The sequence below is a fragment of the Pseudoxanthomonas beigongshangi genome (assembly GCF_016820515.1).
Lineage (GTDB): Bacteria > Pseudomonadota > Gammaproteobacteria > Xanthomonadales > Xanthomonadaceae > Pseudoxanthomonas_A > Pseudoxanthomonas_A beigongshangi.
Genome location: NZ_JADHDV010000023.1, coordinates 1 through 57671 on the forward strand (window position 1 = coordinate 1; position 57671 = coordinate 57671).

Sequence of the window (57671 nt, forward strand, 5' to 3'; positions counted from 1 at the left end):
TGTCTACAGAACTCTGGCCGGTCCAAAACGGCTGGGAACTTGGCCAACACTCGCTCTATTTGCTCGATCAGTTTTGAGTCGTGGGACATTTTCGGACGAGCCCTAATTACCTAAGTGACCCCAGGGGTCCGGTTGTATGACTGTTCCACAGCGGTCCGAATCTGACAGCACCCTTGATTTGGCCCGATTCTAGGTGGCTGAAAGCCCCGCCAACAAGTAGTAGGAATGACCGACCCTGGCCCAGCTCCGCGCCGGCGAGGCGGATGTCAGCTTTGGGTCGAAAGGGACATTACACCACGGGGGTTCGAACCCCCGGTCGCCGCCGTGAAAGAGTGGCTGCGGAGGATGGTCAACCAGAGTCCGCTTCGGCTGAGCGCTGGCCAGCAAGCCCGGAAATCAGGAATCCCCCGGGATGTCCTCAAACCTCTCCGACCTTCCCAATTCACCTCAGAGAGTAATCCGTTGATTCCCAAGGCCTAACGTTGGTCTTGTCTTCAACTTATGCTGGAAATCTCACATAAGTTGACCTTTTGGAGCAACTTATGTCGAAACGACCACCGGACAACCTTGGACTGCTTAGTGGTGGGCCCACCAGGACTCGAACCTGGAACCAAAGGATTATGAGTCCTCTGCTCTAACCATTGAGCTATAGGCCCGCTGCGGGGGCATTGTAGCGGGGGGCGGGGGCGGAAACGAAGAACCCGCCTTGCGGCGGGTTCTTTGCTTTGCTGGGTTTGCCTGCTGGCTGGAATCAGTCGATGTCCAGGAAGCTGCGCAGCTGCTCGGAGCGGCTGGGGTGGCGCAGTTTGCGCAAGGCCTTGGCTTCTATCTGGCGGATGCGCTCGCGGGTGACGTCGAACTGCTTGCCCACTTCTTCCAGGGTGTGATCGGTGTTCATGTCGATGCCGAAGCGCATGCGCAGCACCTTGGCTTCCCGCGGGGTGAGGCCGGCCAGCACGTCGCGGACGGTTTCCTGCAGGTTGATGTTGGTGGTGTTGTCGATCGGGGACTCCACGTTGGTGTCCTCGATGAAGTCGCCCAGGTGGGAATCCTCGTCGTCGCCGATCGGGGTTTCCATGGAGATCGGCTCCTTGGCGATCTTCATGACCTTGCGGATCTTGTCCTCGGGCATGTCCATTTCCTTGGCCAGCTCCTCCGGCGTGGCCTCGCGGCCGTACTGCTGGAGCATCTGGCGGGAAATGCGGTTGAGCTTGTTGATCGTCTCGATCATGTGCACCGGGATACGGATGGTGCGCGCCTGGTCGGCGATCGAGCGGGTGATCGCCTGGCGGATCCACCAGGTAGCGTAGGTCGAGAACTTGTAGCCGCGGCGGTATTCGAACTTGTCCACGGCCTTCATCAGGCCGATGTTGCCTTCCTGGATGAGGTCGAGGAACTGCAGGCCGCGGTTGGTGTACTTCTTGGCGATGGAGATCACCAGGCGCAGGTTGGCCTCGACCATCTCCTTCTTGGCCTTGCGGGCCTTGGCTTCGCCGTAGGCCATGGCGCGGCTGATTTCCTTGATCTCGGCCAGCGGCAGGTGCATCGCCTGTTCGACGGCGATGGTGGCTTCCTGCTCGGCGATGATCTGGTCCTTGACCTCGCGCAGGCCGGAAGACCACTTCTGCTTGCGCTTGAGGACTTCGTCCACCCAGCCCAGGTTGGTCTGGTTGCCTTCCCAGGCGCGCAGGAAGTCCTTGCGCGGCATCTTGGCGATGTTGGCCGACAGGTGCATCACGCGGCGCTCGTGGTCCTTGATCTCGTTGACCACGTCGCGCAGCTTGCGGACCAGGGTGTCGGTCAGGGCGAGCGGCAGCTTGAGGGTGACGAAGACCTCGGCCATCTCGGTGCGGATCTTGGTGACGGCCTTGTTGTCCGGGCCGCTCTTGGCGTGCGCCTTCTTGAACTTGGCGTAGCCGTCGGCCAGCGCCTGCATGCGGCGGGCGACTTCTTCCGGATCCGGACCGGTGGGCGCCGCCTCTTCGGCCGCGTCGTCACCGCCATCCTCGTCTTCGTCGTCGCTGTCGGCGTCGCTGTCGGAGGCTTCGACGGCTTCCGGCACTTCTTCCGCCGGTTCCTCGACGTCGTTGAAGCCGACCACGACTTCGGCCAGGCGCTTCTTGCCGGTCTTGTGCAGTTCGTACTCTTCCAGCAGCAGTTCGATCGACCACGGGAAGTTGCCGAGCGAGGCCTGGACCTGGCCCAGGCCTTCCTCGATGCGCTTGGCGATGGCGATTTCGCCTTCGCGGGTCAGCAGCTCGACGGTGCCCATTTCGCGCATGTACATGCGCACCGGGTCGGTGGTGCGGCCACCTTCGGTGTCGAGCGAGGTCAGCGCGGCGGCGGCTTCCTCGGCCGCGGTCTCGTCGACTTCGCGACCGCCGGTGTTGCCGTCGGACAGCAGCAGGGTTTCGGCATCGGGGGCGACTTCATGGACGTCGATGCCCATGCCGTTGATCATGCCGATGATGTCTTCGATCTGTTCCGGGTCGACCAGGTCGTCCGGCAGGTGATCGTTGACTTCGGCGTAGGTCAGGTAGCCCTGCTCAAGACCCTTGCTGATCAGCAGCTTGATTTCAGATTGTTGGGCAGGACGTTCGTTGGCCATGGAGGTTGCGCCACCGGCAGGAGAGGAGGAAGGAACCTAGTATTATACCAGCCCGGGCCACCCCTCGTCCCTGAAAACCATCGTGGGGACGCTGTGTCCGCCTGTCTTGACGTCAGGGGCGGAGCAGGAAGGTCACGGGCCCGTCATTGACCAGGCTGACGACCATATGGGCGCCGAAACGCCCGGTTTCCACCCCTGGCGCGTGTTTTTGCCGGCAGATTTCGACCAGTCGGTTGAATCCCCGTTCAGCCTCCTCCGGCGGGGCGGCGGTGGTGAAGCTGGGACGCATGCCGGAGCGGGTATCGGCGGCCAGGGTGAACTGGCTGACCAGCAACAGGCCGCCGCCGGTATCGGTCAGGGAGCGGTTCATCTTTCCGGCGTCGTCGGCGAACACCCGGTAGCCCAGCAGGCGCTCGGCCATGCGCTGGAACTGCGGCTCGGCATCGCCCGGCTCCACCGCCACCAGGGCCAGCAGGCCGCCGCCAATGGCGCCCACGGTTTCGTCGTCCACGGTCACCGACGCCCGGGTGACCCGCTGTATCAAGGCAAGCATGCGGCCATGCTCGCGGCCCGGCCGGTCACGGTCAACCGCTAGACTGATCACGATGAAGCCGCAGACCACCGCCCTCCTCCTCTACACCGCGATCGCCTGGTTCATGCGCCTGCCCTGGCCGCTGCTGCAGTGGCTGGGGAACCGGCTGGCCTGGCTATGGCTGCGCACCGACGCCCGCGAGAGCCGGGTGGCCCGGCGCAACCTGGAGCTGGCCTTCCAAGGCCTGGACGACCGCGCACGGCAGGCGCTGCACCGGGACATCCTGCGCGCCACCACCCGCCAGCTGATGGAAACCCTGCGCTTCTGGACCCAGCCGCACGCGCGGAACCTGGCCTGCCTGCGCGAGCTGCACGGCGCCGAGCTGTACGACCAGGCCCGCGCCGCCGGCCGCAGCGTGATCATCGCCGCGCCCCACTACGGCAACTGGGAACTGCTGAACCAGTGGCTGGCCTCGCGCGGGCCGTACGCGTTCGTGTACCGGGTGCCGGAGTCGCCGGTGGGCGACGCCTTCCTGCTGCGCGCGCGCGGCGCGGCCAACATCACCCAGGTGCGCGCCGAGGGACCGGCGGTGCGCCAGTTGTGGAAGCAGCTCAAGGACGGCGGCGTGGTGGCGATCCTGCCGGACCAGCAGCCCAAGGCCGGCGACGGCGAGTTCGCGCCGTTCTTCGGCGTGCAGGCGCTGACCATGACGCTGCTGTCGCGGCTGGCCGAGCGCACCGGCGCGGTGGTGCTGTTCGCCTGGTGCGAGCGGATCGGCGACGGCCCGGATTTCGCCCTGCACATCGAACCGGCCGAGCCAGCCATTGCCGATCCGGATCCGGTGGTGGCGGTGACCGCGCTCAACGCCGGCGTGGAGCGGATCGCGCGTCGCGATCCGGCCCAGTACCAGTGGACGTACAAACGCTATACCCTGCGGCCACCGGGCAGCGGCGAGGACAATCCTTACCTCTGAACCCGCGTGATGATTCGAACGCGACAAGGGGACGACATGCGTGCAATGGGATTGTGGCTGGCGCTGTGGGCGGCGCCGGCGCTGGCGGCGGGCGATGATCTGGCCGAAATGAACGCGGTCAGCCGCGCCTGGGATCGCTACGCGGAGCTGGTGAACGCGAACAAGCCCGAAAGCGCGGATCTGCTGGCGGCCTCCAGCTTTACCCATTTCACTTTCCTGCGCGACGCCGCGCTGTACGCCTCGGCCGACCAGCTGCGGCGCCTGCCTTCCGATGATCGGATCAAGGCCTACCTGCTGCGCGCCACCCAGGACGAGGCCGCGCTGAAGAAGATGGACGGCGTCGCGTTGGCGCGCCTGTTCGCCAGCAAGGGCTGGATTTCGGTGCGCAGCGACGAGGAGGACGGCCCCGTCTCGCTGACCCACGTGACCATTTCCGGCGATCACGCCGTGTCCGAGCTGGGCCCGCCGACCGAGAGCAATTTCCAGTTCGGCCCGGATTTCGTGCGCGAGAAGGACGGCTGGAAGTACCGGCTGGAATCCTCGGCGCTGGCGGCGTCGGCGGCTTTCGACCAGTCCGCCACCAATGCCGGCGTCACCAGCACCCAGATGACCGAGTTCGTGCTCGGGCGGATCCTGGAAGCGGAGCCGCCGCGGCTGGCGGTGCTGGATCGCGCGCCGGTGGACGATGCCGCCGCGCGCATCCGCCTCAATGAGCAATGGCCGGACTACGACAGCGTGTTCCGCTTCCGGGTGGAGGCGCTGTGGCGCAAGGCCGAGGCCGAGGACGGCCTGGCCCAGTTGGCGCTGGGTTCGATGATGCTGGACGAGAATCCGCAGTACGTGCAGCGCGATCCGAAGCAGGCGCTGGAGTGGCTGGAACGCGCCAGCAACAACGGCAACACGCGCGCGGCGATGTATACCGCCGGTCTGCTGATGCAGGACCCTTCGCAGTTCGGCGATGCCCTCTACCGGCGCGTGCTGCCGCATCTGCAGCGCGCGGCCAATGCCTCCAATGGCATGGCGATGGTGGAGTTGTCGCATTTCTACGCCGAGGGACTGGCCGGTCTGCCACAGGACTGCCGGCAGGCGGTCGACTGGCAGGCGCGCGCGGAGGAAGCGGGCGTGGAGCACGCGCGCAACGAACAGGTGTGGACACTGGCGACCTGCCCGGTCCCCGGGCAGCGTGACCCGGCCCGCGCGCTGGAGCTGGCGCGGTTCATGATCGAACGCAAGGACAAGCTGTCCTCGGGCGAACTGGACACTGTCGCCGCGGCCTTCGCCGCCAACGGCAAATTCGAACAGGCGGTCGCCTACCAGGCCGAGGCCGTGGCCAAGGCCCCGGAGGAGTACACCGACCGCAAGGCGCTGGCCGCCACCCTCAAGCGCATGAAGGGACGGCTGTCCGACTACCGCAAGGGTCGCGACTACGTGCTCGACTACAGCATGTACGAACAGGCGAAGGCGGAGAGTCGCTGATGAGCGACCTCCCCGTCGAAACGCCAGACGCGGCACCGCCCGCCGCGCCGGACACCGCGTCCGGCTGGCAGCCCGTGCCACCGCGCGGTGGCGTACTGGCCGCCTTGGGCGGCGCGATCATCGGCATCCCGCTGGCGGTGGGCGCGGCGTTCGTCAGCCAGGCGTCCGGCTGGCTGTCGCCGTGGCTGGCCGCGCCGGCCGTGTTCCTGATCGGCGCGGTGCTGTGCGGTTGGCTGAGCCTGCGCCGGCACCTGCGCACACGCTGGAAGCTGGACGAGTCCGGCTTCGCGGTGCGGCGCGGCAACTGGTGGCAGAGCGAAACCCATGTGCCGATTTCGCGCGTGCAGCACCTGGACCTGAAACGCGGCCCGCTGGAACGCGGCATGGGCCTGGCGACGCTGGTCGTGCACACCGCCGGCACCCGCCAGGCCACGGTCAGCGTGCAGGCGATGGATGCGGCCGACGCCGAACGCCTGCGCGACCGGCTGGCCCGGCAACTCGACCTCGACGACGCGTTGTGAGCGTTCCCGAGCCTCCCCCGCTCCCTTCCGCCGCCGACGCGCCGATGGCGGTGGAGCAGCGGTTGCATCCGTGGTCGTGGCTGTTCGTGCTGGTGCAGCAGCTCAAGCAGTTCATCCTGCCGCTGATCGCGCTGGTGGTATTCGGCGGACGCGGGGATCCGGACAATCTGTGGGCCACGCTGGGTCCACTGATTGCCGTCGGCATGCTGGTGATCCTGTCGGTGGTCCAGTACTTCACCTATCGCTACCGGATTGGCCGCGATGGCCTGACCATCCGCAGCGGCTGGCTGCATCGCAGCCTGCGCGAGATTCCGTTCGCGCGCATCCACAACGTGGGCATCCACCAGTCGTTGCTGCATCGCCTGTTCCAGGTGGCGGAAGTACGGCTGGAGTCGGCCGGCGGGCAGAAGCCCGAAGCGGAGATGCGGGTGCTGAGCCTGTCGGCGGCCACCGCGCTGGAGAACCTGATCCGCCATCGCGGCCAGGCCGCGCCGGCATCGATGACCGATGCGCCGTCCCTGCCCGCTTCGAACACCTTGCTGGCGCTGCCGCTGACGGAAGTGATCCGGCTCGGGCTGGCCTCCAACCGCGGCATGGTGGTGGTCGCGGCGGCGTTCGGCCTGGCCTGGCAGGTGCTGCCCGACAAGATGATGGCGGGGCTGGTGCGGCGCTATTCGCGCGAAGCCTTCGGCTACGCGAGCCATCTGGAATGGACGTGGCAGAGCGGCGCGCTCGCCGCGCTGGCAATCCTCGCGCTGGTGCTGGTGCTGACCCGCCTGCTGTCGGTGCTGCTGGCGCTGGTGCAGTTCCATGGCTTTCGCCTGAGCGAATCCGATCGCCGCCTGACCGTCGAACGCGGCCTGCTCACGCGCCTGCGCACCAGCGTGTCGCGCCGGCGCATCCAGGCCTGGACCTTGCGCGAAGGCGTGGTGCAACGCTGGCTGAAGCGGCGCAGCCTGCACATCGATACCGCGGTGGCCAGCCGGGTGGATCACGACGATGGCCGGGCCTTGAAGGTATTGGCGCCGATCGCCACGCGGGACGCCTGCGATGCGCTGGTCCGCCATCTGCTGCCGCATTCGGACTGGCCGCCCACGCGCTGGCAGCCAATGCCGGCGCGGGCGGCGTGGCGGCTGTGGCTGCCCGGGCTGATCCTCACGCCGCTGCTGGCGCTCGCGCTGTGGTTTCCGTTCGGCGCCTGGGCGGGCCTGGCATTGCTGGCCTGGCCGCTGACCGGTTGGGCCGCGTGGCAGAACGCGCGCCGTTCCGGCTACACGGCCGGCGATGAACTGATCGCGGTGCGCGGCGGCTGGTGGTGGCGCTGGTGGCGGTTCGCCGAGGTCGACAAGCTGCAGGCGCTGCGGCTGGCGCGCTCGCCGATCGATCGCTGGCTGGGCACGGCCACGCTGTGGCTGGACACCGCCGGCGACAGCGGTCTGGCCTCGCCCCTGCGATTGCGCTTCCTGCCCGAGCCGGAAGCGCGGGCGATCTACGAGCGACTGGCGCAGGCGCTGGCGCGCCGCCGCCTGCGCTGGTGAGCGCTCAGCCCGCGGCCGGTCCCCAGTAGCCGAGGTCCTTGCGGATCTGCAGCCCGCGCAACAGGCTGCCGAACGGCTTGCGCGCCAGCGGACCCAGTTCGCCGCGCAGCAGCCGCTCGGCGGCAATCATCACCCGCTGCGAGGAATGCCCGTCGTGATACGGATGGATCGCGGTGGCGTAGTCGGCCAGCGCGGCGCGCAACGCGTCGTCCGGTGCGAACGCGCGCGCCAGCATCTCCGGCAGGCGCGCCGGATCGTCGAAGTCGATCATGTGCGGCTTGGGCGCACGGTTGCGGAAAGTCACCACCGGCTTGCGCTGGACCACGAATTCGCTGACCACCGAAGTGGTGTCGGCCACCAGCACGTCGGCCGCGCGCTCGGCGCTGATCAGATCCTCGGTCTCGACGAACACGGCATTCGCGCCGGCCAGCGCGCGATAGCGCGCGAACAGGTCCGGCGCGCACTTGGGGTGCAGGGTCAGCAGCCAGAAGCGCTCGCCGGTGGCCACCTGCGCGGCGATGGCCTCATGCAGGTGCGGGGCCGCGCTCAGGCGTTCGGTGAAGGTCGACGCGAACATCGCCACCGGCCGTCCGTTGGCCTGCGCGCGCCATTGCCGGACCCGCGCGTCCTCCCGCCCGAACAGCGGATCCAGCTTGGGCCAGCCGGTCTCGACCACCTTGAAGTGACCGGCCTCACGGGCCAGCGCCTCGAACGGCGCGGTGGTCGCCGGCCCCTGCGTGCAGTACAGGTCGAACATGCCGCGCACCCGGAAGTGGCCGCGCGCGGCATCGCGCTTCTCCACGTTGAAGCCATGGAACAGCTGCACCTTGGCGCCGGACACGAAGGTCGGCACCCAGTTGGCGGCGCTGAACACCGCGCGCGGGCGCAGGTCGACGGCCTGGCGCGCGTGTTCGATCATCCTCACCGGCGCAGGCAGCCGCGAGCCGGCGGCACCATCGACGAACCAGGCGTGCACGCCGTGTCCGGCGGCTTGCAGCGCATCGGCCAGCGGCTGCAAGATGGGCAGCGCATAGCGTTCCGTCGCAAACAACAGGTAATCCGCCATCAACGCCTCCTCGAACCACCGGGTCCCGATTTCGGCCTGCATTATCGCGTTTAACGAAGCGGACCGCATTGGCGACTGCCTGGCCTCGCTGGCGTTCTGCGACGAGATCGTGGTGGTGGATTCGTATTCCACCGATGCCACGGTGGCGATCGCGCAGGCGGCGGGCGCGCGGGTGCTGCAACGGGCCTTCGACGGCTTCCGCAGCCAGAAGCAGTTCGCGATCGAACAGGCCCGGCATGACTGGGTGCTGTGCCTGGACGCGGACGAGCGCGTGGACGACACCTTGCGCGGCGCCATCGAGTCGGCGCGCGCGACCGGTTTCGAGGGCGCGGCCGGTTACCGGTTCGCCCGCCTGTCGGACTATTTCGGCCGCTTCCTGCGCCACGGCAACGCCTATCCGGATCGGGTGCTGCGCTTGTTCGACCGCCGCCGTGGCGGCTGGCGCGGCAAGCGCGAGGTGCATGAAGCGGCCAGCGTGGACGGCGCGGTGAAGACCCTGCGCGGGGACTTGATCCATTACCCGTACCGTTCGCTGGAGCAGCAGTTGCTCAAGACCCAGCGCTACGCGCGGATGATGGCCGAGCACGATTTCGCGCGCGGCAAGCGCGCCACCCTGGCCAAGCTGGTGCTGTCGCCGGCCTGGCGCTTCTGGCGCGGCTACCTGCTGCGCGGCGGCTTCCTCGATGGCTGGCACGGCCTGGTCTACGCCTACGTGCGCGCCAACTACGTGCGCCAGAAGACCGTCATGCTGTGGCTGCTGCAGACCGGGCAGCCGGTCGTGACTCCCGTTTCCCCCGAACCTGCGAACAAGGCCTGACCATGTGCGGCATCGCTGGCGCCTGGTCGCCCCAACCGCGCACGGGCGCGGACGAACTCCACGCCCTTGGCCGGCGCATGGGCGAGGCCATTGCCCACCGCGGTCCGGACGACAGCGGCACCTGGGTGGACGCGGATATCGGCCTGGTGCTGTCGCACCGGCGCCTGTCGATCCTGGATCTGAGCCCGGAAGGCCACCAGCCGATGGTGTCGGCCGACGGCCGCTGGGTGATCGCCTTCAACGGCGAGATCTACAACCACGCCGCGCTGCGCGCGGAGCTGGAAGCGCTGGGACACCGGTTCCGCGGCCACTCCGACACCGAAGTGCTGCTGGCGGGCATCGCCCAGTGGGGCGTGCAGGCGGCACTGGAGCGCGGCAACGGCATGCTCGCGCTGGCGGCCTGGGATCGCCAGGAGCGGGCCCTGTGGCTGGCGCGCGACCGGGTCGGCAAGAAGCCGCTGTATTACGGCTGGACGACGGACGGCACGCTGGTGTTCGGCAGCGAGCTGTCCGCGCTGCGCGCCCATCCGGGCCTGCGCCACGAGGTGAATCCCGACGCGCTGGCGCTGCTGCTGCGGTTGGACTACATCCCCGCACCGTACGCGATTCTGCGCGGCGTGCACAAACTGCCGGCCGGCACCCTGCTGCGCCTGGATCCGGCCGCGTTGGCGGCGGGCGACGCCGGCCACGATCCGCTGCGCGCGCCACTGCACTGGTGGAATGCGCGCCAGCGCCAGGAAGCCGCGATCGCGCAGGGTTTCGACGGCGACGAGGGCGCCGCGCTGGACGCGCTGGATGCATTGCTGCGCGACGCGGTCGCGCTGCGCATGGAGGCGGACGTGCCGCTGGGCGCGTTCCTGTCCGGCGGCACCGATTCCTCGCTGGTGACCGCGCTGATGCAGGCGCAGTCGGCGCGGCCGGTGCGCAGCTTCTCGATCGGTTTCGACAACACCGACCACGACGAGAGCGCCTATGCCACCGCGGTGGCGCGGCACCTGCGCACCGATCACACCGAACTGCACGCCGACGGCCGCGCCGCGCTGGATCTGGTGCCGGACATGGCGCGGATGTTCGACGAACCATTCGCCGATTCCTCGCAGTTGCCGACCGCGTTGCTGTGCCGGCTGGCCCGCCAGCACGTGACGGTGGCGCTGTCGGGCGATGGCGGCGACGAACTGTTCTTCGGCTATGGCCGCTACCTGCGCGCGCTGCGCAACGACGCGCGGCTGGCGCGCCTGCCGCGGCGCCTGCTGGCCCGACTGGCCGGCAATCCCGGCGAACGCTCGCGGTTGGGCGGACTGGCCGCCGCGCGCGCGGAACTGGCGACCGGCGATCTGCAGGGCGTCGCCCTGCAGCGGGTCAGCCGCTGGCGGCGGCCGGAATCGGTCGTGCGCGGCGCCCACCGCGCGATCACCGCCTACGACGATCCGGCCGCGCTGCCGGCCAACGGCAGTCCCGCCGACCAACTGATGGCGCTGGATTTCGCCTGCTACCTGCCCGAGGACATCCTGACCAAGGTCGACCGCGCCAGCATGGCGGTGGCGCTGGAGGCGCGCGCGCCGCTGCTGGACTGGCGGGTGGTGGAGTTCGCCTGGTCGCTGCCGCTGGCGATGAAGTACCGCGACGGCCAGCTCAAGCACCTGCCCAAGCGCCTGCTGGAACGCTACCTGCCGACCCCGCTGGTGCATCGGCCCAAGTCGGGTTTCGGCGCGCCGGTCGGCGATTGGCTGCGCGGTCCGCTGCGCGACTGGGCCGAGGCGCAGCTGGACGAGCGCCGCCTGCGCGAGGAAGGGCATTTCGATCCGGCGCCGATCCGCGCCATCTGGGGCGAATTCCTCGCCGGCCAGCGCAAGTGGCACACGCACCTGTGGGGCGTGCTGATGTTCCAGGCGTGGCGCGAGCGGCTGTAGCGTTCACGCCGCCCGAAGGCGCCGTCGCCGCATGTCGCGGGTGTCCGCCCTTCCCCCCGCCCCGACCCAGCCGTGACAATATGCGCCTGCCCGGCGGGCCCGCTTCGTGCCGCCGGCGGTGTTCTTCCTTCCAAGAGAGTGGTTCATGCAGCGCATTCTGATCACCGGCGGTGCCGGCTTCCTGGGTTCCCACCTGTGCGATCGGCTGATCCGGGACGGACACGACGTCCTGTGCGCGGACAACTTCTTCACCGGCAGCAAGCGCAACGTCGCCCACCTGCTCAACCATCCCTACTTCGAGCTGATGCGGCACGACGTGACCTTCCCGCTTTACGTGGAAGTGGACCGCATCTTCAATCTCGCCTGCCCGGCCTCGCCGATCCACTACCAGCACGATCCGGTGCAGACCACCAAGACCAGCGTGCACGGCGCAATCAACATGCTCGGCCTGGCCAAGCGCCTGGACGCGCGCATCCTGCAGGCCTCCACCAGCGAGGTGTACGGCGATCCGGAAGTGCATCCGCAGCAGGAAGGCTACTGGGGCCGGGTCAATCCGATCGGCCTGCGCAGCTGCTACGACGAGGGCAAGCGCTGCGCCGAGACGCTGTTCTTCGACTACCACCGCCAGCACGGACTGGACATCAAGGTGGTGCGCATCTTCAACACCTACGGCCCGCGCATGCATCCCAACGACGGGCGGGTGGTCAGCAACTTCATCGTGCAGGCGCTGCGCGGCGAGGACATCACCATCTACGGCGACGGCAGCCAGACCCGCAGCTTCTGCTACGTGGACGATCTGGTCGAGGTGATGGTGCGGATGATGGACACCGAGCGCGGCTTCACCGGTCCGGTCAACATCGGCAATCCCGGCGAATTCACCATGCTGGAACTGGCCGAGAAGGTGCTGGCGCTGGTCGGCGGCCATTCCCGCCTGGTGTTCAAGCCGCTGCCTTCCGATGATCCGAAGCAGCGCCAGCCGGACATCACGCTGGCGCGCGGGAAGCTGGGCTGGGAACCGAAGGTGGGGCTGGAGGACGGCCTGAAGGAAACCATCGGCTACTTCCGCAAGCTGCTGGCCGAGGGCCAGGCATGACCCGCTTCGCGGTCATCATCACCAACTACAACTACGCCCGTTTCGTGATCGAGGCGGTCGACGGCGTGCTGGCCCAGGGCCGGCGCGCGGCGCAGATCCTGGTGGTGGACGACGGTTCCACCGATGGCTCGCAGGCACTGCTGACCGAACATTACGGCCACCATCCCGGCGTGCGCCTGCTGTTCGGCGAGAACGGCGGCCAACTGGCAGCCTTCCAGCGCGGCGTGGCCGCCGTGGATGCAGACGTGGACGTGGTCTGCTTCCTCGATGCCGATGATCGCTGGCAGCCGGACTACCTGGAGAAGATCGGCGCGATCTACGACCAGCGCAAGGATGTGGGCTTCGTGCTTTCGGACATCGATCTGTTCGGCAACGAGGAAGGCCGCATCGGTTTCGCCGAAAAGGAACTCGATCTCGGCTACACCGCCATCAGCACCTACGCGCTGACCTACTGGTATGGTGCGCCGACCTCGGCGCTGTCGCTGCGGCTGCGCTATGCGCGCCTGTGCATGGACCTGCCGCCGCAGGTGGGCGCCACCTGGCGGATCTCGGCCGACAACTGCCTGGTGTTCGGCGCCAGCATCTTCGGTGCGCGCAAGTACTTCCTGCCGACCGGCCAGGTCGGCTATCGCATCCATGGCAACAACGGTTGGTGGGCGCAGCAGAACCAGACCACCACCTTCCTGGGCCTGCTGCAGTCACGCGGGCTGATCGGGCATTACGCACGCGCCGCCGGCATGGACGATTCCTGCCTGGAACTGGCCAAGCTGGAATACCGGACCAAGCCGGAGCCCGACTGGGCCGAGGCGCGCCGCTACATCGGACTGTGCTGGCGGGCGCGCCTGCCCTGGTGGAAGCGCCTGGAGCGCATCCTGAGCATCGTCCGCAGCCCGAAACGCAAGAAATAGACACGCTCTACACGCAATGGATTGCGCGCAGCGACAATCGGTGACTTCCGGCTTGGTTCCCGGGTGTAGCTTGCCTTACGCTTGGGCGGATCTCCCGCATTCCCCCGACCCTGCCGGACGCCGTGTTTGAGCTCTCGACCTTCTCCTGCTCCCCCCGCGCCTGACGCCGCGCCGGCGCGCCCGCGCACGCCGTCGCAGGTTTCCCGCGCGCCGGCCCCGGATCGGCTCCCCGGCGGGCACCCGGCTGCGACGCTGCGTTCGGATCCCGCGGTTTCCGGGATGGCGGTGCCCACGCGCTGGCGCAACCTGCTGTGCGTGGGATTGATGGTGCTGATCGCGGGGATGTGCGTGTTGCCGGCGGGTCCCTCGTTCAATCCCGGCAAGCCCTACCAGTACCTGCTGGCGCTGACGCTGTATCTGCCTGCGCTGATCCTGGGATTCGCGCATTTCGATCGCTGGCGCGATCTGGGACGCCGCCCGCTGATGCCCTGGCTGCTGGCGCTGTTCTGCTGGTCCGCGTTGAGCCTGGCATGGACCAACGCGACGCGGCCGCTGGACGAGATCCTGCGCATCCTGAGCGTGCTGGTGTTCCTGTTCGCCTGGCGGCACGGCATTGGCGACGACCCGCGCCGCCAGCGCTGGCTGCTGGTGGGTGGCGCAGGCGTGCTGGCCGCCACCGCCATAGCGGCGATGCTCCGGTTCGCGATCCAGCCGCCGCCGGACGGCCGCGTGACCGGCTTTGGCGTGATGGCCAACGCCAACCTGATCGCTGCGGCGATGGGAGCCGGTTTCCTGTGGCTGTGGCCTTGGCGTTTCCACACGCCGGGACAGCGCCTGTTGAAATGGTCCGCCATGGCCGTGCTGATCGCCTGCCTGGTGCTGGCCGACTCGCGCAGCGCCTGGGCGGCGCTGTTCGCCGCGATGTTCGTGCTGCTCGCCATCCGCAGCAAGGAGCGCGCCTGGCGGCGCGTGATCGCGCTGATCGTGGTCGGCGCAGGCGTGGCGATCGCGGCCTACCCGGAGCTGAGCGAGCGCGGCTGGTCGTTCCGGCCGCAGATCATGCAACACAGTTGGGACCTGTTCCTGCAGCAGCCATGGCTGGGCCTGGGGCTGGGCGCGCGCTTCACCCTGCCGGTGCAGGGCGGCATGGGCATGGACCAGGTCCATACCCACAACCTGTTCACCCAGATCGCGGTCGAACTTGGCTTGCCGGGATTCCTGCTGTGGTCGGTGATCTGGCTGGCATTGGGCTGGCGTGCCTGGCGTCATCGAGACGACGTGATCGGCCGCGCCGTGCTGGGCCTGTGGGTGTTCGCCAGCGTGATGGTGCAATTCGACCTGCCGCACCTGATTGACAGCCCACGCCCGGGTTGGTTGATCATCTGGCTGCCGCTGGCGCTCAGCCTGTCGTTGCCATCGGCGTCCACCGACCCTTCGCGCGCACGATGAAGATTTCCCTGGCGGTCCTCACCTACAACTGGCCCGAAGCCCTGGAGCGGGTGCTGGAAAGCGTGGCGGCGCAACGGCGCATGCCCGACGAAATCCTGATTGCCGATGACGGTTCCCGGCCCGATACGGCCGAAGTGGTGGCGCGCTGGCAGAAGGCGCTGCCGGTTCCGGTGCGCCATCTGTGGCAGGAGGATCGCGGCTTCCGCGCGGCGCGCTGCCGCAACCGCGCGATCGCCGCCAGCCGCGGCGACTACGTGATCCTGCTGGACGGCGACATGATCCTGCATCCGGACTTCATCGGCGATCATGAAATGCTGGCCGAGCCGGGGTTCTTCCTGCAGGGTGGCCGGCTCAAGGCGACGGTCGCCGAGAGCAAGCGCCTGCTGGCCGGCGGGCGGCCGGTGTTCGCGCCGTGGATCGATGCCGATTTCGACGAGTTCGACGGCACCCGCCGCCAGTACGCCTTCCGCCAGCCGCAGCTGGCGCGCTGGAAGGCGCGCTCGCGCAGCGGCGGGCGGGTGATGAGCTGCAACATGAGTTTCTGGCGCGCCGACCTGCTGAAGGTCAATGGCTTCGACGAACGCATGGAAGGTTATGGCGCCGAGGATCGCGAGCTGGCGGCGCGGCTTGAGAACACCGGCCTGCGCCGGCGCGCGCTCAAGTGGGCCGCACTGGCCGTCCACCTGTGGCACAACTCGCGCGCCCCGCCGGACGTGGACGACATGAGCCTGCCCAACAACCGCCTGTTCCAGGCCACCCGCACGCAGAAAATCACCCGCTGCGAACACGGCATCGACGGCCACCCCGAGTTGCTGCAGGATCCGGTGATCTCCTGATCCCGCTCCCGACTCGCCGATGAAGCTGCTCTACACCAATTTCCACAGCGGCAGCGGCGGCGGCCACACCACCTACATCCGCGAACTGGCGCGCGCGCTCGGACCGCGGCACGAGGTCCACGTCGCCGCCCCGGCCGGCAGCCGCCTGCTGGCCGAAGCCGTCGCGCTGCCCGGCGTGCACACGCTGGCGCAGCCTTTTCCGAACGGCCTGCGCCGGCTGCGCGAGCGCGCACAGGCCATCCGCCAGTTGCGCGATTACCTGCGCGCGCACCGGTTCGACATCGTGCACGTCAACGGCTCGGCCGATCACCGCATCGTCATCGCCGCATTGCGCGGCGTCTCGCCGCGTCCGCGCGTGGTCCTGACCAAGCACAACACCAAGCCGATGGGTGGGCCCCAGCACGTCTGGCGCGCGCGTTTCCATACCGACAAGGCGATCGCGGTGTGCGAGTACGTGCGCCGGCAGCTCGAGGCCACGCCCTACCGCGTCTGCCATCCGCAGACGGTCTACAACGGCGTGGACACCACCCATTTCGCCCCCTGGCCGGACGCGGACGCGCGCATGTCGCGGGAACGCTTCGCGCCGGACGCCGGGTCGCTGCTGATCGGCAGCAGCGCCGGCACCGCCGACTACAAGGGCTGGACGGATCTGGTGGCGGCACTGGGGCTGCTGTCCGCCGAAGAGCGCCGCCGGGTGCACGTGCTGATTGCCGGCCAGCCGCCTTCCGCGCGGCAGTTGGCGATCGTGCGCGAGGCCGGCCTGGAAGCGCAGTTCCATTTCCCCGGACTGCTGGAAGACGTGCGTCCGATCATCGCCGCGCTGGACGCCGGCTTCGTGCTGTCGCACGACATCGAGACCATCTCCTTCGCCTGCCGCGAAATGATGGCGATGGGCAAGCCGGTGATGGTGACCGATTACGCCGGCCTGCCGGAAAACCTGCACCCGGGCGAGGACGGCTGGGTGGTGCCGGTGCATGGCCACGAGGCGATGGCGACCACCCTGCGCTGGATGCTCCGGCATCGCGATGCCCTGAGCGGAATGGGCGCCGCCGCGCGCGCGCATGCGCTCGCCGAATTCGGCATCGCTCGATTCGCCGACGCCACCGAGGCGGTTTACCGGGACCTGCTGGTCAACCGCTGATCGATTACGGCTTCATCGCCGCTCGGCAGCCCGTTGTGGCCGCGTCGTCCACCAGCCACCAGCTACGCCGGTTGGCCGAACCCAAGGAACGTGCAAGGGTGCGATCCACGCAGGCCGGCAGGGTGGCGTCCTGCGCCATCAGCACGCGCCGCGCGGGCGCCTCGTGCAGCCAGGCCAGGCCGCGCTGCCATTGCAGCTCGACCGGCGCGCGGAAACCGAACTCGGTCACCTCGCCTTGCGCCTGCAGCAGTTGCTGTTCCTTCCAGTCCACCAGCCCGATGGCGGTGTCCACGCCGGCGCGTGCGCGTGCTTCGGCCATCACGTCGCGCGCCGAGTTCTCGCCGTCCAGCAACGGCGCCAGCGCCATGCCGTAGCCGACCCACAGCACCAGCACGGTCACCAGGGTCAGCGGGATCGCGCGCGTGCGCCGCAGCCACAACGCGGCGGTGACGATAAGTCCCCCCATGACCGCCAGCGCCAGCCACAGGTGATCCGCATGCGGATCGCCGGCCAGGCCGCGCCCGGCTTCCAGCTTCAGTTCGAAACGCGGATCGCCGGTCAGCGCCATGCCTCCGGCTACCAGCAGCAAGCCGCCCAGCGCCACCGCGAACACCAGCAACCCGGCGCGCACGCCGCGACGCTCGCCCAATGCGGGCAGGAACGGAGCCGCCGCCCACGCCAGCGCCGGCAGTGCGGGCAGGATGTACATATCGCGCTTGCCCGGGCTGGCGCTGAAGAACAGCAGCACCAGCAGCATCCACGCCAGCGGCCACCACACCCGCGCGTCGCGCTGGCCCCAGGCATCGCGCCACGGCTTGATCAGCCAGGGAATGAAGATCGAGAACGGCAACCAGAACAGCGCGATGACTTCCAGGAAGTACCACGGCGGCGCCTGGTGGTGCCATGCGGCGACGTAGCGGGTGGCGGTCTGGCGGAACAGGATTTCGTTGAGATAGGCACGGTGCTCGGGATCCCCGCTGGTCAACGCGGTCACCACCATCGGCACGAACCACAGCGCGATCGCCAACAGGAAACTGGCCCCGCCCAGCCACCATCGGCCCGCGCCCTTCGGCGCCGGCTCGGTCAGTCCCTGCCAGCCGCGCCAGCGCATCAGCGCGTAGGGAATCAGCGCCAGCAACGGCAGGAAACCCACGCCCTTGCTGATCACGCCCAGGCCGGCGGAGAAGCAGCCCAGCCAGTACCAGCGCCAGTTCGGTCCCAGCAGCATGTGCCGGCCGAGGCCGTACATGCCCAGGGTGATGAAGAACACCACGGTCGGATCGATCTGCGCGCGCTTGCCCTGGTAGACGAACTGCATCGCGCACAGCACCGCGCCGGCCGCCCACAGCGCGGCCTGGCGGTTCCACGTACGGCGTGCGAAGTCGTAGGTCAGCACCAGCGTGCCCAGCGCCGCCAGCAGCGACGGAATCAGGAAGGCGACGTTCCAGTGGCGCACCACCGCGTAGGTGGACGCGATCATCCAGAAATACAGCGGCGGCTTGTCCGGATAGAGCTCCTGGCCGCGGTGCGGGAACAGCCACTGGCCGGACTCCCACATCTGCCTGGCCACCAGCACGAAACGCGGCTCGTCGGCCGGCCACGGCGCGCGCATGCCCAGCCCCGCGCCGATTACCACCAGCGCGAACAGCAGGAACCACCAGAACGCGGTCTTGTCGTCGGTCTTGATCATGGCGCGCGATGATACCGGCGATTCGTTAGGCAATTGTCGGAACCGGCCCTGCGGCCAGCCAATGTCGCGTGGCTCACGCCCCGTCGCTGCGGACCAGGCGCGCGTAGAAGAAGCCGTCCATGCCATCCTCGCCCGGCAGGCGCTGGCGGCCGGCGCCGGAGGCATGGCCGAAGCGCGGGTCCAGCGCTTCGGCGCGGGCGTCGGGCGTGCGCGCCAGGAAGGCGTCGATCTGGCGCTCGTTCTCGTCCTTGAGGATCGAGCAGGTCGCATACAGCAGCGTGCCGCCTGGCCGCAGCAGGGTCCACGCCGCATCCAGCAGGCGTGCCTGCAGCGCGCGCAGCGCGGCGATGTCCTCCGGCCGCCGATGCAGCAGCACGTCGGGCTGGCGACGGATGATGCCGGTCGCCGAACACGGCGCGTCCAGCAGGATCGCATCGAACGGCTGGCCGTCCCACCAGATCGAAGGCTCGCTCGCGTCGGCGGCGCGCAGTTGCGCCCGCACGCCGACCCGCGCCAGCGTTTCGCCCACCCGCTGCAACCGCCGTGCGTCGACATCCATCGCCAGCAGGCGCAAGGTGCCGTCGCGTTCGAGCAGGTGCGCCGCCTTCCCGCCGGGCGCGGCGCAGGCATCGAGTACCCGCGCGCCGGCGGCGGGCGCCAGCGCATCGGCCACCAGTTGGGCGGCCCCGTCCTGGATCGACACGTCGCCGTCGGCGAAGCCCGGCAACGCGACGACCGCCACCGGCGTATCGACGCGAATCGCATCGGTGGCCAACGGCGAGGCGGACGCGACGAGTTCCGGCAACGTCTGTCGCAGGCGCTCCAGATAATCCGCCACCGGCATGCGCGCGCGGTTGACCCGCAGCCACAGCGGGGCGGCTTCGGCGCTCGCGGTGAAAACCGCATCGGCCTGCCCGGCCCAGTCCTGGCGCACGCGCTCGCGCAGCCACGCCGGCCAGGCCTGTTCGGGTGCGGCGGCCGGCAGGCCTTCGCGCTGCGCGCGGCGCAGGATCGCGTTGACCATCCCGGCCTGGTGCGAGCGCTTCAGTTCCCGCGCGGCTTCCACGGTGGTAGAGAGCGCGGCATGCGCCGGCAATTGCAATGCATCGATCTGGGCGAACCCGACCCACAACAGCGCCCGCAGTTCGCCGTCGCGCCGGCCCAGCGGTTTCTGCATCCAGCGGCGCAGGGCTTCGTCATAGCGGACGCGCTGGCGCAACGCGGCGAAGCAGATCGCTTCGGCCAGCGCGCGATCCCGCGGGTCCGGCAGGCGCGGCAGGCCCGCGGCCAGTTCCGCCTTGAGCGAACGCCCCCGGTGCGCGACCGCATCGAGGATGCGCGCGGCCAGTGCGCGCACGGCGGCGCCGGTGCCCGGATTCACGCGGTCACCAGATCCCGGCGCGCGTTGAGGTAGTCGGCGGCGGTGATCGCCTTGCCGCCCTCGCGCTGGACCACCCGCAGGCGCAGCGCGCCCTGGCCGCAGGCGATGTCCAGGCCCTGCCGGCCCGCCGTGAGCAGCGTGCCGGGTTCGGCCCGGTGCGCCAGATCCAGCGCGACCGCGCCATGGATGCGCAGGCGTTCGCCGGCCACGCTCGCCTCGGCCACCGGCCAGGGTTCGAACGCGCGCACTTTGCGCGCCAGCGCGTCGGCCGGCTGCGACCAGTCCAGCCGCGCTTCGTGCTTTTCCAGCTTGTGCGCATACGTGGCACCGGCTTCGGGCTGCGCCTGCGCCACCGGGCGCATGCCCGCGCGCAGCAGGCCAAGCCCGTCGGCAAGCACGCGCGCGCCCAGTTCGGACAGGCGGTCGTGCAGTTGCCCGCCGGTTTCCTGTTCGCCGATGGGCGTGCGCTGGGACAGCAGCACCGGGCCGGTATCCAGCCCGGCTTCCATCTGCATCAGGCAGATGCCGGTTTCGGCGTCGCCGGCTTCGATCGCGCGCTGGATCGGCGCGGCGCCACGCCAGCGCGGCAGCATCGACGCATGCACGTTCCAGCAACCGTAACGCGGGATGTCCAGCACCGCTTGCGGCAGGATCAGGCCGTAGGCGACGACGATCATCAGGTCCGGGGTCAGTTCGCGCAGGGCTTCCTGCGAGGATTTCTTCCTCAGCGATTCCGGTTGCAGTACCGGGATGCCGCGCTGGATCGCCTCCAGCTTGACCGGCGAAGGCGTCAGCCCGCGGCCGCGGCCGGCAGGCCGATCCGGCTGGGTGTACACCGCGACGACTTCATTGCGCGCGTGCGCCGCGCGCAGACTGGGAACGGCGAACGCCGGCGTGCCGGCAAAAACGATTCTCATGGAAGACGAGGTATCCGGAGAGGAAGAAGGAGGATGGCGGCCGGCGCGACCCGCAACCTGGCTCTTGCGAATCCCAAATCCCGAATCACCAATCCCGCGGCCGTCAGGCCGCAGCCTGACGCCGCTGCTTGGCCAGCTTCTTGCGCACCATCTCGCGCTTGAGCGGCGAGAGGTAGTCGACGAACAGCTTGCCGTCGAGATGATCCATTTCGTGCTGGATGCAGACCGCCAGCAGGCCGTCGGCGCGCAGTTCCTGCGCCTGGCCCCGGCGATCGACGAAGCGCACGGTGATTTCGTTGGAACGGGTGACGTCGGCATAGATGCCGGGAACCGACAGGCAGCCTTCCTGGTAGACCTGGTCGCCGGCCCGGTCGACGATCTCCGGATTGATGAAGACCCGGGGGTCGTTCTTCTCTTCGCTGATGTCGATGACCATGAAGCGCTGGTGCACGTCCACCTGGCTGGCGGCCAGGCCGATGCCCGGGGCCTCGTACATGGTCTCGAACATGTCGTCCAGCAGGGTCTGGAAGGCCGGCTCGGTCACCCGCGCCGGGTCGACCGGCACCGCCTTGGTGCGCAACCGGGGATCGGGGAATTCGAGGATGGGAAGCAGTGCCATGGTGTGTCCGAGATGGGGGCGCCAGTGGAATCCGGCAAGGCCTCACGGATTCTAACTCGGGCGCTTGCGTTGCGCCGGGTTTTCTGGACTATAGTGCGGACCACCTGTCGGGGAATCAGGTAGATACAGCCATGTTTAAACATTTTCGTACGGTTCTCGCCGTTGCGGCGATTACCGTGGGCAGCTATGCCGCCGCCGCAGAAATGGCGGGGGACCACCCGGACACGTACGTGGTCAAGCGGGGGGACACCCTCTGGGACATTTCCGCCCGCTTCCTGAAGAAGCCGTGGCTGTGGCCGGAGATCTGGCAGGCCAATCCGCAGATCAAGAACCCCCATCTCATCTACCCCGGCGACGTGCTCAGCCTGGCTTATCTGGATCGCGTGGCGGTCCAGGCCGGTCCGCGCCAGGAAGCCCCGCTGAACGCGATTCCGCTGTCCGACGTCGAGCCGTTCCTGAAGAACCTGAGCATCGCCGACAGCTTCCAGCATCTGCCGTACGTCGCCGGGCTGGAAGAGAACATGCTGCGCGCCACCGCCGGCCAGAACGTGTACGTGCTCGGGCTGGACCAGGCCCAGCCCGGCCAGCGCTACGCGATCGTGCGCCCGGGCCTGCGCTACACCCAGACCCGGGTGAAATCCAGCGGCGAGTACCTGACCTACAAGGAAGACCTGGACTACCGCGGCGCCCGCATCAAGGGCGCGCCGGCGGACTGGAACCGCCAGTGGTCCAGCTCGGCGCTGTCCGACGGCGGTCCGGTCGAACTGTTGGGCTACGAGCTTGAGCAGGTCAACGTCGGCACCATCACCCGCGGCCTCGTGCCCGGCAGCGAAACGGTCACCCTGACCCTGCAGGACAGCGGCAAGGAAGTCCGTGCCGGCGATCGCGTGGTCCCGGTCGAGGCCAAGCCGTACGACCTGCAGTTCTTCCCGCATCCGCCGGCCACGGCCATCGCCGAAGGCAAGCTGCAGATCCTGGCCGTCGCCAACGCGCTGACGTCCGGTGGTCCGCGCGACGTCGTCGCCATTTCCGGCGGCAGCCGCGAAGGCATCGACAATGGCACCGTGCTGTCGGTCTGGCGCCGGGGCGACCATGTCGCCAACAAGGTGCGCTGGCCCAATTCCTCGCGCATGGACGATTCGCCGCGCAACGGCGCCGGCCGGGTCAGCCTGCCGGACGAGTACGCCGCGCACGTGATGGTGTTCCGCACCTTCGACAAGGTCAGCTACGGGCTGGTGATGGAAGGGGTGAAGGCCACCCGGGTGGGCTACGAGCTGAAGCATCCGGACGCCACCTACTGAGTCTTCGGACAAACCCTACGCAACACCGCGACGGCGCCCGAGGGCGCCGTCGTCGTCTCCGCACTAGGCTGGCCTCATGTCCCGCCACGAAGACGACTCCGAGGCCATGTTGCGCCTGACCCTGGCCGGCGGCGGCAGCGCCGCCCGCCGCCGCCTGCTGGAACGCCATGGCAGCCCCAGCGCCGCGTTCGCGGCCGGGCCGCGCGGATGGCGGGCGGCCGGACTGGACGATGGCCAGGTCAGCGCCTTCGCGGCGCCGGCCGCTGCGGGACTGGCAATCGCCCGGGAGTGGCTGGCTGCTTCGCCCCGCCATCACCTGATCGGCTGGGATTCGGGCGACTATCCGCCGCTGCTGCGCCATTGCCCGCATCCGCCGCTGGCGCTGTTCGTCGATGGCGATCCGGCACTGCTGTGGCGTCCCTCGGTGGCCGTGGTCGGCAGCCGCTCGCCGACCGCCGGCGGACGCGACAACGCCGCGGCGTTCGCCGCCGCGCTGGCCCGGGCGGGGGTCGTGGTGGCCAGCGGCATGGCCGCCGGCATCGACGCCGCCGCGCACGAGAGCGCCCTGGGCCAGGTCGAAGGGACCACCGTCGCGGTCCTGGGCACCGGTCCGGAACAGGCATATCCGCGCCGGCACGCGCCATTGCGGGATCGCATCGCCGCGCACGGCGCGGTGGTCAGCGAGCATCCCCCGGGCACCGGCGCGCATCCCAGCCACTTTCCCCGCCGCAACCGGATCATCGCCGGCCTGTCGCTGGCCACGCTGGTGATCGAGGCCGCCGAGCGCTCCGGCGCGCTGATCACCGCCCGCCAGGCGGCGGACAGCGGCCGCGACGTGTTCGCCGTGCCCGGTTCCATCCACAATCCGCTGGCGCGCGGCTGCCACCGCCTGATCCGCGACGGGGCCGGCCTGATCGAACGCGGGGACGAACTGCTGGACGCCCTCGCCCCGCAATTGGCCGGGACGGTCCGGATCCTGCGCGAACAGCTCGGCGAACCTGAACAGACCCCTCCCGAACGGTCGCTTCCGGCCGGCGGCGGCCGGGACCCCGACTACCAGAAGTTGTGGCGCGCGCTTGGTCACGACCCAACGGGTATGGATCAACTGGTGGACCGGACCGGATTGACGACCGCCGCCCTGTCCTCCATGCTGCTCGCCATGGAACTGGATGGGCGCGTATCGGTCGAACACGGCCGTTACTGCCGCAAAGGCTAGTTTCTTTCCTCCACAGCGCCACCGTGCGCAGGCCGAGGGGCAATGAAAGAGAGCATCCTGGATGTACTGCTGTACCTGTTTGAACACTATTTCACCGAGGACGCGGACCCCGTCCGTGATCGCGACTCTCTCCAGAACGGCCTGATCCAGGCCGGCTTCAGCCCCGCCGAAATCAACAAGGCTTTCGACTGGCTCGACGCCCTGGCCGATCAGCGGCCCGGCGCGCCGCAACCGCGCGTGGGCGGCCCGACCCGCATCTTCCATGGCCCGGAGCTGGAAAAGCTCGACGTGGAAGGCCGCGGCTTCCTGATGTTCCTGGAACAGCACGGCATCCTCGATGCCGATCAGCGCGAACTGGTGCTGGATCGAGCGATGGCGCTGGACCAGGACGAGTTGGATCTGGACGACCTGAAATGGGTCGTGCTGATGGTGCTGTTCAACCAGCCCGGCTCGGAAGCGGCCTACGCGTGGATGGAAACGCAGATGTTCGTGGACGAACCTGAACCGGTACACTGAGCCGACTTCAACCTGCTTTCGGGGGAAAGCATGGCCCAGTGGTATTACGCGGAAGGACCGGGGCGGAACGTTGGACCACTGACCACGGAGGAACTGGCGGCCTGCTTCCGGCGGGGCCAGTTGATGCTGGATTCCCAGGTCTGGCGCGAGGGCATGGCGCAATGGCAACCCTTGCGCAGCGTGGCCGCCGAGCTGGGCCTGGACGCTACCGCGTCGGCCACCGCGCCGATGCCGCCGCCGCTTCCCGGCGCGCCGGGCCACGCCAGCCCGCGCCCGGGCGCTCCGGCAATCGCGCCCGCACCGCGAGGGATGAGCCGCGGCACGATCATCATGATCATCTGCCTGGCGGCGATCATTCCCATGCTGGCCATCCTCGGCATCCTGGCGGCGATCGCCATACCCGCGTACCAGCAATACACCTCGCGCGCCAAGCTGATGGAACCGATCGCCGCGGGCGACGCGCTGAAGCCGCTGATTGAACGCCATCTGGCCGAAGGCCGCTGCCCCGACAACGACGCCGACGGCTTCCAGCCGGAAGCCGCCTACGCATCCCCGCATGTCGCCGGCATTCTCGTCGGCGAGTTCGACGACGGCACGTGCGGGGTGGAGGTGCGCGTCCGCGGCACCGGCAATTCGCGCATGGACGACCACGCCATCTGGATTTTCTACGACGGCCAGTCCCGCAGCTGGGGCTGCACCTCGGACATCGAGGACCAACTGCTGCCGGAGCGGTGCCGCGGCTGATGCCGCATGCCGGCGATCCCGCCCCGCGGTGGTCGCCCATCTAGGCGTTGACGAGCGCTTGCGGTAACGTTCGCAGCGCAACGGTTTGGGGAAACCAGCATGTCCACTTGGTATTACGCCGGGGCCGAGCGGCAACCGCTCGGCCCGTTGTCCACGGATGAACTGAAACAACACTTCCACAGCGAACGGATCGCACTGGACACACTGGTCTGGCGCGACGGAATGATGCAGTGGCGACCACTGGCGGACCTGGCCCAGCAGCTCGGCCTGCTGGAGATGCCGCGGGCACCGTTCGATGCCTCACCCGCGTCGCCCGCCGCGTTCGTGCCCCCGGCGCCACCGACGGTTCCCGCGCCGCCGACGATCGCACGCGTGGAAGCCGAAGAGGTCGCAGCCGCCGTCACCGCGCCGCCCGAACGGATGCCGGCACCATCGGCCGCACCGGCGGGTAGCCGCGCGGTGTTCAATCTCGGCAGCGATCCTTCGCCCACGCCGGTGTACGAGCGTCCGGAGATCATCGAGCGCATGGCCGCGGCGGGCACCGGCGAGACCGCTGCCTCCCGCAACCCGTACCTGGCCGCCCGCGCGCCACTGCAGGCGCAGCCCTCCTTCGTCGCCGACCAGAATGTCGTCTACGCCGGATTCTGGAAGCGCGCGGCCGCGACGATCATCGACGGCTTCATCCTGTCGCTGGTGGTGGGCCTGTGCGGCGAACTGTTCGGCGTGATCCTCAGCGATCTCGCCGGCGGCGGCGAATTGGCCACGGCGATCACCACCTCGCTCAGCACGCTGGCCCTGAACGCGCTCTACTTCGCCTGGTTCCATTCCACCTTCAACTACGCCACGCCGGGCAAGATGGCGATCGGCATCAAGGTGGTGCGCAGCCATGGCGAACCGATCTCGTTCCTGCGCGCGCTGGCACGCTTCTTCGCCACCATCCTCAGCACGCTGACGCTCTTCATCGGCTACCTGATGGCCGCGTTCACCGCGCGCAAGCAATCGCTGCACGACATCATCTGCGACACCGTGGTGGTCGACAAATGGGCCTACACCACCGAGCCGGAGCGCCAGCGCAGCGAGCTGGGTCTGGTCGCGATCGTGGTGCTGGGCCTGTATGGTCTGGTCATCGTGGCGGGCGTGGTCCTGATTTTCTTCGTCATCGGCCTGGCCGCGACCACGCAGCGGTTCGGTTGAACAAGCAACAGCAACAGGAGCGGTACAAAAAATGAGCAGTTGGTTTTTCGCCATCGGCGAGCAGCGCCAGGGTCCGATCAGCACGGAAGAACTGGGCACGCGTTTCCAGCGCGGCGAAATCACGCCGGATGCGCTGGTCTGGCGCGAAGGCATGGACGGCTGGCGCCCGCTGGGCGAGATGGCCGCGGAACTGGGCCTGGCGATTCCGGCCGCCGCGCCCGCCATTGCCATCGTGGTCAACGAGCCGGCTTCGCCGTACGCGGCGCCGGCCGCGCACGTTCCGCTGCAGTCCGCGCCGGTGTTCGCCGGCCAAGTGGTGATGGCCGGTTTCTGGAAGCGTTTCGCCGCCTCCTTCATCGACGGCATGGTGATGATGGTGGTGACCCTGGTGGTCGCCCTGGTCGGCCTCATGCTCACCGGCGGCGCGGCCGCGCTGAATCCGCAGGCATTCGCCAACGACATGATGCGCGGCACCCTCGGGGTGACCTTCATCCTGGCGTTCTACGTGCTGCCGATCCTGGCCCAGGCGGTCTACTTCACCTGGATGCACGCGTCCGCGTCGCAGGCGACCCTGGGCAAGCTCGCGGTCGGCATCAAGGTGGCACGCACCGATGGCCAGGCGCTCACCCTGGGCCGCAGCTTCGGTCGCTGGTGCGCGTACTTCTTCCTCAACCTGGTCAGCTGCGGCGTCACGACGCTGATATCGGCATTCACCGTCGGCCTGACCGAGCGCAAGCAGGCCCTGCACGACATGATCGCCGATACCCTGGTCGTGGACCGCTGGGCCTTCACCGCCCATCCGGAACGGCAGCGCCGCGACCTGGGCGCGGTGACCTGGACGATCATCGTGCTGGCGGGCCTGTTCTTCGTCGCCTATATCGGCTTCTTCGTGTTCGCCATGGGCATGGCCGCCATCGCCGGCGGCAACCAGTAATCCCGGCGGGCGATGAAGCACTGGTACTACGCGGACGAGGCGCGGCAGCCGCAGGGCCCGGTGGATGCCGCGATGCTGCGGGATCTGCTGGCCGGCGGACGGATTTCCCACGCCACCCTGATCTGGCGCGACGGCCTGTCGCAATGGCAGGCAGCCGGCGATTTCGCCCGGGAATTGGGCCTGGACACCGGCGCGCGTTTCCGGCAACCGCCAGGTATCGCGGACGACACCGGGGAATCGACGGCCGATGCGGTTCCCGATGCTCCGTCCTTCCCGCCCCCGGACACCACGCCTGAAACGGACGCGTCCCCGTATGCCGCGCCCGAGGCCGCGGTCGGGCTCGTGTCCCAGGTCGTGCAGGGCGGCGAGGTCGTCTATGCCGGTTTCTGGAAACGCACGGCGGCCTATGTCATCGACAGCTTCCTGCTGACCATCATCACCACGGTGATCAGCACCGTGACCGGGCTCGCGATGCTGCCGCTGGTCATGGCCGGCGCGACCCAGCCATTGCTTGTCGTGGTGCTGCAGGTCGCGTCCTACCTGGTGCAGATCGTGGTGATGGCCGGCTATTTCGCCTGGTTCCATGCCTCTCCCCACCAGGCCACGCCCGGCAAGATGGCGATCGGCATCAAGGTGGTGGACACGCAGGGCGCGCCGATCAGCTTCTGGCGCGCCATCGGCCGGTTCTTCGCGACCTTCGTCAGCACGCTGTTGCTGATGGCCGGCTACCTGATGGCGGCCTTCACCGGCCGCAAGCAGGCCCTGCACGACCTGATCTGCGGCACGCTGGTGGTGGACAAGTGGGCCTACACCCACTATCCGGAGCGCCAGCAGCCGAAGCTCGGCGTGGTCACCTGGATCGTCCTCGTCCTGGGGGGTCTGCTGTCCCTGCTGTTCCTGCTGGCGGCCGGCGTGCTGGTCGCCGCCATGGGAGGCGTTTTCGGAAGGTGACGGGCTTCACGGAACCCGTTCAGGGTTGACAGCCGTGCCCGGGCATGATTCCACTAGTAAATAGCGAAACCTGAACGCCCGGGGCCACGGCTCCGGGCGTCGGCTTCTCTGCCGCCCGCTTTTGCGCCACCCTTGCCGGCCACGCGCCGCCCCCACCGCCCATCGGAAGGACATGTCCAAGCACCTCCTTATCGTCGAATCGCCGGCCAAGGCCAAGACGATCAACAAATACCTCGGCAAGGACTTCCACGTCCTGGCGTCCTACGGTCACGTGCGCGACCTGGTGCCGAAGGAGGGGGCGGTGGATCCGGACAACGGCTTCGCGATGCGCTACGACCTCATCGACAAGAACGAGAAGCACGTCGATGCGATCGCCAAGGCCGCCAAGGCGGCCGAAGACATCTATCTGGCGACCGACCCGGACCGCGAGGGCGAGGCGATCAGCTGGCACATCGCGGAAATCCTGAAGGAGCGCGGCCTGCTCAAGGACAAGCCGCTGCACCGGGTGGTGTTCACGGAAATCACCCCGCGGGCCATCCGCGAAGCGATGAACCAGCCGCGCCAGATCGCCAACGAACTGGTCGATGCCCAGCAGGCGCGCCGCGCGCTGGACTACCTGGTCGGCTTCAACCTGTCGCCGGTGCTGTGGCGCAAGGTCCAGCGCGGCCTGTCCGCCGGCCGCGTGCAGTCGCCCGCGCTGCGCATGATCGTCGAGCGCGAAGAGGAAATCGAAGCCTTCATCGCGCGCGAGTACTGGTCCATCGAGGCCGAATGCGCGCACCCGCGCCAGTCCTTCACCGCCAAGCTCACCCGCCTGGACGGCCAGAAGTTCGAGCAGTTCACGGTCACCGACGGCGACACCGCCGAAGCCGCGCGCATGCGCATCCAGCAGGCCGCGCAGGGTTCGCTGCATGTCACCGACGTGACCAGCAAGGAGCGCAAGCGCCGGCCCGCGCCACCGTTCACCACCTCCACCCTGCAGCAGGAAGCCGCGCGCAAGCTGGGCTTCACCACCCGCAAGACCATGCAGGTCGCGCAGAAGCTGTATGAAGGCGTGGCGATTGGCGAGGAAGGCACGGTCGGCCTGATCAGCTACATGCGTACCGACTCGGTCAGCCTGTCGGTCGAGGCGCTGAACGAGATCCGCGACGTCATCGCCCGCGACTACGGCACCCAGGCGCTGCCGGACAAGCCCAACACTTACCAGACCAAGTCCAAGAACGCGCAGGAAGCGCACGAAGCCGTGCGCCCGACCTCGGCACTGCGCACCCCGGCCCAGGTCGCCCGCTTCCTCAGCGACGACGAGCGCAAGCTCTACGAACTGATCTGGAAGCGCGCGGTGGCCTGCCAGATGGTGCCGGCCACGCTCAACACCGTCAGCGTCGACCTGGCCGCGGGCAGCGAGCACAGCTTCCGCGCCAGCGGCACCACCGTGATCGATCCCGGCTTCCTGGCCGTGTACGAGGAAGGCAAGGACCAGAAGGGCGCGGAAGACGACGACGAAGGCCGCAAGCTGCCGCCGATGAAACCGGGCGACCGGGTACCGCTGGATCGCATCCACGCCGACCAGCATTTCACCCAGCCGCCGCCGCGCTTCACCGAAGCCGCGCTGGTCAAGGCGCTGGAGGAATACGGCATCGGCCGTCCCTCCACCTACGCTTCGATCATCCAGACCCTGCTGTTCCGCAAGTACACCGAGATGGAAGGCCGCGCCTTCAAGCCCACCGACGTGGGCCGCGCGGTCTCCAAGTTCCTCAGCGGCCACTTCACCCAATACGTGGACTACGACTTCACCGCCCGGCTCGAGGACGAGCTGGACGCGGTCTCTCGCGGCGAGGAGGAATGGGTCCCGCTGATGGAGAAGTTCTGGGGCCCGTTCAAGGAACTGATCGAGGAGAAGAAGGAATCGGTCGATCGCAGCGAGGCCACGGGCGCGCGCGAACTCGGTACCGATCCCAAGTCCGGCAAGCCGGTCAGCGTGCGCCTGGGCCGGTTCGGTCCCTACGCCCAGATCGGCGACAAGGACACCGACGAGAAGCTCGAATTCGCCTCGCTGCGTCCGGGCCAGTCGATGCACACCATCACCCTGGACGAAGCGATCGAGCTGTTCAAGCTGCCGCGCAAGCTGGGCCAGGACAATGGCGAGGAAGTCAGCGTCGGCATCGGCCGCTTCGGCCCGTTCGCCAAGCGCGGCAGCACCTACGCCTCGCTGAAGAAGGAAGACGATCCGTACACGATCGATCTGGCGCGCGCGGTCTTCCTGATCAACGAGAAGGAAGAAATCGCCCGCAACCGCATCATCAAGGAATTCGACGGCAGCGACATCCAGGTGCTGAACGGCCGCTTTGGTCCGTACATCAGCGACGGCAAGCTCAACGGCAAGATTCCCAAGGATCGCGAGCCCGCCTCGCTGACCCTGGCCGAAGTGCAGCAGCTGCTGGAGGAAACCGGCAAGCCCGCGCGGCGCGGTTTCGGCGCCAAGAAGGCCACCGCCAAGAAGGCCGCGGTGAAGAAGGAAGCCGCGCCGAAGAAGGCCGCCGCCAAGAAGACGGCGACGAAGAAAACCGCGACCAAGAGCACCACGACCAAGAGCCCGGCCACCAAGAAGGCCACCGCGAAGAAGGCCGCCGTGACCGTCACCGAACCGGCCAAGTCGCTGCTGACCCCGGCCAAGGTGGAACCCGGCAAGAAGCGGGTCGCCAAGAAGCAGAGCGACGACGCGCCGTTCTGATTCGCTGCCTCAAGCCGCGCCCCGCGGGGCGCGGTGGACACGCGGGCCTGCCGTGGCAGAATCGCGCCATGAACGATGCCCTGCCCTTGTCCGCCGCCGTGGAATGGCTCCAGCACGGCGGCGTGATCGCCTATCCGACCGAAGCCGTCTGGGGCGTGGGCTGCGATCCGTTCGATGAAACCGCCGTGCGGCGCCTGCTGGCGATCAAGGAGCGTCCGGTCGAGAAAGGGTTGATCCTGATCGCCGCCGATCTGGAACAGCTTCGCGCCTGCCTGGATCTGGACGCGCTGCAGACCGATCGGCTGGCCGAGGTGCTGGCCAGTTGGCCGGGTCCGCACACTTGGGTGATGCCGGCGAACGCACGGGTGCCACGCTGGCTTACCGGCGAGCATGACGGCATCGCCGTCAGGGTCACGGCGCATCCCACGGTCATCGCGCTGTGCCGGGGCTTCGGCGGTCCGCTGGTCTCCACCAGCGCCAACCTGAGCGGGCAACCGGCACCACGCGATCGCGCGGGTCTGGATCCCGCGCTGCTCGAGCGCCTGGACGGCGTCAGCGAAGGCGAAACCGGCGGACTGGATCGCCCCTCCTCGATCCGCGACGCCCGTACCGGCGCGCAGTTCCGGGCCTGAATCCGTCCGCATTGTCCCTGCCGCCGTTCGCGCGCAAGATGCGGGCATGCGCATCGTCCTGGCCGCCTGCCTGCTTTTCCCGCTCGCTCCGGTGGGCGGGATCGCCGCCGCGCAGGAAGTGACGATCTACCGCTGCGTCGGCAAGCAGGGACAGGTGGCGCTGCGGGATTCTCCCTGCCTGCCCGGCGAGACCCAACAGACCCGCAGCATGCAGCGGCCACGCGATCCGGCGCCGGTCGCGCGACCGGCGGTACCCAGCATCACGCCCGCGCCGCCGGTGCCGGCGCCCACCGAGCGCATCGTCTACCGGAATCCGCCGCGTGCGATGTACGAATGCATCACCCCGGACGGCGAGCGCTATACCAGCGACGATGGCGAAGGCCGCCCGCGCTTCGTGCCCTACTGGGCGGGTGGCTATCCCTATCCGGCCTGGCCCCGTCCGCATGGCGGCAGCATCTCCGGGCATATCCCGATCGGCAACGGCGGCAACATCACGTTCCAGAGCGGGAATCCCACGCCGCTGCCTCCGACACCGCGTCCTCCCGGGCATGGGCCCGGCAACGTCATCGTGCCGGCGGGCGGTATCTGGGTTCGCGACCAATGCCACGAATTGCCGCAGGCGGAAGTCTGCGCGCGGCTGTCCGATCGCCGCTATGAAATCCTGCGCCGCTACGGCAGCGCGATGCCCAGCGAGCGACGCACGCTGGATCTGGAACAGCGTGGCATCGATGCGCGCATGGCCAACGATTGCGGGAATCCCTGATGTCCTACCGTCTCGCCTGGCTGATGCTCCTGGCGGCCCCGGCCGCGCATGCGGACGAAGTGGTGATCTATCGGTGCACCGATGCCGCCGGCGCGCTCACCGTGCAGAACATGCCCTGCCCCAAGGGCAGCCGGCAGCAGGTCAAGCGGATGCCGGCGCTGGCGACCGTACCGATGGCACCGGCGGCATCCACGCCCGCCGCCGCCCCACCGGCGACGCCCGCCGCTGCGCCCGAACCCGCGGTCCCGGCGGCAGCGACGGCGCCAGCCGAATCCACACCGGTCGCGACGGCCGCGCACCTGCCGCCCCCCAATCTGTTCCGCTGCACCACCCGCGACGGCGGCGGCTACCTGACCGAGGACAGCGAGCCCGCCTCGCGCTGCGAGCCGCTGCAGACCATCGGGCTGGATGGCAATCCGCAGGGCGGCGCGGGCCAGGCCTGCGAAGTGGTGCGGGACACCTGCGCCCGGGTTCCCGACGAAGGCTTGTGCGAAGCGTGGAAGAAGCGCCGCGACGAAGCCGAAGTGGCCTGGCGATTCACCCGCACGGAAACCAGCGAGAAGAACAAGGCCGAGTTCGAGCGCGTGCAGCGCATCCTGGCCGAGAGCACCTGCGGCGGCTGAACCCGCGGCAGCAGCAACTTGAGCGGCAGCAACCACCTCCGGGTGGGCATCGGCTCAGAATCCGTAGCGAAGAAAGCCCCCGTCCACGGCAATGCATTCGCCGGTCACGTAGCTGGCCGCCGGCAGGCACAGGAATCCCACCGCCGCGGCGACCTCCTCGGGCTCGCCGATCCGGCGCATCGGCGTGCGCGCGATCACTTCCTCGTAGTAATCCGCGTCGGAAAGCGGCCCCGACGTGCGACGGGTGCGGATGTACCACGGCGCCACCGCGTTGACCCGCACACCGTCCTCGGCCCATTCGGCGGCCAGGTTGCGGGTCATCTGGTGCAGCGCGGCCTTGGTCATGCCGTAGGGCGCGCCGCTGCGCACGGCGGTGATGCCGGACACGCTGCCGACGTTGACGATGGCGGAACTGGCGTGGCGGGTCAGCAGCGGATGGGCGTAGCGCGAGAGTTCGAATGCGGAGAACAGATTGGTCTCGAAGATGCCGCGCCACTCGTCCTCGGTATAGTCCACCGCCGCCTTGGTGACATTGCCGCCGGCGTTGTTGATCAGCAGATTGAGGCCGTCGGCATGATCCTCCACCCAGTCGAGGATCGCGCGCCGCTCCTCGTCGTCGGCCACGTCGGCGGCCATTGCCGCCACTTCGCGCTCCGGAAATTCCTCGGCCAGATCGTCGCGCGCAGCGTCCAGCAGATCCTCGTCACGGGCCACCAGCATCACGTCCGCGCCGAACCCCAGCAACTCGCGCGCGATTGCCAGGCCGATGCCGGCGCTGGCGCCGGTGATCAATGCAGTCTGCCCGTCCAATCGCCAACGATGGGATGCCATGCGCCACTCCGTTCGAATGGGGGTAGCATACCGCCAGCCATACCGGAGGGGCATTGCATGAAAACGCGCCCGATCGCCTGCCTGCTGCTCCTTTCGTTGTGCGCCTGCCGACCGGCGCCACCGCCGACCGAGCGCCCACCGGAACCCCAGGCCGCAAGCGCCGCCCACCTGCGCGACGCCCTCCAGGCCCCCATCGACAAGGCCAAGGCGGTGGAGGAAGCCGCCCGCAAGGCTGCCGACGACCAGCGCGCCGCGATCGACGCGGCCAAGCAGCAGTAACCCTGCGCAAACCATATCGGCTGGCGGCAGACCGGCGACAAAAAACCTCCGCGCGCTTGCGGAACGCCTCCACGAATACCCCCTTCGCAGAAGGGGGTGGGCGCCGCGGGCGACCGGGGGATTGACCCGCCATGCGGCGATTGGGGAGGGCTTGCTTTTGCGTGGAAGAGCAAATCCCCCTCAGTCCCCCTTCGGAGAAGGGGGAGGCAAAGCAAAGCCACAAAAAAGCCCTCCTTGCGGAGGGCTCTTTTTTTTGCCGCCACTGGCGCGCGTCGCGTGATCAGAATCCGCAGAAGCAGTACGCCAGCGCCTTGACCGGCGCGCCGCCCTGGCCGTCCTGCAGGGCTTCCTCGACGAATCGCAACTGCGTGTTGGCTTCCGGCAGGCGCTGCGCCAGCATCGCGCGGGCGATGTCGGAATCCTTCAGCCACAACGCACCGATGCGGCTTCCGGCCATCCGGCCCATGAACTGGGCAAACGGCGAAGCGTTCTGTTCGATGTAGCGAACGCGGTACTTGTCGGCGGCACCGAGCTTGGCCAGTTGCGCGGCGTAGTCGGTTGCCGCCTGCATGCCGCCGAGTTCGTCGACCAGGCCGCGCTCCTTGGCCTGCGCACCGCTCCAGACGCGGCCGCGGGCGACTTCGTCCACCGCCTCGACCGGCTTCTTGCGCGCGTCGGCGACCTTGCCGGTGAAATCCGCGTAGCCCTTGTTGATGATCGACTGGATCACCTGGCCGACGGCCGGATCCAGCGGACGGGTGATGTCGAACGCGCCGGCGAAGCGCGTGGTGCCCACGCCATCGGTGTGCACGCCGATCTTCTCCAGCGTGCGCGGCACGGTCGGAATCATGCCGAAGATGCCGATGGAGCCGGTGATCGTCGACGGGTCGGCATAGATGCGATCGGCGTTCATCGAGATCCAGTAACCGCCGGAGGCAGCCAGATCGCCCATCGACACCACCACCGGCTTGCCGGCGGCCTTCAGCGCGGCCACCTCGCGGCGGATCTGCTCGGAAGCGAACACGCCGCCACCCGGGGAATCCACGCGCAGCACCACCGCTTTCACGTCCTCGTCGTCACGCGCTTCGCGCAGCAACGCGGAGGTCGATTCGCCACCGATGCGGCCGGCCGGCTGTTCGCCGTCGGTGATTTCGCCTTCGGCCACCACCACCGCGATCTGCGGACGCTTGTCCAGCGTGGCCGCGCGCTGCGTGTCCAGGTGGGCGAGGTAGCCCTCCAGGGTGACCTGGCGGAAACCGGTGTCCGAATCCTCGTCGGCCACGCCGCGTTCGATCAGCAGGTTCTCAACGTCCTCGCGGGTCTTCAGGCCATCCACCAGCTTCTGCTGGAGGGCGAACTTGGCCAGATCGCCACCGGCGGCGGCGATGCCTTCCGGCAGCGTGTCGATGCCCGCGGCCAATTGCTGCGGCGTCAGCTTGCGTGCCTTGGCGACGTCGCCCAGGTAGCGCTGCCACACGTCGTTCATCCAGAACAGATCCGCTTCCTTGGATTCCGGCGAGGCGGCGTCCAGCACATAGGGCTCGACCGCGGACTTGAACTCGCCGACCCGGAACACGTGCACGTCCACGCCCAGCTTTTCCTGCAGGGCCTGGCGGAAATACTGGCGATAGCGGCCGAGGCCTTCCAGCAACAGGCCGCCCATCGGATCCAGATAGACCTCGTTGGCCTGCGCCGCCAGCAGGTACTGGTGCTGGCCCAGGTTCTCGCCGAACGCCACGATCTGCTTGCCCGAGGCGCGGAAGCGCTCCAGCGCCGCGGCGACTTCACGCAGCGAGGCGTAACCGGTCGGCTGCAGCTTGTCCACGCGCAGCATCATGCGCTCGATCTTCTTGTCTTCGCGCGCCGCGTCAATCGCGCGCACGAGATCGCGCAGCTGGATTTCCTCGGCGTCCTTGTCGTTGAGCAGCTTGGCCAGCGCGCGGGTCGCCGGGTCGGTGCTGTACTGCTCGACCAGGCGTCCTTCCGGCGCGACCACCAGGGTGGTGCGATCGATCACCGGCTTGACCGCACTGCTCGAACTGATGCCGGCCAGCAGGATCATGAACATGATCAGGAACAGCAGGAAGCCGAAGAACAGCACGTTCAGGAACAGCTTGCGGGCGAAATTCACCACGTTCCAGGCGCCAACGAAGAAGGTGGCGACGGGTCCGCGGGCGGGAGGCGGTTGGTTCATGGGGGTGGAGACTCCGGTATTCCTGGGGCCAGCTTAACGGGTCGGCCCCTGGGGCGGCATGCCCCTTTAGTCACCGTGCGCCAATGTCGGTCAAGTCGCGTCCGCTGCCAGCAGGCGCCGGCTGCTGCGGTTGAAGCGCCAGCCCAGGCTGATGGCGGCGGCGGTGAGGCCCATGATCAGGCCCAGCCACATGCCCTGCGGCCCCCAACCCAGCCACAGCCCGAAACCGGCGCCCAGCGGCATGCCCAGGCCCCAGTAGGAGAACATCGCCAGCCACATCGGCGCGCGGGTGTCCTTCAACCCGCGCAGCGCGCCGGCCGAAAGCACCTGGATGCCGTCCGGGAACTGGAAGGCCGCCGCGTACAACAGCAGCGTGCCGGCCAGGGCCGCCACCGCCAGGTCCTGGGTGTACAGGGACACCACCGCGTCGTGGCCGAACAACAGCACCAGCGCGGACAGCGCCTGGGTGGCCAGCACGATCGCGTAACCGGCATGCGCGGCCCGGCGGATGCCGGCCGGATCGCCGGCTCCCAGCGCATGGCCCACCCGCACGGTGGTGGCCTCGGCCACGCCCATCGGCACCATGAAGCACAGCGCGGCGACATTGATGGCGATCTGGTGCGCGGCGGCGGACACCGCGCCCAGCCGCGCGATCAGCAGCGCGGTCACGATGAACAGGCTGCCCTCCATCAGCACCGTGATGCCGATCGGCAGGCCGGTCCGGAGCAGTTGCCCGATCGCGGCCCAGCGCGGCGGTTCGAAATGGCTGAACAGCTTCAGGTGGGCGAAGCGACGCGAATTCCACAAGTACAGCGCGAAGCAACTGGCCTGCACCCACATCGTGATCGCCGAGGCGGTGCCGAGTCCGGCCGCGCCCATTTCAGGCAGGCCGAACTTGCCGAAGGTCAGTACGTAGCCGACCGGCGCCAGCACCAGCAGGCCGCCGAAGCCCAGCAGCATGGTCGGCAGGGTCCAGTGCATGCCCTCGCTGAGATAGCGCATGCAGAAGTAGAAGGTCAGCGCCGGCACGCCCCAGCGGATCGCATGCAGGAAACCGGTCGCACCGGGAATGATGTCCGGGGCGATGCCGAACGCGCCCAGCGCGTAGGGCGCCAGGCTGAGGAAGCCGAACATCAGCAGGCCCAGGCCCAGCGACAGCCAAAGTGCCTGGCGGAACAGCGGCCCGATTTCGTCGCGGCGATTCGCGCCATCCAGTTCCGACACCGACGCGGTGAGCGAGATGAGCGTGCCGATCGGCACCATCATCGGCAGCCATAGCAGGGCCGTGCCGACCGTGACCGAGGCCAGGGTCTGGGTGCCGTGGTGCCCGGCGATGACGTTGTCGACGAAGCCGATGAGGCCGGTGGAGACATGGCCCAGCACCAGCGGCAGGGCAAGTTTCGCGGAAGCGCGGACCTCATCGCCGAAACGCGGCGAATGGGAGACGGTGGAGGACATGGGGGAGACCGCCGGACTACGGTCGCGCGGTCGCGCGCTGGCACCGGGTCACGGGAGGCCGGTATCTTACCCGCTCGCGCCAGGGGAAGCACAACCGCAGATGAGCAGCCAGACCGACGCCTTGCGTCAAGACGACCATGCACCCGCCACTTGCGAAAACTGCGACACGCCGTTGCAGGGCGAGTTCTGCCATCGCTGCGGGCAGACATCGCACAATCCGCTGCGGCATGCCGGCCACGCCATCGAGGAAGTGTTCGAATCCTTCTGGCATCTGGACGGGCGCATCTTCCGCACCCTGCGTGCGCTGTGCGCGCCGGGCCGCCTGGCCAACGCCTACCTGTCCGGGCACCGCGCGCCCTACGTCGCGCCACTGCGGCTGTTCGTGATCGTCAGCGTGCTGACCTTTTTCATCGCCCAGTTCGCCGTGCACATCGGCGAACCCTCGTCCGACGCGGTGGTCAAGAGCAATTTCGAGGAAGTGACGACCGTCGCCGAAGTCGAACGCCAGCGCGACGAAGCCATTCGCGGATTGCTCGAAGGCAAGGCGGCGGTCGGCGACATCCCCGGCGCCAGCACCGGTTTCGATCGCAGCATCAAGGCACTGCGCGAACAGGCGCGGGAACGCATCGCCGAACTGGATCCCACCCACCCTTCGCTGCAGCAGCCCCTGGAGGCCACCGGACCCGCCGCCACGCCGGCACCCGAGGTGACCAACGCGCCGTCGAACGCACCGCCGGACATCCGGCTCACGCCCCATTCCTCCATCGGGGACGCCCCATCCGCGGCCTCTCCCTCCTCCGCTGCCGCGGACAAGGATCAAGCGACGCAGGCCGAACCCAAGGGTTTTCTCGACCGCTGGCTGAAGAAGAAGGCGCAGCGCGCGGAAGAGAACTGGGAGCGCTTCCAGAAGGATCCGGAGCTGTTCAAGAACGCCGGGCTCAAATCCATTCCCACCGCGCTGTTCTTCATGGTCCCGATCTTCGCGGTGTTCCTCAAGATCGCCTACCTCGGTTCGGGCCGGCTGTACCTGGAGCATCTGGTCGTCGCCCTCTACAGCCATGCGTGGCTGTGCCTGGCGCTGCTCGGCATCTTCGTGCTGATGGCGCTGGACGAATGGATCACCCCGCATGCCGGCTGGTTCTCCAGCGTCACCGGCTTGCTGCAGTTCGTGCTGTGGTGGTGGATGCCGATCTACCTGCTGCTGATGCAGAAGCGGGTCTATGGACAGGCCTGGTGGCTGACGGTGCTGAAGTACCTGGCCGTCGGCATGGTCTACCTGTTCCTGGTGAGTTTCGCGGCGACGTTCGTCCTGCTCACCAGCTTCATCAACGCATGACGATCATCTACGAAGTCGATCTCGCCATCGACGCGGACATCGCCGAGGCCCACGCGCGCTGGCTGGACGCGCACGTCCGCGAGATGCTCGGTTTCGAGGGATTCCTGGAAGCGGAAATCCTGGATCGGCGGGATCCGCCCGCCGGGTCCGGATGGGTGGCGCGCTGCGTGCGCTATCGACTGGCCGACCATGCCGCGCTCGATGCCTACCTGCGCGATCACGCGCCGCGCATGCGGGCCGAAGGCATTGCCCGTTTCGGCGAACAGGTGCGCGCGAGCCGGCGGATTCTCGCCATCGCCGCCCGCTACTGAGTCGCGCCGCGCCAGGCGTTACTGATTGCGGCGCCGGTGCAGCCAGTCGCCTCGACGCGTCGGCTCCACCCGCAGCAAGGCTTGCCGGAACGCGGCGCGCTCCTGTGGCGGGATGCGCTGCGCCAGCGCCGCCAGATCGTCGCGTTGGGTCGCGTCCAGTTGCCGCAGCAAGGCCAGCAGCGCATCGCGCTCTGCCGCCGGCACATAGGCGAACAGCGGCTGCAGACGCGGCCAGTCCGCGCCCAGTTCCGGCCCCAGTGCCCAGCCCCGCTGCTGCAGGGTGTCCTGGCTGTCGTAGAGCGTACGCAGGCGTGCCTGTTCTTCCGCCGGCAGGGTGGCGAACGCCTGCGCGGCCGCACGCAGTTGCGCGCGCTGCGTTTCGTCCAGCGCGCGCCAGGCCAGGTAGCGCCCCCGCTGGCGTTCACGCTCCATCGGCGCCAGCCCGTCCCAGACCTGCGCACGCGTGGCGGCCTGGGCGCGTTGCGCGGGTGCGAGCGCGGACCAGCGCGCCTGCCGTTCCGCCAGCCATGTTTCCGTCGACGGCGATTGCGCATGGCCGCACCAGGCCGCGCCCGCCACCAGTAGCGCCAGCAGCGTCGCGCGGCGCTCAGAACGTCGTGTCACGGCCTTCCTCCTGGGCACCGGCTTCAACGGCGCCATCAGCCGCTTTTCCCGCGGGCAGTGGCTGGCGGGTTCCGGCCAGGTACCACGCATAGAAGGCCGCGTCGTTCGACAGCGTTTCGCTTTCCGGATCCAGCAGCAGATCCAGATCCGGATGCAGCGCCAGGACCTGGCCGGCCGCCACCGTTGCCGCGGCGGCTTCGGCGGGCGGCAGCGCCTCCTGTTCGATATCCGGTTCCTCGGCCAGTCCGAGGCCGGTGCGGCCGACCTCTTCCAGCGAGTCGCCGCCGCGTCCGAACAACCCGCGCGGATTAAGGAAGGTCACCGCCAGTCCGCCGGCGCAGGCCAGCACGATCGCAATCACCGCCCAGCGTCGCCAGCGCCCGCGGACGGGCATCGCAGCGACGGCCCGGGGCCTGGTTGCCGGTGCCATCGGTGCGTGCGCTTCCGGTCGCGGAGACCGGGATACGGGCGCCGCGGGCCTGAGCGCGGCTTCGCGCAATCGCGCCAACCGGGCCAGACGCTCGGGAGGCAGGTCCCGCATCTGTTGCTGGATCGCCTCGGCCAGCGCGCGCCAGCCGGCGGCGTCGGGCTGGCCGGCGGCGTCGGTGGGACACGCCGCCGCCAGCGCGGCGCGGTAGCGGGTCATGTCCACGCCCAGCACTTCCACCGCCTCGTCTTCCGGCAGGCCGGCCGCCAGCCGGCTCAGCAGCGCCTGGCGATCCTCCGGGGCCAACGTGGCCAGATGGGCGACCGCGCCTGGCCAGCGCGCGCCCGCAGGCGGGCGATGGAGGGCCGGCGACGCCATCATCTTCTGCCAGAAACCGCGTGGCCAGTCGGCCATGGGCTGGGACGGCGCCTGTGCGGCGAAAGCCCGCATCGCGGTGGCGAGGGCGGCATCGCCATGCTCGGCGTCGCCGCACTGGAGCTGCGCGAACAGCGCGCCGCGGCGTTCGACCCCCCGCAGGAAAGCCGCCAGGGCGGCGGGCGCCGGGACGGCGGACGGCGATGGATCAGTCATGGAATCGCGGGCTCATCGCCGCGAATCATAGCGGTCACGAAGGTGATTCCGGACGCTTGACACCGCTTGGAATCCTGCTCTCCCAAGCGCCGCAAGGCTTTCGCCGATTTGCGTTGTGCACAGCGGTCACGCGAATGTCATGACCCGCCGGCCGACGGTGGGCGACCGTCACATTTCAACTTGGTTTCACAATTAAATTGCTGATTCAAAAGGAAAAAGTTGCGTTGGCGTTTTTTTCACCAAACACCAGCCGAGGCCCGAAAATGGGTCATCGGCGCGTGGAGCAATGGCGACATGCACAGATTTATCCACAGCTCGTGTGGATAAGCCGGAATCTCTTTGACTCACACGCACTTGCGTGAACTTCGTCATTTTTTTGACAGATTGATCCCGCAACCCCATCCGACCCGCAGCGCTTGACCGGCTCGCTAAACTGCGGAGATGCCGTCGCCCGAAATTCTCCGCGTCGCCCTGCCCGTTCCGCTGCCCCGACTGTTCGACTATCGCCCGCCGGCGGGCTCGACGGTTTCGGCCGCGGACGTGGGCCGGCGCGTGCGCGTGCCCTTCGGCAGCCGCGAACTGGTGGGCTGGGTGGCCGACACCGGACCGGCCGAAGAGACGGTAGAACTGAAGGCGGCCCACGCATGGCTGGACGCCACCCCGCTGCTGCGCGGCGAACTCCTGGACTCGCTGCGCTGGCTGGCGCGCTACACGCACGCGCCGCTGGGCGAGGTGTTCGCCACCGCCCTGCCGGCGCCCCTGCGCCAGGGCGAGCCGGTGCCCGCCGCCGAACAGGCCTGGCAGTGGCGATTGACCGAAGCCGGCCTCACCGCCCTGCCGCGCCTGCGCGCGGGCAGCCGTCCGCGCCAGCTCGCCGAATGGCTGTCCACCGGGCCGCAGCCGGAGGACCAGCTCGCCGCCCGCATGGAGCAGTGGCGCGACGCGGCCCGCACCCTGGCCGGGCGGGAGCTCGCCGAACGGATTCCGGCCCCGCCCGGCGTCAGCGAAGCCACACCCCGTCCCGGCCCCACCCTCAACGAAGAACAGCAACAGGCGGCCGACGCGCTGGCCGAGGCCAACGGCTTCAGCCCGTTCCTGCTCGACGGCGTCACCGGCAGCGGCAAGACCGAGGTCTACCTGGGCGCCATCGCCGCCTGCCTGGCGCGCGGCCGGCAGGCGCTGGTGCTGGTACCCGAAATCGGCCTGACCCCGCAGACCCTGGCGCGCTTCCGCACCCGCCTGGGCGTGCCGGTGCACGTGCTGCACTCCGGCCTCAACGACAACGAGCGCGCGCGCACCTGGGGCGCCTGCGCGCGCGGCGAGGCGCGGGTGATCGTGGGAACCCGCTCGGCGGTATTCACGCCGTTGCCGGAGGCGGGCCTGATCATCGTCGACGAAGAACACGACGGCAGCTACAAGCAACAGGACGGCATCCGCTACCACGCCCGCGATTTCGCCCTGGTGCGGGCCAAGGCGCTGGACGTGCCAATCATCCTGGGCAGCGCCACGCCGTCGCTGGAAACCCTGCACAACGCCCGCAGCGGCCGTTACCGGCACCTGCGCCTGCGCCGCCGCGCGGGCGAGGCGCAGCCTCCGCGCGTGCGCGTGCTGGACGTGCGCAAGCGCGCGCTGGAAGCCGGCCTGTCGCTGGAACTGCAACAGGCCATCCGCCAGGCGCTGCAAGCCGGTGGCCAGGTGCTGGTATTCAAGAACCGGCGCGGCTACGCGCCGGTGCTGCTGTGCCATGACTGTGGCTGGAGCGCGCACTGCAAACGCTGCGACGCCTCGATGACGGTGCATGCCGGCGGGCGCCGGCTGCAATGCCACCATTGCGGCGCGCGCCAGCCGGTGCCGCTGGCCTGCCCGGACTGCGGCGGGCTGGCCCTGCAACCGCAGGGCATCGGCACCGAGCGGCTGGAGGAACACCTGGTCGGCGCGTTCGCCGAGGTGCCGGTGCTGCGCATCGATCGCAGCACCACCCAGCGCCGCGACGCGCTGGCGCGGCACCTGGACACGCTCGGCGACCAGCCCGGCATCCTCGTCGGCACCCAGATCCTCGCCAAGGGCCACGACCTGCCGCACCTGACCCTGGTCGCGGTGGTGGGCATCGACGAGGGCCTGTTCTCCGCCGACTTCCGCGCCGGCGAACGCCTGGCGCAACAACTCATCCAGGTCGCCGGACGCGCCGGACGCGCGGACAAGCCCGGCGAGGTCTGGTTGCAGACCCACCATCCGGATCACCCGCTGCTCAACACGCTCATCCAGGGCGGCTACCACGCCTTCGCCGACGCCGAGCTGGTGCAGCGCGAAGCCGCCGGCTTTCCTCCTTTCGCCCATCTCGCGCTGTTGCGCGCGGAGGCCCAGCAGGTCGACGCGGCGCAGGCATTCCTGCTGGCCGCGCGGCAACTCCTGCGCGAACACGATCCGAAGCTGGAACTGCACGGACCCTTGCCGGCGCCGATGCCGCGACGCGCCGGCTATCACCGCATGCAACTGGTGCTGTCCTCCCCCGAGCGACGCCTGCTGCATCGCCTGCTCGATGCCGTCATTCCGCTGTTGCACGCGCTGCCTGAAGCACGCCGGGTGCGCTGGTCGCTGGACGTGGATCCGCTGGACCTCTACTGAGCCGACAGGCGCGGCGCCGGGCATCCGGCCTCGAAACAGTCTTTCCGCACACCGCCACCATCTGCCCAACGAGGCGCGGGCGGGCAGTTAACAGGTGCCGGTCGCCAGCCTCGCAAAAAAAATGACGCTCGCCCGCCATGGAACGCGGTTTGGGAACCAGACACGCCCGGAAAGCCCCGGGCGCGCGGTTTTCCCACCCTCCATGGAGATGCGTTCATGCACACCCGGCAATCTGTTTGTTCCGCTTCACCCGCCCGCCCGCGCCTTCACCGCCTGGCGTTGACCCTGTCCTTCCTGATCGCCGCCCCGGCCTGGGCCGGCGACGTCTGCGATCTGGCCACCGCCGGCGAGGACGGCGCGGGCGCCAACGCATTGGGCAGCAATTCGCTGGCCTGCGGTACCAACGCCAGCGCTTCCGCGGGCGGCGTCGCGCTCGGCGCCAGCAGCGTGGCTACGTTCGAGAGCACCGCGCTGGGCACCAGCGCGCTGGCCACGGGCAACGGCAGCACCGCGATAGGCAGTTGGCGCGACCTCAACAACGACGGCCTGGTGGGGCTGGATGAAATCACCATCGCCAGCGCACAGCGAACCACCGCCGTGGGCGCGGCCGCGCAGGCCACCAGCGATTTCGCCACCGCGCTGGGCGGCAACGCCAACGCGTCCGGCTGGGCCAGCATCGCCATCGCCGGCAGCGCCTCGGGCGAAGCCGGCATCGGCGTGATGGGCGTGGCGACCGGCGACTACAGCATTGCGGTGGGCTATTCCAGCCTGTCCTCCGGCAGCGGCAGCACGGCCATGGGTCTCTATGCCGAATCGTCAGGCGAAGACAGCACGGCACTGGGCGGACATAGCCACGCCGATGGTGCCGACAGCACCGCCGTGGGTCATTCCAGCCGGGCCGGCGGGGCTGGCAGCGCGGCCCTGGGCCACGACGCATCCGCCACGGGCCGCAGCGCCGTCGCGGTTGGCGAAAACAGCGATGCAGGCGGCGAGAACGGCACCGCCGTGGGCGGATGGCGGGATGTCAATGGCGACGGCATCCGCCAGGCGGATGAATCCACCGAAGCCGCCGCGCTGGACAGCAGCGCGTTCGGCGCGGGCGCGAAGGCAAACGCCGAATCGACCAGCGCCTTCGGAGCAGCGTCGGCAATCCATGCCACCAACGGCACCGCGCTGGGCGCACACAGCATGGTCACCACGCAAGGCGACAACGCCGTTGCGCTGGGCGCCGGCTCCATCGCGGACCAGTCCAACACGGTATCGATCGGCAGCGTCGGCAGCGAACGACGCATCGTCAACGTCGCCGCCGGCACCGGTGCCACCGATGCGGTCAACCTGTCGCAGTTGCAGGCCACCCTGGCGACAGCCAACGCCTACACCGACACCGCGGTCGCCACCGGCGGCACCGCGGCCAATGCCTATACCGACAACCGCGAAGCCGCCATCCGCGACGACATGGAAGCCGGCGACGCCGAAACACTGTCGGCGGCCAATGCCTACACCGACAGCCAGATCGCGCAATTGGTGGGCCTTGATGCGGGCACGATCAGCGACCGCTTCGACAACATCGACCGTCGCCTGCAACATCAGGATCGACGCATCGATCGCCAGGGCGCGATGGGGTCCGCCATGCTCAACATGGCGATCAATGCCGCCGGATCGCAGAGCCCGCGGGGGCGTGTCGCCGTCGGCGCCGGCTTCCAGGGTGGCGAACAGGCGCTGTCGATCGGCTATGGCCGCCGCATCGGCCAGCGCGCATCGTTCTCGTTGGGCGGTGCTTTCAGCGGCAGCGAGAAATCGGCCGGCATCGGCTTCGGCGTCGATCTCTGATCGGTGTGTGGGCGGCGCATGCCTTCATCGCGCCGCCCGCTTTTTTGACAACGGCCCGGAGCCACCGCGGATGCGGGTACGTCACAGTCGCGCCCGCGCCGCCTCCATCCGTTGCAGTTCCTGGGCGTGCGGACTGAGCTGTCGCCGCAATGGCGCCTCGGCGCTGGCCAACTCGCGTCGCGCGTTGGCGCTGTCGCCGGCGGCGAGCAACGCCTCCGCATACGGCACGCGCAACTGCGCGGTCACCACGCTGTCCGCGCCGGTGAAGCCGGTGGACATCGCCACCGCGCGTTTCCATTCCGCAACGGCCTCCGGAACACCGCGCCGGCTGGCGATCTCGGCCAGCAGCGACTGCCGCTCCAGCGCTGCGGCGGGATTGTCGGCCGGCACATCCGGCAACGATGCCCGCGCCTCGTCCCACAGGCCCTTTCGCAGCAGCCATTCGGCCTGGACCAGCCGCGTGTTGATCCGCTCCGGCGAATCGTTGTCTGCAACGAAGAATCCCTGCCAAGCGGGCAGCGCGCGTTCCATCAGCGCGCTGGCCTCCGGCATCCGTCCCATCCGCGCGAGCACGCGTGCCCAATAGACCTCGTTGCGGACCCGGGTGCGGTCCCCGGGAGGCCGGCGCGCGCGCCGTATCTCGGTCGCGACGCGGTACAGCGGTTCGGCGGCCGCCAGATCACCGCGCTGCTCCTCCAGCGTCGCCAACTGGCTGGCCACCACCGCATAGTCGATGCTGTCCCGGCCGAGGACCCGTTCGGTGATGCCCAGGGCTTCGCGATAGTGCTTGCCGGCGCCGATGTAATCTCCGGATTGCTGCAGCACCATCGCCAGTTTCATTTCGGTATCGGCGGCACGCTCGCTCTCGCGGCCGATCAGCGCCTCGGCCAGCGCCACGTTCTCGCGCAACAACCCCGCCGCTTCGGTGAAGCGTCCCCGTGACGCGAGCACCATCGCCAACCCTTGCCGGCTGTTGTGCAGGGTCACGCTGCGCGGGGCCTGCCGCACCTTGATCGCCAGCGCGCGCCGATAGTGGGATTCGGCCGCTTCGGCATCCCCTTCCGTGCGGTACAGCAATGCCATGTTGTGCAGCAGCCCGGCGGTTTCCAGCGCGTCCGGGCCGTACACCTGCAGATGCAGTTTCAACGCCTGCGCGTAGGCGGCTCGGGCACCGGGAAAATCCACCGCGGTCTTTTTCGCCAAGCCCAGCACGTTGTAGGAATCGGCGAGTGCCGCCGGCGTGCGATCGTGCGCCATGCGCAGAGACAGTGCCTGCTCGGCGGCCACCAGCGCGTCATCGGCACGCATCTGGTTGCTCATCAGCGTGGACAGATGGCTGTAGGCCTGCGCCGCCAGATCGGGGCGGCCGAGCGAAGGCTGCCGCAGGGCTTCGCCGGCCTGCCGGAGCATGGCTTCGGCGCGCTCGCGCTCGCCCAGATTGGCATAGGCGCGGCCCAGGACCAGGCGCATGCGCGCCAGCACCGCGGGACTCTGCGCCAGTTCGGCGTCCACCTTGGCCACGCCCACATCGAGCACATTGCGCGCGGTGGGTTCTTCGGTGCCCTTCGCGCCCCGCATGCGCGGGTCCGCGGCATTGAAGGTATCCACCAGGAAGTCGCTGACCTGTTCCGCCGTGGCCGCCTCGCGTTCCGCGCGATCACGCTCCATTTCCAGGCGGGCGACGAACAGCAGCGCGGCCACCGACGCGGCACCGGCCAGCGCGACCGCGCGCCAGTGGCGCCGCCCCCAGCAACGCAGGCGATAGGGAAACGTCGCGGCGCGCGCGCTGACCGGCTGGTGGCCGCGATGACGCAGGAGATCGGCGGCGAGCGCTTCCACCGAGGGATATCGCCGCGCCGGATCGATCGCGCAGGCACGCATCACGATGGCGTCGAGATCGCCTCGCAGGCGACGTCGCCAGGCGCAATCCGGCGCTGTGGCTTCACTGGGCTTGGCGACGGGCTGGAACGCGTCATGGAGACCACGCTCGATGCGCTGGCCCGACAGCAGTTCCGCCAGCAGCACGCCGAGGCTGAACACATCGCTGGCCGTATTCACGGGTGCGCCGCCGCTGCGCAGCTCCGGACTGGCATAGGCCGGCGTGCAGAAGCCCGCCGCATCGTCACCGCCGGCGGCACCCATCCAGCGGGCAATGCCGAAATCCAGCAGCACCGGCTCGCCATCCGCGCGAACCAGCACATTGCTGGGCTTGAGATCGCAGTGGATCACCAGTTGCCGGTGCGCCGCCTGCACCGCGTCGCAGACCTTCAGGAACAACGTGATGCGTGCGTCCAGATCCAGCCCGTGCGCGTGGCAATACGCGTCCAGGGCGACGCCGTCGACGTACTCCATCACCAGATAGGGCTGCCCGGCCGGAGTGGTGCCGCCGTCGTACAGGCGCGCGATGTTGGCATGCCGGAGTTCGGCCAGGATCTGCCGCTCCGCGATGAGTCGCTGCACCAGGGCGGGGTCGGCGAGCGCGCTGCGCAGCAGTTTGATCGCCACGCACTGCCGGAACGATTCGTCGTCGCGCTCGGCCACGAACACCGTGCCCATGCCGCCGCTGGCCAGCCGGCGCATCAGGCGCCAGGGGCCGATGCGATCGCCGACACTCAGTTCGGGTTCCGGTGAGGCGCTCAGCAGATCACGCAAAGGCTCCAGCGCGCGCTCGAAGCTGGCGGTGCGCGCCCGCAGCATCGCCATCGCCTCTTCGATCAGGGCCGGATCATCGCTGACGCGTTCCAGCTCCTCCCGCCATCGGGAGGGCGGCAGATCGCAGACGGATTCGAACAGGTGCCGCAACGACTCCCAGTGCACGGATTCCATCGTCTCCCCCGTGGGGCCGCATGGCCGGTCAGGCCAGCTCCTTGCGCAGCCAGGCCTTGGCCACTTTCAGGTCGCGGTCGATGGTAGAGGGAGAGACCCCCAGCACACAGGCGATTTCGTCACGTTCCATGCCACCGAAATAGGCCATTTCCAGGCCCTGGGCCGCCCGTGGATCCCGACGGGCCAGCCGCTGCAGCGCCAGATCCAGCGCCAGCACGTCGAACGCCTCGTTGCCGGCGACCGATTCGGCGTGCGACAGCGTGAGCACCGCGACTTCACCGCCACGTTTCTCGGCCAGTTGCGCGCGCGCGTGATCGACCATCACCGCACGCATCTTCAGTGCCGCCATCGCGAAGAAATGCGCCCTGTCCTGCCAGTCGATCTCGTTGCCGAGCAGGCGCAGCATCGCTTCGTTGACCACGGCGGTCGGCTGCAGGGTGTGGCTTGCGCCATGCCGATGCCAGCGCATCCGAGCCATTTCGCGCAGGGTGTCGTAGACGTCGGACAACAGGCGATCCCGCGCCATCGCGTCGCCGGCACGCCAGCCCTGCAGCAGGCGGGTGAGGTCGTCTCCCATCGCGCCTCCATCACGACCCGGCAAAGAGGCCGCGTGCATGGTAGCGAAGTTCTTCGGCATGGCGCATTGCATGGAGGAAAGAACGGGAATTTTTCCTGCCGGCGGCCAATGCCGCCGACACCCGCGATCGGCAGGCGCGCCGCGCCCGTTCCCGGCCTGCGCCAGGGCCGCGTCATCACGAACCTGTCCGCGCGTTGTTTCCCGGGATATCTCCTCCTGGCGGCCATGCCCGCCGGGTGTTCTCCAGCCGAAATGTGGAGTGCCCGCCCGTGTATCCCGTTCCGATTTGCTACCAGCTGAATCCCGCGCCGGCCGATACGCTCTTCTCGCCGCCACCGAACGCCGCGCCAATCGAAACGCTGGCGCGGTTTCCGACCACGCGCTGGTAGCCGATCGCCATTGCCTGTTCCCCGCCTTGCGAACCGACGCCCACGCCGACCCGGTTCCTGCCCGCGAGACCGGCGGTGTTCATGGCCATGCCGGCATAGGCTCCGCTCATCGCGGCCATCTTGTCGATCCGGCGATCCATCTGGTTGATGCGACGATCCACGTCGCCGCGGAAAGCCTCGAAATCGTCCGCCAGTCCGGTAAGTTCTGAGAAGCGGGCATCGGTATACGCATTCGCGGAGGCAAGCGTCGCCGCATCGCCGGCATCGGCGTGGTCGCGGGCGGCATCCAATGTCCGCGCGTCACCCGCATCGGCATGACTCCTCGCCGTGTTCAAGGTCTGCGCATCGCCCGCATCGGCGTGATTCCTCGCCGCGTTCAACGTCTGCACGTCACCCGCATCGGCGTGACTCCTCGCCGCGCTCAACGTCTGCGCATCGCCTGCTTCGGCATGGCTCATCGCCGCGCTCAACGTCTGCGCATCGCCCGCGTCGGCATGACTCATCGCCGCGCTCAACGTCTGTGCATCGCCCGCATCGGCATGGCTCATCGCCGCGCTCAACGTCTGCGCATCCCCCGCATCGGCATGGCTGTTGGCGGCCGTCAAGGCATTCTCAGTCACGGTGTCGGCGTAGGCCTGGGCATCGGCCAGGGACGCCGCGTTGCCCGCCGCCATGTCGCTGCGGACAGCGGCTTCCCGCGCGTCGGCATAGTTATTGGCCGACGCCAGCGTCGCGGCATCGCCATTGTTCATCTGCGCAACATTGACCGCGTCGTTCGCGGCGGTGCCCGCCGCGACATGGGTCACGCGGCGCTGGGATGATGCGGATCCCACCGAGACGACGTTCGCCTCGCCGCCATCGTTGCTGCCGGCGCCCAGTGCCACCGAATTGCCACCCGTGGCGCTGGCGCCATTCCCGAGTGCGGTGTTGCCATTCGTTCCCGCTGTCCCGGTTGCCCCAGGGAAGCCGCAGCACATGTCAGCGCCATTCCCTCCCGATCCGGCCACGCTGTTGTTGCCCAGCGCGATGTTGTCATTGCCGCCGCTCCCCCCCATGCCCCCTGTGCCCCCCGCGACACCCTCGCCGCCGCCGCCGCCCAACCCGGCCTGGCTGTTCTGGCCGATCGCGATGTTGCGTGATCCCCCGGTTCCACCCACGCCACCGTTGCCGCCCGCCGTGCCGTTGGCGCCCGTGCCGCCGTTGCCCGACTGGGCGCCGTTGCCGATGGCCGTGTTGCCGGTGCCACCGGCACCACCGGCCGAGCTGGTCCAGCCAGGCTCATTAGGACCGGGCTGGCCAGCATTGCTCGCGGAACTCCCCGTGCCGCATGCGATGTCCTGGCTGCCTGGATTCTGGGTGCAGGGTTCGGTTCCGGTTCCGCCGGTCGCTTGTGCGAACGCTGTGGGCATCGGCAGCACCAGCGCCGCAGCCAGAAGTACGCCGCAGACCCCGGGTACGAGAACGGAAACCGTCGGGAATCGGCGGCGGACAGAGTGGACGGAATCCATGGGGGCGCTCCAGCGTGACGGACGGTTTCCCCGGAAGACGTCTCGTCTTCCCGGGCGCGCAAGAGCGTGCCCTCCGTCGTCCGCATCGGACATCCCCGGAATCAGGTAGTCCTCCTGTCGACGCGCGCGGGCCTGGCTCAGGCCAGCAGTGGAAACTCCAGCCGCAGCCGGGTTCCCCCGGTGTTCGATTCGATGCGGAGCTGCCCGCCGAGGCGCTGGGCGCGCGCCCGCATGCTGCCCAGCCCGGCACCGGGGACCAACCCATCGCCCTCGCCCGCCAAGCCCTGTCCGTCGTCCTCGATATGCAACTGCAACCGGTCATCCGCCCTCGCCAGGCGGACATTCACCTGGCGGGCCCGGCTGTGCTTGAACACGTTGGTCAGCGCTTCCTGCAACAGCCGCATCAGGTCCAGGCTGCGCGCGGGACCGAGTTCGATGCCGTCCAGTCCTTCCAGTTGCCACCGGCTGTCGATATCGGCGGTTTCCAGCAATCGGCCCAACCGGTGCCGCAGCGGCGCCAGTTGTGCCGCCAGCGCCGCCTGCTCCCGCGCGGTGCTGTCGATCACCAGCCGCAGATCGTCACGCATCTCCTTCAGCGTGCCCACGATCTGCGCCTTGGTCGTGTCTTCCGGTGCGTTCTCCAGTTGGGCGATGGCGCCCACCAGGGTGCCGCCGAAACCGTCGTGCAGATCGCGCACCAGTTGCAGGCGCTCTCCCGCCCGGCCATGCGCCAGCTCCAGCGCGTGCTGCTGCGACAGCGTGTCCGACAGGCGCGACGTCGCCGCCGCCACTTCCTGTTGCAGCTCCTCGTTGAATCCTTCGATGCGCCGCATCGCGGCGACGAAGCGGTGGGACAGGACGAAACCGATGCCGATCAGCGTCAACACCGAGGTGAGGCTCAGCAGATAGGTGTCGCTGTGCACCCAGCCGAAGAACAGGGCGAAGTCATAGAAGGACACCAGCACCGGCAACAGCAGGCAAGCGGCCAGCACCAGGAAATCGATCCGCCGCCGCCGCCACGCCTGCGCCAGGAAGTAGCCGATGCCGAGGTAGAAGAACAGGCCTCCCAGCACGATCCACGGCGTGCGCGCCGGTCCCATCCAGCCCGGCGCCAGCAGGGCGGTTGCGACCGCGGCCACGCTCGCCAGCGCCATCATCGTCTCGATGCGCGGAAACCGCCGCTCCGCGTAGCGGAACAGGAACATCGTGTAGCTCGCGCCGGTCACCAGGTACATCGCCGCCACGAACGCCTGCCAGCCGTCGGTCGTGGTGAACGGCCAGGGACTGGAAACGATGTAGTTCGCGCAGTACAGCGATCCCGCCAGCTCCGACAGGGCGAACCAGCCGTAGACCGAATCCTGGCGGCGGAACAGCCACAACATCAGGAACAGGCCGCCCATCACCACGCTCATGGCGACGTTGATCAACTTGATGTCGTGGCGCGCGAAACGTTCCTGTCGATACAACGCTTGCACGGCAGCGGGTTCGCCCACTGTCACGGTACCGAATCCGGGCTGGTAGGCCGAAAGGCCCGAAACCCGCACCATCAGGGTGTTCTCGCCCTGGCGCAGCAGCGTCGACGGAATCAGTTGGTAATACGGCGCCACCCAGGCGCGCGACAGCGGCTCGACCAGACTCGGGTCGCGCGCCACCAGATTGCCGTTGACGTAGATCGCGCCGGACAGGCAGATGTAGTTCACCAGCAGGCCGATGGGCTGGCGGGTATCCGCCTGTTGCCATCGCAACCGATACCAGACGACGCCATCATGATCCGGCCAGCGCGTGTTCCAGAAGTCGACCAACTGCACGGGCTCCCAGCCACGGTCCGGCGGTGCGGATTCATTCCAACCAGCCCGCACCGCCTCGGCGCGATCAATGGTCACCGTCCGGGCCGGCTGCGCCCCTGCCAATCCAGGCCATAGCAGGCACAACAGGAGTATCCAGACACGCACGCGCAAGCTCACGGCAGCAGTCCCATGGCCCGGGCTTCGAACACCGCCGCCGTGCGCGAACCCACCGCCAGCTTGCGGTAGATGTTCTTGGTGTGGCATTCGATGGTGAGCCGTGACAACGACAACAGATCCGCCATCTCGCGATTGCTGAACCCCTGTGCCACCAGTCCGAGGATTTCGCGCTCGCGGTCGGAGAGGGAGGCCTCCTGTCGCGCTTCTCGTGTGGTCGAGGCGGCGGGCGCCGCCATGGCCGCCGGCAGCAGCGCCAGGATGCGGCGGGCGATCATCGGATCGATGGGCGCACCGCCTTCACGCAGGCTTTTCAGGGACATCAGGATCTCGGCGTCATCGCGCTCCTTCAGCAGATACCCGACCGCACCCGCCCGCACGCCCGCGAGGATGATTTCCTCCTCCGCCCAGGCGGACACGATGACCGCCTGCGTGCCCGGTGCGTGTTGCTGCATCCAGGCGATGAGGTCGATGCCGCTGCCATCCGGCAACTGCACGTCCACCAGCGCCAGCGCGAAGGGGTGTTCCCGCAGGCTCGACCGCGCGGACGCCAGGCAATCGACGTCCACGATCCGCGCGTCCGGTTCGGCGATCCCGGCCACCAGCCGTGAAATCCGGCGGCGAACGACAGGATCGTCCTCGATGACCAACACTGCATCCAGTGTGATCGGCTGTGGCTGCATCATTCCCCCTGCACCGTCGCACATTTGTCGGCTCCGGCGGCCAAGTCTAACTTGGACCGGGATGACCCGCGCATGCACGGGTGCGTGCTTCCGTCTTGCGTATGCCCGCGTCCATGCCAGAATTCCCTGCATGGATACCGTCGCTCTCCTCCCGTCGACGTTGCCGTCGGCGCCTGTCCGGCATCATTCCTGGGCCGCGCACGCCCGCGGAGGGCTTCGATGAGCGCTTCCCGTCCCCACGTCGTCATCATCGGCGGGGGTTTCGCCGGCTTGTGGGCGGCCAGGGCGCTGGCCAAGGCGCCGGTGCGGATCACCCTGATCGATCGCCGCAACCATCACCTTTTCCAGCCGCTGCTCTACCAGGTGGCGACCGCCGGCCTGTCCGCACCCGACATCGCCGCGCCGTTGCGCCACATCCTGCGCCGCCAGGCCAACGTGGAAGTGCGACTGGCCGAGGTCACCCTGGTGGACCCGCAGTCACGCCGGCTGCAACTGGGTGATGCCGGCTCCCTGGGCTATGACTACCTGCTGCTGGCCACCGGCGCCACCCATGCCTACTTCGGCCACGACGAGTGGGCCAAGCACGCTCCCGGCCTGAAGACGCTGGACGATGCGCTATACCTGCGGCGCCACCTGCTGGTGGCATTCGAACGGGCCGAGGCCGAGCCGGATCCGGCACGCCGCGCCGCCTGGCTGAACTTCGCGATCGTCGGCGGCGGTCCCACAGGCGTGGAACTGGCCGGCACGCTGGCGGAGATCGCGCGGCATACGCTGAAGAACGAATTCCGCAACATCGACCCGGGTGAGGCACGCGTGCGCCTGATCGAAGCCGGTCCGCGTGTCCTGGCCTCCTTCCCCGAAGATCTGTCCGCGCGCGCGCGTCGCCAGTTGGAAAAGCTGGGGGTGGAAGTCAGCACCGGCGTTCCGGTCACCGCCATCAGCGAGGCGGGTTACCAGCTCGGCGATACCTTCGTGCCCGCCAGGACAGTGGTCTGGGCGGCGGGTGTCGCGGCTTCCCCACTCGCGCAATCCCTGCATGTCCCGCTGGATCGTGCCGGGCGCGTGATCGTGCAGCCCGATCTCAGTGTTCCCGGGTATCCCGACATCTTCGTCGGTGGTGATCTGGCCGCGGTGCAGAGCCAGGGTCGGCCCGTCCCCGGCGTCGCGCCCGCCGCCAAGCAGATGGGGCGCCACATCGCGGCGATGATCCGCGCACGAATGGCCGGCAAGCCCACCAGCGCTTTCCGCTACCGGGACTTCGGCAACCTCGCCACCATCGGCCGCATGGCGGCGGTGGTCCATTTCGGCCGACTCAAGCTGTCCGGCCTGCTGGCCTGGTGGTTCTGGCTGGCCGCCCACGTATTCTTCCTGATCGGATTCCGCAATCGGCTGGTCGTGCTGCTGAACTGGGCCTGGGCCTACTGGAGCTACCAGCGCGGCGCACGCATCATCTTCGGCGCGCCGGACAAGACATCTTCGGATCAGTGACGATCCGCGCGCGCCGCGAAACAGCCGGGACGCGCGTTGTGCACGTGCAGGTACGCCACGTCTTCGCGCTGGAAGAAGGACGCGATCAGCGGTTCCAGCTGCGTACCTTCCACGACTTCGGCCGCCTGCATCCAGCCATCCGCATCGTAGGCGCGGACCGATAGCAGGCGGCGCAGGAACGCCTCGGGAATCCGATCCTCGAATACCGCCGCCCGGGTCGCTTGCTGGCGTACGAATATCGGACCGCTCGCCCGGTACGGGCCGGCCGCCCCATGGTGCTGGAACGGCAGCAGCAGGAGAGTCTCGCCGCTCCGCGCATCGTCCAGCGAAACCCGGCAGGGAAAACCCCGATCCTTGTCGGCGACCACGCGCCGTATCGACTGCGCGGCCAGCGCCGCATCGTCCAGTGCCCACAGATGGGTGAACAGGTCGGGAGAGAGTCCGGTGATTCGGTAGGCCATGACGGAAGGTCCAGGGGGCGGAGGTGCAGCATCCTCCCGGCAACGTCGCGTCACCATCCGGTTCTTGCGCGGAATACCGCGTCCTTCACTCATCAATGGAGCACGCAGCGTGGACAAACAAAACAAGACGGCCCCGTTTCCGGGGCCGTTGCTTGTTTCGTCGAAGCGCGCCGAAGTCAGGCGGCGAACAGCGCCTTCATCTTCTTCAGCGCATTGGCCTCGATTTGCCGGATGCGCTCGGCGGATACGCCATATTCGTCCGCCAGTTCCTGCAGGGTGATCTTGCTGTCGGCATCCAGCCAGCGGCGCTTGATGATGTCGCGCGAACGCTGGTCCAGGCCCGCCAGGCCTTCACGCAGCAGTTCCAGCTGGTTGTCCTCGCTGTCGGCGCGCTCGTAGGCCTGCGACGGATCCTCATCGCCCGCCATCAGGTAGCTCACCGGCGACGGCGGCGCATGATCATCGTCCTCGTCGCCAGGCGCATCGAAACCGATGTCGCGACCGGACAGGCGCGATTCCATTTCGAGCACTTCGCGCTCGGACACGTTGAGATCCTTGGCGACCGCGCTGACTTCCTCCGCGTTCATCCAGCCCAGGCGGGTCTTGGACTTGCGCAGGTTGAAGAACAGCTTGCGCTGCGCCTTGGTGGTCGCCACCTTCACGATGCGCCAGTTCTTGAGGATGAACTCGTGCATTTCGGCGCGGATCCAGTGCACCGCGAAGCTCACCAGGCGCACGCCCATGTCCGGGTCGAAGCGCTTCACCGCCTTCATCAGGCCGATGTTGCCTTCTTGGATCAGGTCACCCAGCGGCAGGCCATAGCCGTTGTAACCGCGGGCGACATGCACGACGAAACGCAGGTGCGAATGCACCAGCTCGCGGGCGGCGTCCAGATCTTCATCGTCGCGGAAGCGACGCGCCAGCGCCTGCTCGTCATCGACCGTGAGCACCGGAATCTGGTGCACGGCGCCGATATAGGCCTCGAGCGAACCGAGCGCGCTGGGGATGGGGAGGTTGTTCGCCACCAGGGCGGTGGCAGCAGTGTTCTGGCTCATGGGGCTCATCTTAGCAGTCGGGTTGTTCGACTGCTAACCGGTAAAAGAGTTCCCCATCATTCCGGCAGTGGAACGATGGGCGGAAATCATTCAGCTTCCGTAAGGGAAACGGAACCATGAGCGGGCTTCCGGCCACCTGCGATTGCTTGGTCATTTTTCCTCTCATATCAATAGGTTGCAACATTCCCCGGGCGTCGCCGAACCAAGGCGGACGACTTGCCAGCGTGCCTGGCAGCGATGATGCCGGCAGCGGCCGGGCAAACAGGTACCCCTGCAGGAAGGCCACGCCGTGGCGGGCCAGGGCATCCGCCTGGGCGGGGATTTCCACCCCTTCCGCCACCACGTCCAGGTCCAGGCGTTCGGCCAGATCCAGGATGGTCCGCAGTATCGGCGTGATGCCGTCCGGATCCGGCAATCGGGTAACAAAGCCCCGGTCGATTTTCAGCCTGTCGGCATGGAGCTCCTGCAGGTGACTGAGATTGGAATGGCCGACGCCGAAGTCATCCAGCGCGATGCGCACGCCCAGTCGCCTGACTTCGTCGAGGACGGCCAGCACATCGGCGTCCGGAACGACACCCTCACGCTCGGTCAGTTCCAGGACCAGCGCGATCCGCCCGGGTGGAAACGCGGCAAGGAAGCGCCGGCAGTGTTCGGGCAGCCAACGCGCGGACAGATGCGCGGGGGTGATGTTGAAAGCGACATGGAATCCTGCCGGCAGCAGCGACAACATGCCGGCCAGTTCCCGGGCCGCACGAGACATCAGTCCCGCGGTCATCGGCAGGAGGAAATCGGAATGCTCCAGCTGCGGCATGAAGCGGTCCGGAGCCAGCAGGCCGCGCCCGGGATGCTCCCAGCGTGCCAGCACTTCCACACCCGCCCAGTTCCGATCCGCGCAGCGCACGATCGGTTGATAGAAAGGAACGAACTCGCCATCCCGGACCGCTCGCTGGAATTCCCGCTTCAAGGCCCGGCGGCGAATCGTCCAGCGATGGAACAGATAGCCCATTGGCATTCCGGCCAGCGCCATCAGCAGCCACGCTGCGGAGGATGGGCCCCGGGAATGCTTCGCCTGCTCGTCGCCGGCATCCGCGGCGATCGCCACCGGATGGCGTGACGACGTGACCAGACGGGATTCCG

General features: G+C 68.5%; 48 protein-coding genes and 1 tRNA gene (1 of these 49 running past the window's edge). 28 read left to right on the forward strand and 21 right to left on the reverse strand.

The window, feature by feature from the left end:
• Nucleotides 1-580: 580 nt before the first annotated feature.
• The 3 genes from IQ458_RS15535 to dtd form a co-directional block, all read right to left on the reverse strand.
• Nucleotides 581-656 (reverse strand) — tRNA-Ile (locus IQ458_RS15535).
• A 95-nt stretch (nt 657-751) separates the two neighbouring features.
• Nucleotides 752-2608 (reverse strand): RNA polymerase sigma factor RpoD, encoded by a 1857-nt coding sequence (gene rpoD, locus IQ458_RS15540; RefSeq protein ID WP_183639535.1) that lies wholly within the window; start codon nt 2606-2608, stop codon nt 752-754.
• Nucleotides 2609-2720: 112 nt separating this feature from the next.
• Nucleotides 2721-3161, reverse strand: coding sequence for a D-aminoacyl-tRNA deacylase (gene dtd, locus IQ458_RS15545; protein ID WP_183639536.1), 441 nt, complete (start codon nt 3159-3161; stop codon nt 2721-2723).
• 52 nt (nt 3162-3213) lie between these two features.
• Here dtd and IQ458_RS15550 point away from each other — a divergent pair, with 52 nt between their 5' ends.
• The 4 genes from IQ458_RS15550 to IQ458_RS15565 are packed head-to-tail and all read left to right on the forward strand — an operon-like array spanning nt 3214 to nt 7648.
• Nucleotides 3214-4113, forward strand: a complete 900-nt coding sequence (locus tag IQ458_RS15550; RefSeq protein ID WP_203323386.1) for a lauroyl acyltransferase — start codon at nt 3214-3216, stop codon at nt 4111-4113.
• Between the two features lie 36 nt (nt 4114-4149).
• The gene (locus tag IQ458_RS15555; RefSeq protein WP_192199516.1) at nt 4150-5589 is read left to right on the forward strand and encodes a tetratricopeptide repeat protein; all 1440 of its coding nucleotides are present in this window, start codon (nt 4150-4152) and stop codon (nt 5587-5589) included.
• Nucleotides 5589-6110 carry a PH domain-containing protein gene (locus tag IQ458_RS15560; protein WP_192199515.1) on the forward strand — a complete coding sequence of 174 codons (522 nt, stop codon included), beginning with the start codon at nt 5589-5591 and terminating at the stop codon, nt 6108-6110. The genes IQ458_RS15555 and IQ458_RS15560 overlap by 1 nt, the downstream gene beginning before the upstream one ends.
• Nucleotides 6111-6154: 44 nt before the next feature.
• Nucleotides 6155-7648 carry a PH domain-containing protein gene (locus IQ458_RS15565; RefSeq protein ID WP_203323414.1) on the forward strand — a complete coding sequence of 498 codons (1494 nt, stop codon included), beginning with the start codon at nt 6155-6157 and terminating at the stop codon, nt 7646-7648.
• 4 nt (nt 7649-7652) lie between these two features.
• On the opposite strand, the gene IQ458_RS15570 is transcribed toward IQ458_RS15565, so the two are convergent.
• A complete protein-coding gene (locus IQ458_RS15570; protein WP_203323415.1) occupies nt 7653-8717 on the reverse strand; it encodes a CDP-glycerol glycerophosphotransferase family protein in 1065 nt (354 codons plus the stop codon).
• On the opposite strand from IQ458_RS15570, the gene IQ458_RS15575 reads away from it, so the two are divergent.
• The 7 genes from IQ458_RS15575 to IQ458_RS15605 all read left to right on the forward strand — a co-directional run bounded on the left by IQ458_RS15575 (nt 8713) and on the right by IQ458_RS15605 (nt 16868).
• On the forward strand, nt 8713-9531 hold the full coding sequence (locus IQ458_RS15575) for a glycosyltransferase family 2 protein (protein WP_183641290.1): 819 nt from the start codon (nt 8713-8715) through the stop codon (nt 9529-9531). The genes IQ458_RS15570 and IQ458_RS15575 overlap by 5 nt on opposite strands.
• Before the next feature lie 2 nt (nt 9532-9533).
• Nucleotides 9534-11441: an asparagine synthase (glutamine-hydrolyzing) gene (asnB, locus tag IQ458_RS15580; RefSeq protein ID WP_203323387.1), complete on the forward strand. Its 1908-nt coding sequence runs from the start codon at nt 9534-9536 to the stop codon at nt 11439-11441.
• A 145-nt stretch (nt 11442-11586) separates the two neighbouring features.
• Nucleotides 11587-12534: a UDP-glucuronic acid decarboxylase family protein gene (locus IQ458_RS15585; protein WP_203323388.1), complete on the forward strand. Its 948-nt coding sequence runs from the start codon at nt 11587-11589 to the stop codon at nt 12532-12534.
• Nucleotides 12531-13442 carry a glycosyltransferase family 2 protein gene (locus IQ458_RS15590; protein ID WP_203323389.1) on the forward strand — a complete coding sequence of 304 codons (912 nt, stop codon included), beginning with the start codon at nt 12531-12533 and terminating at the stop codon, nt 13440-13442. Before IQ458_RS15585 ends, IQ458_RS15590 begins: the two co-directional genes overlap by 4 nt.
• A gap of 279 nt (nt 13443-13721) precedes the next feature.
• Nucleotides 13722-14891 (forward strand): O-antigen ligase family protein, encoded by a 1170-nt coding sequence (locus IQ458_RS15595; RefSeq protein WP_203323390.1) that lies wholly within the window; start codon nt 13722-13724, stop codon nt 14889-14891.
• Nucleotides 14888-15727, forward strand: coding sequence for a glycosyltransferase family 2 protein (locus IQ458_RS15600; RefSeq protein ID WP_203323391.1), 840 nt, complete (start codon nt 14888-14890; stop codon nt 15725-15727). Before IQ458_RS15595 ends, IQ458_RS15600 begins: the two co-directional genes overlap by 4 nt.
• Nucleotides 15728-15746: 19 nt before the next feature.
• Nucleotides 15747-16868, forward strand: coding sequence for a glycosyltransferase family 4 protein (locus tag IQ458_RS15605; protein WP_203323392.1), 1122 nt, complete (start codon nt 15747-15749; stop codon nt 16866-16868).
• A gap of 4 nt (nt 16869-16872) precedes the next feature.
• Here the strand turns inward: IQ458_RS15605 and IQ458_RS15610 are convergent, their stop codons facing one another.
• The 4 genes from IQ458_RS15610 to def all read right to left on the reverse strand — a co-directional run bounded on the left by IQ458_RS15610 (nt 16873) and on the right by def (nt 21475).
• Nucleotides 16873-18558: an ArnT family glycosyltransferase gene (locus IQ458_RS15610; RefSeq protein ID WP_203323393.1), complete on the reverse strand. Its 1686-nt coding sequence runs from the start codon at nt 18556-18558 to the stop codon at nt 16873-16875.
• Between the two features lie 73 nt (nt 18559-18631).
• Complete coding sequence (gene rsmB, locus IQ458_RS15615) at nt 18632-19939, reverse strand: 16S rRNA (cytosine(967)-C(5))-methyltransferase RsmB (RefSeq protein ID WP_328805200.1); 1308 nt, start codon at nt 19937-19939, stop codon at nt 18632-18634.
• Nucleotides 19936-20856 (reverse strand): methionyl-tRNA formyltransferase, encoded by a 921-nt coding sequence (gene fmt, locus IQ458_RS15620; protein ID WP_203323394.1) that lies wholly within the window; start codon nt 20854-20856, stop codon nt 19936-19938. The genes rsmB and fmt overlap by 4 nt, the downstream gene beginning before the upstream one ends.
• A gap of 103 nt (nt 20857-20959) precedes the next feature.
• Entirely contained in the window at nt 20960-21475 is a 516-nt protein-coding gene (gene def / locus IQ458_RS15625; protein WP_192199512.1) for a peptide deformylase, read from the reverse strand.
• 131 nt (nt 21476-21606) lie between these two features.
• Here def and IQ458_RS15630 point away from each other — a divergent pair, with 131 nt between their 5' ends.
• The 11 genes from IQ458_RS15630 to IQ458_RS15680 all read left to right on the forward strand — a co-directional run bounded on the left by IQ458_RS15630 (nt 21607) and on the right by IQ458_RS15680 (nt 33080).
• Entirely contained in the window at nt 21607-22776 is a 1170-nt protein-coding gene (locus IQ458_RS15630; RefSeq protein WP_183639548.1) for a LysM peptidoglycan-binding domain-containing protein, read from the forward strand.
• Nucleotides 22777-22852: 76 nt separating this feature from the next.
• Nucleotides 22853-23992: a DNA-processing protein DprA gene (gene dprA, locus IQ458_RS15635; RefSeq protein WP_203323395.1), complete on the forward strand. Its 1140-nt coding sequence runs from the start codon at nt 22853-22855 to the stop codon at nt 23990-23992.
• Between the two features lie 42 nt (nt 23993-24034).
• Nucleotides 24035-24508: a DUF494 family protein gene (locus tag IQ458_RS15640; protein ID WP_141455174.1), complete on the forward strand. Its 474-nt coding sequence runs from the start codon at nt 24035-24037 to the stop codon at nt 24506-24508.
• Nucleotides 24509-24538: 30 nt separating this feature from the next.
• The gene (locus tag IQ458_RS15645) at nt 24539-25252 is read left to right on the forward strand and encodes a GYF domain-containing protein (RefSeq protein ID WP_203323396.1); all 714 of its coding nucleotides are present in this window, start codon (nt 24539-24541) and stop codon (nt 25250-25252) included.
• A 99-nt stretch (nt 25253-25351) separates the two neighbouring features.
• Complete coding sequence (locus tag IQ458_RS15650) at nt 25352-26446, forward strand: RDD family protein (protein ID WP_192199509.1); 1095 nt, start codon at nt 25352-25354, stop codon at nt 26444-26446.
• A gap of 31 nt (nt 26447-26477) precedes the next feature.
• Nucleotides 26478-27380: an RDD family protein gene (locus IQ458_RS15655; RefSeq protein ID WP_203323397.1), complete on the forward strand. Its 903-nt coding sequence runs from the start codon at nt 26478-26480 to the stop codon at nt 27378-27380.
• Between the two features lie 12 nt (nt 27381-27392).
• Nucleotides 27393-28331 (forward strand): RDD family protein, encoded by a 939-nt coding sequence (locus IQ458_RS15660; protein ID WP_203323398.1) that lies wholly within the window; start codon nt 27393-27395, stop codon nt 28329-28331.
• Nucleotides 28332-28503: 172 nt separating this feature from the next.
• Nucleotides 28504-31062 (forward strand): DNA topoisomerase I, encoded by a 2559-nt coding sequence (locus IQ458_RS15665; protein WP_192199506.1) that lies wholly within the window; start codon nt 28504-28506, stop codon nt 31060-31062.
• A 68-nt stretch (nt 31063-31130) separates the two neighbouring features.
• Nucleotides 31131-31694 carry an L-threonylcarbamoyladenylate synthase type 1 TsaC gene (gene tsaC, locus IQ458_RS15670; protein ID WP_203323399.1) on the forward strand — a complete coding sequence of 188 codons (564 nt, stop codon included), beginning with the start codon at nt 31131-31133 and terminating at the stop codon, nt 31692-31694.
• Between the two features lie 46 nt (nt 31695-31740).
• Nucleotides 31741-32457, forward strand: a complete 717-nt coding sequence (locus tag IQ458_RS15675) for a DUF4124 domain-containing protein (RefSeq protein WP_192199504.1) — start codon at nt 31741-31743, stop codon at nt 32455-32457.
• A complete protein-coding gene (locus tag IQ458_RS15680) occupies nt 32457-33080 on the forward strand; it encodes a DUF4124 domain-containing protein (protein ID WP_203323400.1) in 624 nt (207 codons plus the stop codon). The genes IQ458_RS15675 and IQ458_RS15680 overlap by 1 nt, the downstream gene beginning before the upstream one ends.
• 54 nt (nt 33081-33134) lie before the next feature.
• Here IQ458_RS15680 and IQ458_RS15685 read toward each other — a convergent pair whose 3' ends face one another.
• Entirely contained in the window at nt 33135-33911 is a 777-nt protein-coding gene (locus tag IQ458_RS15685) for an SDR family oxidoreductase (protein ID WP_203323401.1), read from the reverse strand.
• 57 nt (nt 33912-33968) lie between these two features.
• On the opposite strand from IQ458_RS15685, the gene IQ458_RS15690 reads away from it, so the two are divergent.
• Entirely contained in the window at nt 33969-34190 is a 222-nt protein-coding gene (locus tag IQ458_RS15690) for a hypothetical protein (protein WP_192199501.1), read from the forward strand.
• Between the two features lie 280 nt (nt 34191-34470).
• Here IQ458_RS15690 and sppA read toward each other — a convergent pair whose 3' ends face one another.
• Both sppA and IQ458_RS15700 read right to left on the reverse strand, forming a co-directional pair.
• A complete protein-coding gene (gene sppA / locus IQ458_RS15695; protein WP_203323402.1) occupies nt 34471-36384 on the reverse strand; it encodes a signal peptide peptidase SppA in 1914 nt (637 codons plus the stop codon).
• A 90-nt stretch (nt 36385-36474) separates the two neighbouring features.
• A complete protein-coding gene (locus IQ458_RS15700) occupies nt 36475-37842 on the reverse strand; it encodes an MATE family efflux transporter (RefSeq protein WP_192199499.1) in 1368 nt (455 codons plus the stop codon).
• 100 nt (nt 37843-37942) lie between these two features.
• Between IQ458_RS15700 and IQ458_RS15705 the strand changes: the two genes are divergently transcribed.
• Nucleotides 37943-39178: a DUF3667 domain-containing protein gene (locus tag IQ458_RS15705; RefSeq protein WP_203323403.1), complete on the forward strand. Its 1236-nt coding sequence runs from the start codon at nt 37943-37945 to the stop codon at nt 39176-39178.
• Nucleotides 39175-39489 carry a DUF4286 family protein gene (locus IQ458_RS15710; protein WP_192199497.1) on the forward strand — a complete coding sequence of 105 codons (315 nt, stop codon included), beginning with the start codon at nt 39175-39177 and terminating at the stop codon, nt 39487-39489. Before IQ458_RS15705 ends, IQ458_RS15710 begins: the two co-directional genes overlap by 4 nt.
• Nucleotides 39490-39507: 18 nt before the next feature.
• Here IQ458_RS15710 and IQ458_RS15715 read toward each other — a convergent pair whose 3' ends face one another.
• On the reverse strand, nt 39508-40113 hold the full coding sequence (locus tag IQ458_RS15715) for a DUF3106 domain-containing protein (protein WP_203323404.1): 606 nt from the start codon (nt 40111-40113) through the stop codon (nt 39508-39510).
• Nucleotides 40097-41131: a hypothetical protein gene (locus IQ458_RS15720; RefSeq protein WP_203323405.1), complete on the reverse strand. Its 1035-nt coding sequence runs from the start codon at nt 41129-41131 to the stop codon at nt 40097-40099. Before IQ458_RS15720 ends, IQ458_RS15715 begins: the two co-directional genes overlap by 17 nt.
• A 441-nt stretch (nt 41132-41572) precedes the next feature.
• Here IQ458_RS15720 and IQ458_RS15725 point away from each other — a divergent pair, with 441 nt between their 5' ends.
• Nucleotides 41573-43756, forward strand: coding sequence for a primosomal protein N' (locus IQ458_RS15725; protein ID WP_203323406.1), 2184 nt, complete (start codon nt 41573-41575; stop codon nt 43754-43756).
• Nucleotides 43757-43972: 216 nt separating this feature from the next.
• A complete protein-coding gene (locus tag IQ458_RS19795) occupies nt 43973-45586 on the forward strand; it encodes a YadA-like family protein (protein WP_203323407.1) in 1614 nt (537 codons plus the stop codon).
• A gap of 81 nt (nt 45587-45667) precedes the next feature.
• Here IQ458_RS19795 and IQ458_RS15735 read toward each other — a convergent pair whose 3' ends face one another.
• The 5 genes from IQ458_RS15735 to IQ458_RS15755 all read right to left on the reverse strand — a co-directional run bounded on the left by IQ458_RS15735 (nt 45668) and on the right by IQ458_RS15755 (nt 53497).
• Nucleotides 45668-48412: a serine/threonine-protein kinase gene (locus IQ458_RS15735; RefSeq protein WP_203323408.1), complete on the reverse strand. Its 2745-nt coding sequence runs from the start codon at nt 48410-48412 to the stop codon at nt 45668-45670.
• Nucleotides 48413-48440: 28 nt separating this feature from the next.
• Nucleotides 48441-48989, reverse strand: a complete 549-nt coding sequence (locus tag IQ458_RS15740; RefSeq protein ID WP_183639569.1) for an ECF-type sigma factor — start codon at nt 48987-48989, stop codon at nt 48441-48443.
• Nucleotides 48990-49278: 289 nt separating this feature from the next.
• Nucleotides 49279-50886: a YadA-like family protein gene (locus IQ458_RS15745; RefSeq protein WP_203323409.1), complete on the reverse strand. Its 1608-nt coding sequence runs from the start codon at nt 50884-50886 to the stop codon at nt 49279-49281.
• Nucleotides 50887-51023: 137 nt separating this feature from the next.
• Nucleotides 51024-52769 (reverse strand): sensor histidine kinase, encoded by a 1746-nt coding sequence (locus tag IQ458_RS15750; protein WP_203323410.1) that lies wholly within the window; start codon nt 52767-52769, stop codon nt 51024-51026.
• 77 nt (nt 52770-52846) lie between these two features.
• Nucleotides 52847-53497, reverse strand: coding sequence for a response regulator transcription factor (locus IQ458_RS15755; protein WP_203323411.1), 651 nt, complete (start codon nt 53495-53497; stop codon nt 52847-52849).
• Nucleotides 53498-53749: 252 nt separating this feature from the next.
• On the opposite strand from IQ458_RS15755, the gene IQ458_RS15760 reads away from it, so the two are divergent.
• On the forward strand, nt 53750-55018 hold the full coding sequence (locus IQ458_RS15760) for an NAD(P)/FAD-dependent oxidoreductase (protein WP_203323412.1): 1269 nt from the start codon (nt 53750-53752) through the stop codon (nt 55016-55018).
• Here the strand turns inward: IQ458_RS15760 and IQ458_RS15765 are convergent.
• The 3 genes from IQ458_RS15765 to IQ458_RS15775 form a co-directional block, all read right to left on the reverse strand.
• On the reverse strand, nt 55012-55479 hold the full coding sequence (locus IQ458_RS15765; protein WP_192199488.1) for a DUF1203 domain-containing protein: 468 nt from the start codon (nt 55477-55479) through the stop codon (nt 55012-55014). The genes IQ458_RS15760 and IQ458_RS15765 overlap by 7 nt on opposite strands.
• Before the next feature lie 176 nt (nt 55480-55655).
• Nucleotides 55656-56534, reverse strand: a complete 879-nt coding sequence (gene rpoH, locus IQ458_RS15770) for an RNA polymerase sigma factor RpoH (protein WP_141455150.1) — start codon at nt 56532-56534, stop codon at nt 55656-55658.
• A 10-nt stretch (nt 56535-56544) separates the two neighbouring features.
• Nucleotides 56545-57671, reverse strand: the 3' portion of a protein-coding gene (locus IQ458_RS15775) for an EAL domain-containing protein (protein WP_203323413.1). Its footprint extends 676 nt past the window's final position; the window shows 1127 of its 1803 coding nt (coding positions 677-1803); its start codon lies off the right edge, out of view; it ends in the stop codon at nt 56545-56547.

Coding starts and splice junctions, on each gene's coding strand:
- rpoD (WP_183639535.1), bottom strand. CDS start 2,608: ATGGCCAACGAACGTCCTGCCCAACAATCTGAAATCAAGCTGCTGATC.
- dtd (WP_183639536.1), bottom strand. CDS start 3,161: ATGCTTGCCTTGATACAGCGGGTCACCCGGGCGTCGGTGACCGTGGAC.
- IQ458_RS15550 (WP_203323386.1), top strand. CDS start 3,214: ATGAAGCCGCAGACCACCGCCCTCCTCCTCTACACCGCGATCGCCTGG.
- IQ458_RS15555 (WP_192199516.1), top strand. CDS start 4,150: ATGCGTGCAATGGGATTGTGGCTGGCGCTGTGGGCGGCGCCGGCGCTG.
- IQ458_RS15560 (WP_192199515.1), top strand. CDS start 5,589: ATGAGCGACCTCCCCGTCGAAACGCCAGACGCGGCACCGCCCGCCGCG.
- IQ458_RS15565 (WP_203323414.1), top strand. CDS start 6,155: ATGGCGGTGGAGCAGCGGTTGCATCCGTGGTCGTGGCTGTTCGTGCTG.
- asnB (WP_203323387.1), top strand. CDS start 9,534: ATGTGCGGCATCGCTGGCGCCTGGTCGCCCCAACCGCGCACGGGCGCG.
- IQ458_RS15585 (WP_203323388.1), top strand. CDS start 11,587: ATGCAGCGCATTCTGATCACCGGCGGTGCCGGCTTCCTGGGTTCCCAC.
- IQ458_RS15590 (WP_203323389.1), top strand. CDS start 12,531: ATGACCCGCTTCGCGGTCATCATCACCAACTACAACTACGCCCGTTTC.
- IQ458_RS15595 (WP_203323390.1), top strand. CDS start 13,722: ATGGCGGTGCCCACGCGCTGGCGCAACCTGCTGTGCGTGGGATTGATG.
- IQ458_RS15600 (WP_203323391.1), top strand. CDS start 14,888: ATGAAGATTTCCCTGGCGGTCCTCACCTACAACTGGCCCGAAGCCCTG.
- IQ458_RS15605 (WP_203323392.1), top strand. CDS start 15,747: ATGAAGCTGCTCTACACCAATTTCCACAGCGGCAGCGGCGGCGGCCAC.
- IQ458_RS15610 (WP_203323393.1), bottom strand. CDS start 18,558: ATGATCAAGACCGACGACAAGACCGCGTTCTGGTGGTTCCTGCTGTTC.
- fmt (WP_203323394.1), bottom strand. CDS start 20,856: ATGAGAATCGTTTTTGCCGGCACGCCGGCGTTCGCCGTTCCCAGTCTG.
- def (WP_192199512.1), bottom strand. CDS start 21,475: ATGGCACTGCTTCCCATCCTCGAATTCCCCGATCCCCGGTTGCGCACC.
- IQ458_RS15630 (WP_183639548.1), top strand. CDS start 21,607: ATGTTTAAACATTTTCGTACGGTTCTCGCCGTTGCGGCGATTACCGTG.
- dprA (WP_203323395.1), top strand. CDS start 22,853: ATGTCCCGCCACGAAGACGACTCCGAGGCCATGTTGCGCCTGACCCTG.
- IQ458_RS15640 (WP_141455174.1), top strand. CDS start 24,035: ATGAAAGAGAGCATCCTGGATGTACTGCTGTACCTGTTTGAACACTAT.
- IQ458_RS15645 (WP_203323396.1), top strand. CDS start 24,539: ATGGCCCAGTGGTATTACGCGGAAGGACCGGGGCGGAACGTTGGACCA.
- IQ458_RS15650 (WP_192199509.1), top strand. CDS start 25,352: ATGTCCACTTGGTATTACGCCGGGGCCGAGCGGCAACCGCTCGGCCCG.
- IQ458_RS15655 (WP_203323397.1), top strand. CDS start 26,478: ATGAGCAGTTGGTTTTTCGCCATCGGCGAGCAGCGCCAGGGTCCGATC.
- IQ458_RS15660 (WP_203323398.1), top strand. CDS start 27,393: ATGAAGCACTGGTACTACGCGGACGAGGCGCGGCAGCCGCAGGGCCCG.
- IQ458_RS15665 (WP_192199506.1), top strand. CDS start 28,504: ATGTCCAAGCACCTCCTTATCGTCGAATCGCCGGCCAAGGCCAAGACG.
- tsaC (WP_203323399.1), top strand. CDS start 31,131: ATGAACGATGCCCTGCCCTTGTCCGCCGCCGTGGAATGGCTCCAGCAC.
- IQ458_RS15675 (WP_192199504.1), top strand. CDS start 31,741: ATGCGCATCGTCCTGGCCGCCTGCCTGCTTTTCCCGCTCGCTCCGGTG.
- IQ458_RS15680 (WP_203323400.1), top strand. CDS start 32,457: ATGTCCTACCGTCTCGCCTGGCTGATGCTCCTGGCGGCCCCGGCCGCG.
- IQ458_RS15685 (WP_203323401.1), bottom strand. CDS start 33,911: ATGGCATCCCATCGTTGGCGATTGGACGGGCAGACTGCATTGATCACC.
- IQ458_RS15690 (WP_192199501.1), top strand. CDS start 33,969: ATGAAAACGCGCCCGATCGCCTGCCTGCTGCTCCTTTCGTTGTGCGCC.
- sppA (WP_203323402.1), bottom strand. CDS start 36,384: ATGAACCAACCGCCTCCCGCCCGCGGACCCGTCGCCACCTTCTTCGTT.
- IQ458_RS15700 (WP_192199499.1), bottom strand. CDS start 37,842: ATGTCCTCCACCGTCTCCCATTCGCCGCGTTTCGGCGATGAGGTCCGC.
- IQ458_RS15705 (WP_203323403.1), top strand. CDS start 37,943: ATGAGCAGCCAGACCGACGCCTTGCGTCAAGACGACCATGCACCCGCC.
- IQ458_RS15710 (WP_192199497.1), top strand. CDS start 39,175: ATGACGATCATCTACGAAGTCGATCTCGCCATCGACGCGGACATCGCC.
- IQ458_RS15720 (WP_203323405.1), bottom strand. CDS start 41,131: ATGACTGATCCATCGCCGTCCGCCGTCCCGGCGCCCGCCGCCCTGGCG.
- IQ458_RS15725 (WP_203323406.1), top strand. CDS start 41,573: ATGCCGTCGCCCGAAATTCTCCGCGTCGCCCTGCCCGTTCCGCTGCCC.
- IQ458_RS19795 (WP_203323407.1), top strand. CDS start 43,973: ATGCACACCCGGCAATCTGTTTGTTCCGCTTCACCCGCCCGCCCGCGC.
- IQ458_RS15735 (WP_203323408.1), bottom strand. CDS start 48,412: ATGGAATCCGTGCACTGGGAGTCGTTGCGGCACCTGTTCGAATCCGTC.
- IQ458_RS15740 (WP_183639569.1), bottom strand. CDS start 48,989: ATGGGAGACGACCTCACCCGCCTGCTGCAGGGCTGGCGTGCCGGCGAC.
- IQ458_RS15745 (WP_203323409.1), bottom strand. CDS start 50,886: ATGGATTCCGTCCACTCTGTCCGCCGCCGATTCCCGACGGTTTCCGTT.
- IQ458_RS15760 (WP_203323412.1), top strand. CDS start 53,750: ATGAGCGCTTCCCGTCCCCACGTCGTCATCATCGGCGGGGGTTTCGCC.
- IQ458_RS15765 (WP_192199488.1), bottom strand. CDS start 55,479: ATGGCCTACCGAATCACCGGACTCTCTCCCGACCTGTTCACCCATCTG.
- rpoH (WP_141455150.1), bottom strand. CDS start 56,534: ATGAGCCAGAACACTGCTGCCACCGCCCTGGTGGCGAACAACCTCCCC.